Origin of the sequence: Streptomyces sp. NPDC059256 (assembly GCF_042753785.1) — a bacterium.
Taxonomy (GTDB): Bacteria; Actinomycetota; Actinomycetes; order Streptomycetales; family Streptomycetaceae; genus Streptomyces.
Genome location: NZ_JBHYZO010000001.1, coordinates 277,256 through 334,926, shown reverse-complemented (window position 1 = coordinate 334,926; position 57,671 = coordinate 277,256). Strand labels below are relative to the sequence as shown.

40 protein-coding genes and 1 pseudogene (1 of these 41 cut by a window edge) are annotated in these 57,671 nt (G+C 69.1%); 23 read left to right on the top strand and 18 right to left on the bottom strand.

From position 1 onward, the window contains the following. From pyk to pta, 3 genes are all read right to left on the bottom strand, one after another. A protein-coding gene (pyk, locus tag ACFXJL_RS01400; RefSeq protein WP_329023469.1) for a pyruvate kinase crosses the window boundary here: on the bottom strand, positions 1-51 show its 5' portion. It extends 1,374 nt beyond the left edge of the window; only the first 51 of its 1,425 coding nucleotides appear in the window; its start codon is at positions 49-51; its stop codon lies off the left edge, out of view. A 73-nt stretch (positions 52-124) separates the two neighbouring features. Beyond that, a complete protein-coding gene (locus ACFXJL_RS01395) occupies positions 125-1,342 on the bottom strand; it encodes an acetate kinase (protein WP_358881485.1) in 1,218 nt (405 codons plus the stop codon). Positions 1,343-1,380: 38 nt separating this feature from the next. After that, a complete protein-coding gene (pta, locus tag ACFXJL_RS01390) occupies positions 1,381-3,528 on the bottom strand; it encodes a phosphate acetyltransferase (protein WP_358881484.1) in 2,148 nt (715 codons plus the stop codon). Between the two features lie 385 nt (positions 3,529-3,913). Between pta and ACFXJL_RS01385 the strand changes: the two genes are divergently transcribed. Continuing rightward, on the top strand, positions 3,914-4,939 hold the full coding sequence (locus tag ACFXJL_RS01385; protein WP_329023475.1) for an ATP-dependent 6-phosphofructokinase: 1,026 nt from the start codon (positions 3,914-3,916) through the stop codon (positions 4,937-4,939). A 19-nt stretch (positions 4,940-4,958) separates the two neighbouring features. Here ACFXJL_RS01385 and ACFXJL_RS01380 read toward each other — a convergent pair whose 3' ends face one another. Both ACFXJL_RS01380 and ACFXJL_RS01375 read right to left on the bottom strand, forming a co-directional pair. After that, positions 4,959-5,651: a response regulator gene (locus ACFXJL_RS01380; protein WP_384688290.1), complete on the bottom strand. Its 693-nt coding sequence runs from the start codon at positions 5,649-5,651 to the stop codon at positions 4,959-4,961. Continuing rightward, positions 5,651-7,498 (bottom strand): ATP-binding protein, encoded by a 1,848-nt coding sequence (locus tag ACFXJL_RS01375; RefSeq protein ID WP_384688287.1) that lies wholly within the window; start codon positions 7,496-7,498, stop codon positions 5,651-5,653. Before ACFXJL_RS01375 ends, ACFXJL_RS01380 begins: the two co-directional genes overlap by 1 nt. Before the next feature lie 289 nt (positions 7,499-7,787). On the opposite strand from ACFXJL_RS01375, the gene ACFXJL_RS01370 reads away from it, so the two are divergent. Continuing rightward, positions 7,788-9,194 carry a cation:dicarboxylate symporter family transporter gene (locus tag ACFXJL_RS01370; RefSeq protein ID WP_384688284.1) on the top strand — a complete coding sequence of 469 codons (1,407 nt, stop codon included), beginning with the start codon at positions 7,788-7,790 and terminating at the stop codon, positions 9,192-9,194. A 320-nt stretch (positions 9,195-9,514) separates the two neighbouring features. Here ACFXJL_RS01370 and ACFXJL_RS01365 read toward each other — a convergent pair whose 3' ends face one another. After that, a complete protein-coding gene (locus ACFXJL_RS01365) occupies positions 9,515-12,319 on the bottom strand; it encodes an ABC transporter substrate-binding protein (RefSeq protein WP_384688281.1) in 2,805 nt (934 codons plus the stop codon). A gap of 407 nt (positions 12,320-12,726) precedes the next feature. Here ACFXJL_RS01365 and ACFXJL_RS01360 point away from each other — a divergent pair, with 407 nt between their 5' ends. From ACFXJL_RS01360 to ACFXJL_RS01345, 4 genes are all read left to right on the top strand, one after another. Then, entirely contained in the window at positions 12,727-13,626 is a 900-nt protein-coding gene (locus ACFXJL_RS01360; RefSeq protein ID WP_384688278.1) for an NAD(P)-dependent oxidoreductase, read from the top strand. Between the two features lie 94 nt (positions 13,627-13,720). Further along, positions 13,721-14,113: a MerR family transcriptional regulator gene (locus ACFXJL_RS01355; RefSeq protein WP_358880509.1), complete on the top strand. Its 393-nt coding sequence runs from the start codon at positions 13,721-13,723 to the stop codon at positions 14,111-14,113. A gap of 2 nt (positions 14,114-14,115) precedes the next feature. Then, positions 14,116-14,463, top strand: coding sequence for a thioredoxin (trxA, locus tag ACFXJL_RS01350; protein ID WP_384689096.1), 348 nt, complete (start codon positions 14,116-14,118; stop codon positions 14,461-14,463). 222 nt (positions 14,464-14,685) lie between these two features. Further along, the gene (locus ACFXJL_RS01345; RefSeq protein WP_384688275.1) at positions 14,686-16,935 is read left to right on the top strand and encodes a HelD family protein; all 2,250 of its coding nucleotides are present in this window, start codon (positions 14,686-14,688) and stop codon (positions 16,933-16,935) included. Between the two features lie 64 nt (positions 16,936-16,999). Here the strand turns inward: ACFXJL_RS01345 and glgB are convergent, their stop codons facing one another. From glgB to ACFXJL_RS01325, 4 genes are all read right to left on the bottom strand, one after another. Further along, on the bottom strand, positions 17,000-19,159 hold the full coding sequence (glgB, locus tag ACFXJL_RS01340; RefSeq protein WP_384689093.1) for a 1,4-alpha-glucan branching enzyme: 2,160 nt from the start codon (positions 19,157-19,159) through the stop codon (positions 17,000-17,002). Between the two features lie 288 nt (positions 19,160-19,447). Then, the gene (locus ACFXJL_RS01335; protein ID WP_358880506.1) at positions 19,448-20,923 is read right to left on the bottom strand and encodes a maltokinase; all 1,476 of its coding nucleotides are present in this window, start codon (positions 20,921-20,923) and stop codon (positions 19,448-19,450) included. Between the two features lie 576 nt (positions 20,924-21,499). Next, positions 21,500-23,239, bottom strand: a complete 1,740-nt coding sequence (gene treS, locus ACFXJL_RS01330) for a maltose alpha-D-glucosyltransferase (RefSeq protein ID WP_358880505.1) — start codon at positions 23,237-23,239, stop codon at positions 21,500-21,502. Beyond that, positions 23,236-25,224 carry an alpha-1,4-glucan--maltose-1-phosphate maltosyltransferase gene (locus ACFXJL_RS01325; protein ID WP_384688270.1) on the bottom strand — a complete coding sequence of 663 codons (1,989 nt, stop codon included), beginning with the start codon at positions 25,222-25,224 and terminating at the stop codon, positions 23,236-23,238. The genes treS and ACFXJL_RS01325 overlap by 4 nt, the downstream gene beginning before the upstream one ends. Before the next feature lie 548 nt (positions 25,225-25,772). Between ACFXJL_RS01325 and glgP the strand changes: the two genes are divergently transcribed. After that, positions 25,773-28,469: an alpha-glucan family phosphorylase gene (gene glgP / locus ACFXJL_RS01320; protein WP_384688267.1), complete on the top strand. Its 2,697-nt coding sequence runs from the start codon at positions 25,773-25,775 to the stop codon at positions 28,467-28,469. 182 nt (positions 28,470-28,651) lie between these two features. On the opposite strand, the gene ACFXJL_RS01315 is transcribed toward glgP, so the two are convergent. The 3 genes from ACFXJL_RS01315 to ACFXJL_RS01305 all read right to left on the bottom strand — a co-directional run bounded on the left by ACFXJL_RS01315 (position 28,652) and on the right by ACFXJL_RS01305 (position 30,544). Continuing rightward, a complete protein-coding gene (locus ACFXJL_RS01315; RefSeq protein ID WP_384689090.1) occupies positions 28,652-28,999 on the bottom strand; it encodes a DUF6086 family protein in 348 nt (115 codons plus the stop codon). Positions 29,000-29,185: 186 nt separating this feature from the next. Further along, positions 29,186-29,728: a hypothetical protein gene (locus ACFXJL_RS01310; RefSeq protein WP_384688264.1), complete on the bottom strand. Its 543-nt coding sequence runs from the start codon at positions 29,726-29,728 to the stop codon at positions 29,186-29,188. A gap of 75 nt (positions 29,729-29,803) precedes the next feature. Continuing rightward, positions 29,804-30,544, bottom strand: coding sequence for an SMI1/KNR4 family protein (locus ACFXJL_RS01305; RefSeq protein ID WP_384688261.1), 741 nt, complete (start codon positions 30,542-30,544; stop codon positions 29,804-29,806). A 289-nt stretch (positions 30,545-30,833) separates the two neighbouring features. On the opposite strand from ACFXJL_RS01305, the gene ACFXJL_RS01300 reads away from it, so the two are divergent. Both ACFXJL_RS01300 and ACFXJL_RS01295 read left to right on the top strand, forming a co-directional pair. Beyond that, entirely contained in the window at positions 30,834-32,177 is a 1,344-nt protein-coding gene (locus tag ACFXJL_RS01300) for a hypothetical protein (protein WP_384688259.1), read from the top strand. Positions 32,178-32,256: 79 nt separating this feature from the next. Further along, the gene (locus ACFXJL_RS01295) at positions 32,257-32,634 is read left to right on the top strand and encodes a hypothetical protein (protein WP_384688256.1); all 378 of its coding nucleotides are present in this window, start codon (positions 32,257-32,259) and stop codon (positions 32,632-32,634) included. A gap of 63 nt (positions 32,635-32,697) precedes the next feature. Here ACFXJL_RS01295 and ACFXJL_RS01290 read toward each other — a convergent pair whose 3' ends face one another. Both ACFXJL_RS01290 and ACFXJL_RS01285 read right to left on the bottom strand, forming a co-directional pair. Further along, positions 32,698-34,731 carry a M4 family metallopeptidase gene (locus ACFXJL_RS01290; protein WP_358880497.1) on the bottom strand — a complete coding sequence of 678 codons (2,034 nt, stop codon included), beginning with the start codon at positions 34,729-34,731 and terminating at the stop codon, positions 32,698-32,700. Positions 34,732-35,013: 282 nt separating this feature from the next. Continuing rightward, the gene (locus tag ACFXJL_RS01285; protein ID WP_358880496.1) at positions 35,014-35,145 is read right to left on the bottom strand and encodes a hypothetical protein; all 132 of its coding nucleotides are present in this window, start codon (positions 35,143-35,145) and stop codon (positions 35,014-35,016) included. A 136-nt stretch (positions 35,146-35,281) separates the two neighbouring features. Between ACFXJL_RS01285 and ACFXJL_RS01280 the strand changes: the two genes are divergently transcribed. Further along, positions 35,282-36,385: a saccharopine dehydrogenase gene (locus tag ACFXJL_RS01280; RefSeq protein WP_384688251.1), complete on the top strand. Its 1,104-nt coding sequence runs from the start codon at positions 35,282-35,284 to the stop codon at positions 36,383-36,385. Beyond that, positions 36,382-37,005 carry a TetR/AcrR family transcriptional regulator gene (locus ACFXJL_RS01275; RefSeq protein WP_358880494.1) on the top strand — a complete coding sequence of 208 codons (624 nt, stop codon included), beginning with the start codon at positions 36,382-36,384 and terminating at the stop codon, positions 37,003-37,005. Before ACFXJL_RS01280 ends, ACFXJL_RS01275 begins: the two co-directional genes overlap by 4 nt. Positions 37,006-37,066: 61 nt before the next feature. On the opposite strand, the gene ACFXJL_RS01270 is transcribed toward ACFXJL_RS01275, so the two are convergent. Beyond that, positions 37,067-38,440, bottom strand: a complete 1,374-nt coding sequence (locus ACFXJL_RS01270) for a serine/threonine-protein kinase (protein ID WP_384637945.1) — start codon at positions 38,438-38,440, stop codon at positions 37,067-37,069. 303 nt (positions 38,441-38,743) lie between these two features. Between ACFXJL_RS01270 and ACFXJL_RS01265 the strand changes: the two genes are divergently transcribed. Then, positions 38,744-39,265 (top strand): pyridoxamine 5'-phosphate oxidase family protein, encoded by a 522-nt coding sequence (locus ACFXJL_RS01265; protein WP_384688248.1) that lies wholly within the window; start codon positions 38,744-38,746, stop codon positions 39,263-39,265. 379 nt (positions 39,266-39,644) lie between these two features. Here the strand turns inward: ACFXJL_RS01265 and ACFXJL_RS01260 are convergent, their stop codons facing one another. After that, positions 39,645-41,690 carry an ABC transporter ATP-binding protein gene (locus tag ACFXJL_RS01260; RefSeq protein WP_384688244.1) on the bottom strand — a complete coding sequence of 682 codons (2,046 nt, stop codon included), beginning with the start codon at positions 41,688-41,690 and terminating at the stop codon, positions 39,645-39,647. Then, positions 41,687-43,582, bottom strand: coding sequence for an ABC transporter ATP-binding protein (locus ACFXJL_RS01255; protein WP_384688242.1), 1,896 nt, complete (start codon positions 43,580-43,582; stop codon positions 41,687-41,689). Before ACFXJL_RS01255 ends, ACFXJL_RS01260 begins: the two co-directional genes overlap by 4 nt. A 259-nt stretch (positions 43,583-43,841) precedes the next feature. Here ACFXJL_RS01255 and ACFXJL_RS01250 point away from each other — a divergent pair, with 259 nt between their 5' ends. From ACFXJL_RS01250 to ACFXJL_RS01200, 11 genes and pseudogenes are all read left to right on the top strand, one after another. Continuing rightward, positions 43,842-45,053: an Ig-like domain-containing protein gene (locus ACFXJL_RS01250; protein WP_358880489.1), complete on the top strand. Its 1,212-nt coding sequence runs from the start codon at positions 43,842-43,844 to the stop codon at positions 45,051-45,053. Between the two features lie 395 nt (positions 45,054-45,448). Next, on the top strand, positions 45,449-46,690 hold the full coding sequence (locus tag ACFXJL_RS01245) for an Ig-like domain-containing protein (RefSeq protein ID WP_358880488.1): 1,242 nt from the start codon (positions 45,449-45,451) through the stop codon (positions 46,688-46,690). Between the two features lie 91 nt (positions 46,691-46,781). Then, a complete protein-coding gene (locus ACFXJL_RS01240; protein ID WP_384688238.1) occupies positions 46,782-47,561 on the top strand; it encodes an enoyl-CoA hydratase/isomerase family protein in 780 nt (259 codons plus the stop codon). 327 nt (positions 47,562-47,888) lie between these two features. Continuing rightward, on the top strand, positions 47,889-48,419 hold the full coding sequence (locus ACFXJL_RS01235; RefSeq protein WP_384638132.1) for an ATP-binding protein: 531 nt from the start codon (positions 47,889-47,891) through the stop codon (positions 48,417-48,419). 488 nt (positions 48,420-48,907) lie between these two features. Then, on the top strand, positions 48,908-49,714 hold the full coding sequence (locus ACFXJL_RS01230) for a polysaccharide deacetylase family protein (protein WP_384688236.1): 807 nt from the start codon (positions 48,908-48,910) through the stop codon (positions 49,712-49,714). After that, positions 49,714-50,943 carry a YncE family protein gene (locus tag ACFXJL_RS01225; protein WP_384637963.1) on the top strand — a complete coding sequence of 410 codons (1,230 nt, stop codon included), beginning with the start codon at positions 49,714-49,716 and terminating at the stop codon, positions 50,941-50,943. The genes ACFXJL_RS01230 and ACFXJL_RS01225 overlap by 1 nt, the downstream gene beginning before the upstream one ends. 253 nt (positions 50,944-51,196) lie before the next feature. Continuing rightward, a complete protein-coding gene (locus ACFXJL_RS01220; RefSeq protein ID WP_358880483.1) occupies positions 51,197-51,850 on the top strand; it encodes an ADP-ribosyltransferase in 654 nt (217 codons plus the stop codon). Positions 51,851-52,260: 410 nt separating this feature from the next. After that, a complete protein-coding gene (locus tag ACFXJL_RS01215) occupies positions 52,261-52,500 on the top strand; it encodes an EF-hand domain-containing protein (RefSeq protein WP_358880482.1) in 240 nt (79 codons plus the stop codon). Positions 52,501-52,617: 117 nt separating this feature from the next. Then, positions 52,618-53,565: a CopD family protein gene (locus ACFXJL_RS01210; RefSeq protein WP_384688231.1), complete on the top strand. Its 948-nt coding sequence runs from the start codon at positions 52,618-52,620 to the stop codon at positions 53,563-53,565. A 184-nt stretch (positions 53,566-53,749) separates the two neighbouring features. Further along, positions 53,750-54,970: a S8 family peptidase gene (locus tag ACFXJL_RS01205; protein WP_384637970.1), complete on the top strand. Its 1,221-nt coding sequence runs from the start codon at positions 53,750-53,752 to the stop codon at positions 54,968-54,970. 401 nt (positions 54,971-55,371) lie between these two features. Next, positions 55,372-57,671 (top strand): annotated as a pseudogene (locus tag ACFXJL_RS01200) (DUF11 domain-containing protein); the annotation flags it as partial.

Genomic DNA, 57,671 nt, shown 5'->3' with positions numbered 1-57,671 from the left:
GTACGAGTCGACGGCGGGGCCCAGTGTGCAGACGATTTTGGAACGGCGCATAAGGCGATCCTATCGGTTTGTTTCGACTCGGAATATTTCGGCTGGTGAAAAGAACACATGGGCGCGAGGGTGCTCACTCGGGCGGATTTCCACCCACCAATGCGAAGGTCTGACGGGCGATTTCCAACTCTTCGTCCGTGGGCACCACGGCCACCGTCACCCGGGCATACGGCGCCGAGATGACACGGGCCTCGCCCGACCGCTCCTCGTTGCGCCCCGCGTCCAGGGCGAGACCGAGTTCCTCCAGGCCAGCCACTGCCGCGGCCCGCACCGGCGCGGCGTTCTCGCCCACGCCGGCGGTGAACACCACCGCGTCGACCCGGCCGAGTACCGCGTAGTACGCACCGATGTACTTCTTCAACCGGTGGATGTAGATCTCGAATGCGAGCAGCGCGCGTCGATCTCCCGCGTCGATCCTTCGGCGGATCTCCCGCATGTCGTTGTCGCCGCACAGTCCCATCAGCCCGCTCTTCTTGTTGAGCAGTACATCAATCTCATCTATGGACATTCCCGCGACCCGCTTGAGGTGGAATGTCACGGCCGGGTCGATATCGCCCGAACGCGTACCCATCACCAGGCCCTCCAACGGGGTCAGCCCCATGGAGGTCTCCACGCATCGGCCCCCAGCGACCGCCGAGGCGGACGCGCCGTTGCCGAGGTGCAGCACGATCACATTGATGTCCTCGGGAGCCTTGCCCAGCAGCTTCGCCGTCTCGCGGGAGACGTAGGCGTGCGAGGTCCCGTGGAAACCGTACCGGCGGATGCGGTGCTCGTCGGCCGTCTCCACATCAATGGCGTAACGGGCGGCCGATTCCGGCATGGTCGTGTGGAATGCGGTGTCGAAGACCGCCACCTGGGGCAGGTCCGGGCGCAGTTCCCGAGCCGTGCGGATGCCCGTGACGTTCGCCGGGTTGTGGAGGGGGGCCACCGGGATGAGCCGCTCGATCTCCGCGAGCACCTCATCGTCGACGACGGTCGGTTCGCTGAACTTCAACCCGCCGTGCACCACCCGGTGGCCGATCGCCGCGAGTTCGGGTGAGTCGAGTCCAAGACCGTCGGACGACAGTTCCTCGGCCACGGCCCGCAGCGCCGCCGCATGGTCGGCGACGGGTCCGGTGCGCTCGCGTGGCTCGCTGCCCGTGCCCAGTGGTGTGTGTACCAGCCGGGACGTCTGCTCGCCGATGCGCTCCACGAGCCCGACCGCGAGCCGGGTGCCGTCGCTCATGTCGAGCAGTTGGTACTTCACCGACGACGAGCCGGAGTTGAGGACGAGTACGCGCGTGGCGGTCATGGGGCTCTCTTCGCCGAGGGAGGCTGTGGTGGACGGGTTCATCGGGACGCGGACGCTGCCGGGCCGCCCGCTGACGTCGCCGGGCCGGTCGTCGACGCGGCCGGGCCGGTCGCGGTGGGGTCCGGCTGGGCCTGGATGGCGGTGATGGCGACGGTGTTCACGATGTCGCTGACCAACGCGCCGCGGGAGAGGTCGTTCACCGGCTTGCGCAGGCCCTGGAGCACCGGACCGACGGCCACCGCACCCGCGGAGCGCTGGACGGCCTTGTAGGTGTTGTTGCCGGTGTTGAGGTCGGGGAAGATCAGCACGGTCGCCCGGCCGGCCACCTCGGATTCGGGCAGTTTGGTGGCGGCGACGCTCGGTTCGACGGCCGCGTCGTACTGGATCGGGCCCTCGATCCTCAGCTCGGGGTGCGAGCCGCGGACCCGCTCGGTGGCCTCCCGCACCTTGTCCACGTCGGCGCCGGAGCCCGAGGTGCCGGTGGAGTACGAGAGCATCGCGATCCTCGGGTCCACGCCGAAGCGGGCAGCGGTGGCCGCCGACTGGACGGCGATGTCCGCGAGCTGTGCCGCGTCGGGGTCGGGATTGACCGCGCAGTCGCCGTACACGAGCACCTTGTCGGCCAGGCACATAAAGAAGACCGAGGAGACGATCGAGGCATCGGGCTTGGTCTTGATGATCTCGAACGCGGGGCGGATGGTGGCGGCGGTGGAGTGCACCGAGCCCGAGACCATCCCATCGGCGAAACCCTCCTGCACCATCAGGGTGCCGAAGTAGTTCACATCCGCCACGACGTCGTAGGCCAACTCCACCGATACGCCCTTGTGGGCCCGCAGCTCCGCATAGCGCTCCGCGAAGGGCTGGCGCAGTTCGGAGGTGTTGGGGTCGATCAGCTGGACGTCGCTGAGGTCGATCCCGAGATCGGCGGCCTTCTTCCGGATGACTTCCAGGTCGCCGAGGAGGGTCAGATCGCAGACGTCGCGGCGCATCAGCACATCGGCCGCGCGCAGCACCCGCTCTTCGCTGCCCTCGGGCAGCACCACCCGGCGCCGGTCGGAACGGGCCTGCTCCAGCAGTTCGTGCTCGAACATCATGGGCGTGACATGGCCGCTGCGGGCGACCGCGAGTCGCTCCAGCAGTTCGCTGGTGTTCACATGGCGTTCGAAGAGGCCGAGCGCCGTCTCCGCCTTGCGGGGCGTGGTGGCGTTGAGCTTGCCTTCGAGGCCGAGGAGCTCAGCGGCGGTGGGCCAACTGGTGCCGGGAACGGAGATCACCGGGGTCCCTGGTGCGAGCCGCGAGGCCAGGGTGAGGATTCCCTCGCTGGGCCGTTCGTTCAGGGTGAGCAGCACACCGGCGATCGGCGGGGTCCCCGCGGAGTGCGCGGCGAGCGCACCGACGACCAGATCGGCGCGGTCGCCCGGGGTCACCACCATGCACCCGGGGGTGAGGGCCTTGAGGAAGTTCGGCAGCATGGCCCCGCCGAAGACAAAGCCGAGTGCGTCCCTGGCGAGTCCCGAATCATCGCCGAGCAGCACCGTGCCGCCCAGGGTGTGGGTGATCTGCGCGACGGTGGGGGCGGCGAGCGCGGGCTCGTCCGGCAGGACGTAACAGGGGACCGGAAGCCGGGCGGCCAGCCGCTCGGCTATGACCGTGCGGTCCTCGGGTGCGACCCGATTGACGACCATGGCGAGCACTTCGGCGCCGAGGGCCTCGTAGGCGCGATGCGCGTTGCGGGCCTCGGCGCGCACGGACTCGGCGGTCTGGCCCCGGCCGCCCACCACGGGGATCACGGAGGCGCCGAACTCATTGGCGAGCCGGGCGTTGATCGCGAGTTCATCGGGGAACTGGGTGTCGGCGAAGTCGGTGCCGAGCACGAGGACCACCTCGTACTCCCGGGCGACCTGGTGGAACCGTTCCACCAGCTGGGAGACCAGCTCATCGGTGCCCTGTTCGGCCTGGAGGGCCGATGCCTCGTGGTAGTCCATGCCGTAGACGGTCGCCGGGTCCTGGGCCAGTCGATAGCGTGCCCGCAAGAGCTCGAACAGTCGATCGGGGCCGTCGTGCACCAGGGGGCGGAAGACGCCGACTCGGTCCACCTGCCGGGTGAGGAGCTCCATGACCCCCAGTTCGACCACCTGGCGGCCGTCGCCGCGATCGATCCCGGTCACATACACGCTGCGCGTCACGCGTAGCTCTCCCGTCCTGCTCGCCCATGTCCGTACCGGCCCGTGCCCTCCGCCGGCCCTCGTACGGCTGCCCCGGTGTCGGCTCGTACAAAAGCTCGTACAAAAAAACCGCTGGAGGGCGGCTTTTCCCTCTTGACAATACCTCCGAGGGTAGCTAGAGCGCCTGCCGGGTTGGATGGGTGGGAAGCGCGGTGCGGAAGCCTCGGAAGAGGTCCTCACCGGGCCCTGTCGGGGTGCGTGCGGGCCGGTGTCGACGTTCTTGCCGGTAGGACGGGGGTAGCCGGAGAAAAGGTCAATGGAAGGCGTAGCCGCCGGGCGCGTGAAACAATTCATTCCTGGATCACCTGTCACCCTGGCAACACCGACGAGCAGGAGACACCGCACGATGCGCATCGGAGTTCTCACCGCAGGGGGCGACTGCCCCGGACTGAACGCTGTGATCCGGTCAGTCGTGCACCGGGCCTTGACGGGGCACGGCGACGAGGTCATCGGTTTTGAAGACGGTTTCAAGGGATTGCTGGACGGCCATTACCGCCCCCTCGACCTCAATGCCGTCAGCGGCATCCTGGCGCGCGGGGGGACCATCCTCGGCTCGGCCCGGCTGGAGCGCTCCCGACTGCGTGAAGCCGCCGAGAACTGCGGGGAGTTGCAGCGGCGGTACGGCATAGACGTACTGATTCCGATCGGTGGCGAGGGCACTCTCACCGCGTCGAGGATGCTCGCCGAGGCCGGGATGCCCGTCGTGGGCGTGCCGAAGACCATCGACAACGATATCTCCGCCACCGATCGCACCTTCGGCTTCGACACCGCGGTCACGGTCGCCACCGAGGCCATCGACCGGTTGAAGACCACCGCCGAATCCCATCAGCGGGTGATGGTGGTCGAGGTGATGGGCCGCCATGCGGGCTGGATCGCCCTGGAGTCCGGCATGGCCGGCGGCGCACACGGCATCTGTCTGCCGGAGCGGCCCTTCGAGGTCGCCGACCTGGTGAAGATGGTCGAGGAACGCTTTGCGCGCGGCAAGAAGTTCGCCGTCATCTGCGTCGCCGAGGGCGCCCACCCCGCCGAAGGGTCCATGGACTACGGCAAGGGCGAGATCGACCAGTACGGCCACGAGCGCTTCCAGGGCATCGGCAACCGGCTCGCGGCCGAGTTGGAGTACCGCCTGGGCAAGGAGGCCAAGCCGGTCATCCTGGGCCATGTGCAGCGCGGTGGAGTGCCGACGGCCTACGACCGGGTCCTCGCGACCCGCTTCGGCTGGCACGCGGTGGAGGCCGCGCACCGGGGCGAGTTCGGCCGGATGACCTCGCTGCGCGGCACGGACGTGGTGATGGCTCCGCTGGCGGACGCGGTGACGCAGCTCAAGACGGTCCCGCTGGACCGGATGTACGAGGCCGAGTCGGTGTTCTGAGCCCGCAACCCATGGGTGCTCAGCGTTGGGTGCGCAGCCAGCGGTACTGGAGTTCCGGGCGGCCGATCTGCCCGTACTGCGGACTCCGCGCCGCCCGCTCGCCCTTGACGAGGTGTTCCAGATAGCGGCGGGCGGTGATCCGCGAGATGCCCACCGCACTGCCCACCTCGGACGCGGTCATCCCCACGGCGGAGTCCCGCAGCGCGTGGGTGACGGCATCGAGGGTCGGTCCGCTCAATCCCTTCGGCAGGTCCCCGCGCTGAGGGGCCCTGAGCGGGGCGAGCGCCCGGTCCACCTCGTCCTGGCTGCTCGCCTCTCCGGCCGCTGCCCGGAACTCCGCGTACCGACCGAGCCGATCGCGCAGCGTCGCAAAGGTGAATGGTTTCAGCACGTACTGGACCACCCCCAGCGAAACCCCCTCCCGCACCACGGCCAGATCACGCGCCGAGGTCACGGCGATGACGTCGACCGCGTGCCCCGCGGCGCGTAGCGACCGCACCAGGTGCAGCCCATGGCCGTCCGGGAGGTAGAGGTCCAGCAGCAGCAGATCGACAGGGATCCGTTCCAGGGCGCGGACGGCCGCCGTCCGGGAGTGGACCACCCCGGCCACCGTGAAGCCTGAGACCCGTTCGACGTACAGGGCGTGGGCATCGGCCGCGACCGGGTCGTCCTCGACCACCAACACCCGGATGGGACTCGACGGTTCGCTCATCACAACACCTCCTGTCGAAGCGGCAGCCGTACGGTGAACTGCGCGCCGCCGTCCGGACCTGGCACCAGGTCCACCGTGCCCCCACTGCGATCCACGACCTGTCGGACGAGCGCGAGACCGAGGCCCCGACCGGAGCCATGGGTGGACCAGCCGCGGCGGAACACGTCGTCCGTGCGTTCCGGGGAGATGCCCGCCCCGGTGTCGTACACCTGGATCAGCAGTTCCCCCTCCCCGGCGAGGGCCGTCACGGTGACGCGCGCCCGTTCCAGGGAAGGGTCCGTGCCGATGTCCGTGTCGAGGTTCGTACCGATGTCCGTGTTGAGGTTCGTGTCGATGCGCGTGTCGATGTCTGGCGCGAGGTTGTGCGCGCCCCAGACCTCGGGCGCACGGGCCGGCGGGACCAGCGCCGCACCACCCCCCTCGCACCGCTGGAGCTGCTCGCCCTCGACGGCGCTTCCGCCCCCGCGCTGACCCGGTGTGCCTTCGCCGTGCCGCTCCCACACCGCCGCCCGGCTCCGTGCGGCGGCTGCATCGGACGCCGCGTCGACCGCGTTGTCGATGAGATTGCCGAGGATCGTCACCAGATCACGGGCCGCCAACGACGGCGGTAGCACCCCGTCGTCGATACGGCTGTCCGGCGCCAACACCAACTCCACCCCCCGCTCGTTCGCCTGCGCCGCCTTCCCCAGCAGCAGGGCCGCCAGCACCGGCTCACCGACCGCGCCCACCACCCGATCGGTGAGCACCTGGGCCAGTTCCAACTCTGCCGTGGCGAAGGCGAGTGCCTGCTCGGTCCGCCCCAGTTCGATGAGCGACACGACGGTGTGCAGCCGGTTGGCTGCCTCATGGGCCTGTGAACGCAGCGCCTGGCTGAAGCCGCGCTCGGAGTCCAACTCACCCGACAGGGACTGGAGTTCGGTGTGGTCGCGCAAGGTGATCACGGTGCCGCGCTGCTCGCCCCCCACCACGGGGCTGGTGTTCACCACGATGATCCGTTCGTCGGTCAGATGGACTTCGTCGACCCTGGGCTCGGAGGCCAACAGGGCGCCGGTCAGCGCCACCGGAAGGCCCAGCTCCGCGATCGACCTCCCCACCGCATCCGCGGGCAGTCCCAACAGCTCCCGCGCGCCGTCGTTGACGAGGGCCACCCGGCGCCGACCGTCGAGCATCAGCAGCCCCTCCCGTACCGCATGCAGGGTGGCCTGGTGGTAGTCGTGCAGCCGGCTGAGCTCGGCGGCGTTCATCCCATGGGTGTGGCGCCGCAACCGGGCGTTGATGACGTACGTTCCCACCCCGCCGAGCGCCAACGCTCCGCCCGCCACCGCCAGCAGCCCGGTCACTTGATCGCGCACCTGCTCGCTGATCCGGTGGATGGTGATTCCAGCGCTGACAAGCCCGGTGATCCTGCCCTGGTCATAGACGGGGACGACGGTGCGTACGGAGGGGCCGAGCACGCCCAGGTGCTTCTCACTGAAGATCTCGCCCTGGAGCGGGCGATCGATGTGACCCAGGTACTTCCGTCCGATCTGATCGGATTCCGGGTGGGTCCAACGGGTGCCGTCGGGGGCCATGATGACGACGAAGTTGACACCGGCGATCCGACGCAGCTCCTCCGTGTACGGCTGGAGCGTCGCCGTCGGATCGTCCGTGCGGGTCGCTGCGATCACCCAGGGGGAGCGGGCCACGGCCGTCGCCGTCGCCTTGGACTGGAGACGGGCCGTCTCCTCCGCCTGCCGCAGATCGGTGATGTAGGCGAACAGGGCACACCCCGCCACGATGACGGCGACCAGGACGACCTGCATCGCGAAGAGCTGTCCCGCGAGACTGCGGGGGCGGGGTAGACGCATGGGGTCAGTCTGCCCGGCGGCGCAACGGTGACGGCACGCCGCAGGTGCGCATCGACGTACGGACCGGAGCTTCGGGCTGGGGGGCAGGCGAATGCGCCCCGGTGCCCCGGGCGGTCAACAGCGCGCACCCAGCGGGTGGATGGCGCACAGGGGTCGTCCTCCCGCGAGAGCGGGCGCGGGCGCCTGCGTGAACGTAAAGCACGCAACGGTGACCCGGGTCACAGTCTGTTGGATAGTCGCGGAGATCCGTGCGGGGCGCACGGGCGCCCACGGTTCGAAGGAGGCACCCTTGACACCACCACCAGCAGCAGCGGCCGGCAGGCGGGACCGAACGCACTATCTCTACATCGCCGTCATCGCGGCAGTCGTCCTCGGTGTGACCGTGGGGTTCGTGGCCCCCGGCGTCGCCGTGGAACTGAAGCCGATCGGTACGGGGTTCGTGAACCTCATCAAGATGATGATCTCCCCGGTCATCTTCTGCACGATCGTCCTGGGCATCGGCTCGGTGCGCAAGGCGGCCAAGGTCGGTGCGGTCGGCGGGTTGGCGCTCGGCTACTTCATCGTCATGTCGACGGTGGCGCTCGCCATCGGTCTGCTCGTCGGCAATGTGCTGGAGCCCGGTTCGGGACTCCAGTTGACCGAGGCGACGCGGGCGGCGGGGGAGAAGCAGGCGGAGGGCGCCGGGGGCGAGTCCACCGCGGACTTCCTCCTCGGCATCATCCCGACCACCCTGGTCTCCGCCTTCACCGAGGGCGAGGTGCTCCAGACCCTCCTGGTGGCACTGCTCGCCGGCTTCGCGCTCCAGGCGATGGGTGCCGCGGGTGAGCCGGTGCTGCGCGGCATCGGACACATCCAGCGACTGGTGTTCCGTATCCTCGCCATGATCATGTGGGTCGCCCCGGTGGGTGCGTTCGGCGCGATCGCCGCCGTGGTCGGTGAGACGGGCTTGGACGCGCTGAAGTCGCTCGCCGTGATCATGATCGGCTTCTACATCACCTGTGCGCTGTTCGTCTTCGTCGTCCTGGGCGGCCTGCTGAAACTGGTCTCGGGCGTCAATCTGCTCTCCTTGCTGAAGTACCTCGGCCGTGAGTTCCTGCTGATCCTCTCCACCTCGTCGTCGGAGTCGGCGCTACCGCGGCTGATCGCCAAGATGGAGCACATGGGCGTCAGCAAGCCCGTGGTCGGCATCACCGTCCCCACGGGCTACTCCTTCAACCTCGACGGCACCGCGATCTATCTGACGATGGCCTCTCTCTTCATCGCCCACGCGATGGGTGATCCGCTGAGCGCCTCCGAGCAGATCTCCCTGTTGATCTTCATGATCATCGCGTCGAAGGGAGCGGCGGGAGTCACGGGCGCCGGCCTGGCGACGCTGGCCGGCGGCCTTCAGTCGCACCGGCCCGAACTGGTCGACGGAGTCGGTCTGATCGTGGGGATCGACCGCTTCATGAGCGAAGCCCGTGCGTTGACCAACTTCGCGGGCAATGCGGTGGCGACCGTCCTGGTCGGCACCTGGACCAAGGAGATCGACCGGGAACGGGTGGACGCCGTACTGGCCGGACGCATTCCCTTCGACGAGAAGACCCTGCTCGACGAAGGCCATGGCGATCCCGTCGCGGCACCCGCGGTGGATCTGGGCAAGGAATCCGACCTGCCCCGCTCCCGGGCCGAACAGGACACGGCCGCCAAGGTGTGAAGCACGCTTCCAGCGGTCCGATCCGCCCCAAGTCCCCTCAGCGCAAGGCTGATTGAACCGCTGTCCCGGGGGCACATGCGTACCGATCCCCCCGCTCGGCCCGTCCTTCGCTTCCCCCACGGCGGAGGGCGGGCCGTGGTCCATTTCCCGGACGACTACGACCGGTACGGGCCTCCCGGCGATGGGTGTGCCTGGCCGCGACGGACACCGCACAGGGCGCCCCTCCCCAGATGGGCGCGGCAGGAAAGGGCCCGCTGCCGTCCGGGGTTCCGGACGGCAGCGGGCCATCACCGCACTTCATCCCACTCGGGCGCCGGACCTCACTCGGGTCCGCTGATCGTGCACTCCCCTTGGGTGAGCGGTGTCGCATCACCGGCGACCCGACTGCACAGCACCTTCAGCTGCGGTGTTCCGTCGGCCGAGCTCCGTACCTCCTTCAGTGCGACGCTGTGCCCGCTGCGGTCCCCGTACAGCGGGGCGCCGGTGAAGTCGATCGTGCCGGTGGCCATCCCGCTGAGCTTGACCGTGCGGAGGTTCACCCAGGTCGCGGCCCGGTTGGGGTCTCCGTCACGGGTGGCAGCCCAGTACAGGGCCCGGGTCGCGTCATGGGCCAGCGCGGTCTGGCCGCTGGACAGGGCCGCGGTCTTGTAGGACGGCTTGCTGCCCAGCCCCGGCAGATACCTTCCCGCGTCCTTGTAGAAGGACGTCATCGACGCCGCCTTCTCCAACTCGGCCAGGGCGGCGTGGTAGAGCGTCACCTTGGGGGCCACTCCGTCCGTGCCCTGGGTGAACTTGGCCTTCGACAGGTCGTCACCGGTGAGGATGGAGATGTCGCGCTGGGCACAGATCGGCGAGGTCCCCAGCAGGTCCATCATGGGCCCGATGTCCTCCACCCGACCGGCGAAGTAGATCACCGAAGGCACATCAGGGCCCTTGCAGAACGCGTCCACGGGGCCCCGCATCACCGGCTTGCCCTGGTCCAACTCGTACCGCAACTCCGGGAGCATGGTGAAGCCCTTCTGACGCAGCATCTGCGCCCCGTACTTCGCCTGTTCATCGGTGTAGAGGTCATCCGAGTCACTGGTGTCACGGGCCAGCACCAGCGCGTGCTGGATCTGGCCTGGGGCCCGCAACTGAGCTGCCACCAGGCCCAGTTGCTGCACCTGCCACTCGTCGGTGGCGGCCAGACTGAACCAGTTGGCGAACTGCTGCGGCAGATAGGTCGCCGAGTTGGTGCCCGACACCACGGGCAGCCCCGCGTCCCGCAGCGTCTTGTTGGTCTCCGTACTGGTCTTCAGATCGCGCCCGGTGCCGATGACCCCGACCACGGACGGGTCCTCGGCGGCATAGGCGGCGATGGTCTTGGCCATGTCCTTCTGATGGCGCAGATCCACTCCGCCGTTGGCGATCAGGACCCGTAGCTTCACGGGGTACGTGTCATTGATGACCTGCTGCGCCAGATGGACGCCCGCCAGTTCCTCGATGCCTTTCACCGGTGACGAGCCACCGTCCTCGTCATAGCTGAGAGGGCCCGCGTAGATGACGGTGAGGTAGTCCTTGCCGTGCTTGTCGAGGACCTTGCGGTTCTGCTCGGCGATGCGATTCTCCAGCCACGGCAGGGTCCAGGGCGCACCGGCCTTGTGTTCGGACGCCTTCCCGTCCGGCAGCCAGTCGGTGAACCGCACATCGCCCGTCGCGACTCCTATGCACTCCGTCGGATCGTCGTCCACCTTCTTGCGTTCGGTGTCCCGGTTGGCGGTCAGCACCGAGGCCGAGCAGTACCGGTCCTGGAGGTCGTCAGCCCTGACCCACAGCCCTGCCGCGACCAGCAGCAGTACCAGGACGAGCGCGTGCAGCGACCACACGACCCGGGCGGCCGTGGGCCGGTTGTTCGCCCGTACGCACGGAAGCCGGCCATCGGTGAGCGGCCCGAGCCGCACCCCGGGCAGGGGCACCTTCAACACCCAGGGCAGTTCGGCCAGCTCCCTGCTGGGGGACTGCCCGGCGCGGAGGTTGCGCGTCCACTCCTGGTACCAGATCCACAGCGTCCCACCGGGCTGGGTGATCACACTGCGCTGGAGGCGGGACACCTCGACACCCCGCACAGCGGCGACGATCAGCAGCGGGTCGAGCTCGCTGCGTCGGCTGCGGACATCGCTCACCGCCTTGATGAGCTCGATGCCGCCGTTGTCCGCGCCGGCCTCGGGCAGGAACAGCATGGGCGGGCGATGCCGTTTGAGACCGCGCAGATCCCAACTCCAGCGGCGGTGGTTGTCGCGCAGATCCTCGAACAGGGCCAGCACATAGAGCTGGAGTTGGAAGTCGTCCCCGTCCTGGAGCGCCTCGGCGACGTCCTGTGCACGGGCGGCGATCGCCTTCCAGGAGTGGACCGGTCGTAGGAGCGAGACGTCGGTTGGTCGACCGCGGGATGCCGCCCGCAGGAAGGTCGTGGTCATGAACCATCGGCTCTCCCTGCGCAGCCACAGAAAGATGGGCGCACGGCCGGGGAGCACATTGTCGAGCAGCACCAGTAAGACGAGGAAGCCGATTCCGGATGCCAGCGCCACGGACCAGTGACTGCGGGCGAGCAGTGCTGCCAGGCCCGCGACCAGGCTCGCCGGCAGGATGTGGGCCATGTCGAGTTGGGCGGGCCCGGGGTTCCACCGCCGGGAGCTCTTGGGCCGCCAGCGCTGTTTGGCGAGTTGGTCGAGCAGGCGCTGCGCCGGGTCGGGCCGGCCGAGGCCCCCCGTGGCCGTCTGCCAGCCGGGACCCAGCTCTCCCACGGCGTCCTCGATGGCGCGCACCAACCGCAGCCGTGGGAAGGCGTAGCGTCGATAGACCGAGCGCTGCCCGTCCCATCGCTTGGGGTCGGCGAGGTCCCGGACCAGGGCCGCGGCCTTGCGTACCTCGGTGGGTCCCTCCTGGGTGGTGGGGACGACGGCGCACCGGGTGCCATGGGCGTCCTGCCCGCGGTGCAACTCCTCTACCAGATTGACGACTTGATCGTCGTCGGTGCTGTCCTCCGCGTGCAGCACGACGACGGGCATGGGTGGATCACTGGTGCGGAAGTCCTGGATCAGGACCTCCAGTCTCTTCTGCACCTCGACGCCGGCACCGGTCGACATGCCGAGGTGCCCGCCAGGGCACTTCGGCGGTGGTTCACGATCTCCTTGCGGCACGGCCTACCCCCGTTTGTATGGGCCGGATATGAAGCTAGCGGGCTGTTTCCCGCAGAGCAGGGTGTATCGACCTCCATCCGCTGTGCGTCGGGCGGGCACCAGCCGTATCGGCGTATGGCCACTCCTCTTTCGCGGGCCATCGTCGGACCATGAGAAACACCGACAAAAGGAAATGCCGATCATCGGTCGAATTGCCTGTCCCCGAGGCCGGCTGCCAGTTGCGGGGCGTTGGAGGCCACCGGGCGCCTTCCGGGCTCAGTGGACCCCGTTGACCTGGATGTTTACCTTCTGGTGAGTATCTGACTTTGCAGTCCGTACTTGTCGGTAGGACATCGCCGACCAAGGATGGGGACATGCCTTCCCAAGCCTCCATCCCCACTGCTGTCCCTTCTACTCCCGTCACCGTCATCGGACTCGGCGCCATGGGTCGGGCCCTCGCCGGTGCCCTCGTCAAGGCCGGTCATCCGACCACCGTGTGGAACCGTTCGCCGGGCAAGGCGGATGAGCTGATCGCGCAGGGCGCGGTCCTCGCCGCCACCGCACGGGAAGCGGTCCTCGCCGGCGAGTTGGTCATCGTCTGCGTCGTGGACTACGACGCGGCGGAGGCCATCCTTGACCCATTGGGCGACGTCCTCAAGGGGCGGACGCTGGTCAATCTCACCTCGGATCTTCCGGCGCGCTCCCGGACCGCGGCGCGCTGGGCGCAGGAGCACTCCGTCGACTATCTGGAGGGTGCGGTCATGGTGCCGACCTCGCTCGTCGGCACGCCTGAGGCGCTGCTGTTCTACGCGGGGTCGCGGGAGTCCTTCGAGCGCTATGAGTCCGTGCTGAAGTCGCTGGGCGAGCGGGCCGCGTTCGTCGGCACCGACCCGGGGCTCGCAGCTGTCTACGACCTGTCCCTGCTGGACTTCTTCTACGGCAGCATCACGGGTCTTGTGCATGCGTTCGCGCTGGCCAAGTCCGAGGGAGTGCGCGCCGTTGACCTGGCCCCTTACCTCAACACCATCATCCACATCCTGCCGTTGATGGCGGAGGGTTCGGCCGCCGAGATCGATGCGGGGAGCTACCCGGGCAAGGAGGCCAATCTGGCGATGATGGCCGTGTCGGTCGACCACATCCTGCATGCGGCCCGGGCCCGGGGACTGGACGTCTCGCACCTGGAGGCGATCAAGGCCGTGGCGGACCGCGCGGTCGAACGCGGACACGGGGCTGACGACTGGATGAGCACCATCGAGGCCGTGCTCAACCCCTGAGTGGTCAACCCCTGAGTGGTGGAAACCGGCTCCCCGTGCGTTCGTGTCGGCCGGCTCTTGCCTTGACCTCGACGTCAAGGCATACGGTCGATGCATGCGAATCGGCGAGCTGGCGGAACGCGCCGGGACCACCACCCGTACTCTGCGCTACTACGAATCGCGCGGGCTGCTGCCCGCACGACGTACGGAGAACGGCTACCGCACGTACGACGAGGACGACCTGCGTCTCCTTCGACAGATCCGAACCCTCCAGGACTTCGGGTTCGATCTGGAGGAGACTCGGCCGTTCGTCGAGTGCCTGCGGGCCGGCCATCCGGCCGGGGACTCCTGCCCCGCCTCGCTCGCCGTCTACCGCGCCAAGCTCCGTGAGCTGGACAAGCTCATTGAGGAACTGCGCTTCATCCGTGCCCAGGTGGGTGCGCAGCTCGCCGGGGCCGAGGCGCAACTGATGACCGATGCGCAACCACGGTGTGAATTCGGAGGATGACGATGATTCGAGCAGCGGGAACCGATGTGGTGACGGACGCGGACTTTGACACCACGGTGTTGGGAGCCGATCTGCCGGTCCTGGTGGAGTTCACCGCGGACTGGTGCGGCCCGTGCCACCAATTGGCGCCGGTCCTCAGCGCGGTCGCGAAGGAGGAGGCCGATCGGCTCACGGTGGCACAGATCGATGTGGACACCGATCCGGAGACCGCCATTCGCTATGGCGTGCTGTCCACGCCGACCCTGATGCTGTTCCACCGGGGCCAGGTGGTCACTTCCCTGGTGGGTGCGCGGTCGGGGCGTCAGCTACGCCGTGAGCTTGCCGATGCGCTGCCGGGCGAACGGGGGTAGCCGTCGGACGGCCTCCCGCCGGGCATCCGTCCGGAAGCGGTGATAAAGGGTGTCGAGGGGGCCGGGAAACCAACAGATCCGACACATTCGGCGCATAAAAAAGCCCCGACCGTTGATATTGGCGGACGGGGTAATTCTCGACGTATATTGAGTGGTTCCTTGCCCATGGAAAACATGGGGAAGGTGAATCAATGACCACAGCATATCGCGTCGGGAGCTGAATTGTCAACCGAGGAATTGCAGCGCGAACAGCAATTCATCGACCTCCTGCAGGAGCGCATCACCGCGCTCCGGCAGGAGGCCGAAGCCATGCTGCGAGCCACGATCGGGCAGCTCAGCACCCATGTACAGACCAGAGTCGAACGCGAGGCGAGCATCGCCGAGCAATCGGCGGACCTCGCCGCACTCAATGCGGTGGAATCCGGTCTCTGTTTCGGTCGCATCGATCTTCGCGACGGCTCCAGCCATCACATCGGCCGCATCGGAATCCGCCGCGACGACCACGAACGCACTCCGCTCCTCATCGACTGGCGCGCCCCCGTGGCCCGCCCCTTCTACCTCGCCACCGGATATGAGCCCATGGGCTTGCGCCGGCGGCGCCACATCACCACCATGGGAAGCACCGTCACCGCGCTCCACGACGAGATCCTCGACCTCACCGACACCACCCGCAGTGGGTACGAGGACCACGACGGCGACTCCGTACTCCTGGCGGCGCTCGGGGCGGCGCGCACCGGACGGATGGCGGACATCGTCCAGACCATCCAGGCCGAACAGGACCGGATCATCCGCGCGCCCCGGCAGCAGATCCTCGTCGTCGAAGGTGGCCCCGGCACCGGGAAGACCGCGGTCGCACTCCATCGCGCCGCGTATCTGCTGTACGCCCACCGCGAGCAACTCGCCCGCCGTGCCGTCCTGATCGTCGGACCGAACCCCGCCTTCCTCGGGTACATCGGCGAAGTGCTGCCTTCACTCGGCGAGACGGGCGTCCTGCTGGCCACTCCGGGAGAACTGTTCCCCGGCGTCCGCGCCACCGGTACGGACACCCCCGCAGCCGCCGAGGTCAAGGGCCGGATCACCATGGCGGAGGTGCTCGCCCAGGTGCTGCGCGAGCGGCAGGCCCTCCCCGAGACCCTGCCCGGCGTCGACTTCGAGGCCGAGGGACGGGTGCCGGAGCCGGCCCTGGAGATCGACCACAGCGAGTACGGAATCCTGCTGCTGGGCCGGGAGATGGCGTACGAGGCCCGGGACCGGGCCCGCGCCACCGGACTGCCGCACAATCTGGCCCGCCCCCACTTCGCCTTCCGCATCATCGACGCACTGACCGAACAACTCGCCGACCGGCTCGGCGCCGACCCCTACGGAGGGCCGAATCTGCTCGGGCCCGACGACCTCGCCCAACTCGGCAAGGAGATCGCCACGAGCGCCGAGGTGCACCGGGCCATCGACCTGCTGTGGCCGGCACTGAGTCCCTACGAGTTGGTCGCCGACTTCCTCGCCGAACCGGGCGCCCATCTACCACCTGAGGAAGCCGAGTTGATCCGGCGAACGGGCGGTGACTGGACGACAGCCGATGTGCCGCTGCTGGACGAGGCCGCCGAACTGCTCGGCGTCGACGACAGCGCCGAGCGGGCCGCCGCGGAGGCGGAGCGGCTGGAGCGGATCGCCTATGCGCAGGGCGTGCTCGACCTCTCCGCGGGTTCCAAGACCTACGAGTTCGAGGACGAGGAGTCCGAGGTCCTCGCCGCCCACGACATCATCGACGCCGAACGGATGGCCGAGCGCCATGAGGAGGAGGACCACCGCAGCGCCGCGGAACGGGCCGCCGCCGACCGCACCTGGGCGTTCGGGCACATCATCGTCGACGAGGCGCAGGAGCTGTCCGCGATGGCCTGGCGGTTGCTGATGCGTCGCTGCCCCGCCCGGTCGATGACGCTCGTGGGCGATCCGGCCCAGACCGGCGACATCGCGGGAGTGGGATCGTGGCGCGCCATCCTGGAGCCGTACGTGGGCGACCGCTGGCAGCACGCCCGGCTGGGCGTCAACTACCGTACGCCCGCCGAGATCATGGAGCTGGCCGCAAGGGTCCGTCGCGCCTCCTACCCCGAGTTCGAGCCGCCCCGCTCGGTCCGCTCCACGGGAGTGCCGCCGTGGATCCGGCGGGTCTCGGACGGAGAACTGTCCGCTGCCGTACTGGCGGCCGTGGCCCGGGAGCGACCGGAGGAGGGCCGGCTCGCGGTGATCGCCCCGCGTCAGCTCCACGGCCGATGGGAGTCCATCGGCGGTCCGGTGGACCTCACCCGCTCGGTCGTCCTGCTGGACCCGCGGCAGGCGAAGGGGCTGGAGTTCGACACCGTGATCGTCGTCGAGCCGGCGCTGTTCACCGACAGCGACCTGTATGTGGCCCTCACCCGGGCGACCCAGCGCCTGGGCGTGCTCCACAGCCGCGACCTCCCGGATGGCCTGGTCTGAGGAGGCCGCCAGCCGGTCCACGGCCCCGGAATCCGGGGCCGTGGGAGCACTCGGATCACCGAGGTCACTCGGGGCGCAACCACACCGTCGCCAACGGCGGCAGGGTCACTTCGAGGCTCATCGGACGGCCGTGGGCGCCGATCGGCTGCGCTTTGCGGGGGTCCGGGCTCACCACCCCGCCACCGCCGTAGAGCGCCGCGTCCGTGTTCAGCACCTCCACCCAGGCGGCGAACTCCTCCGGCACCCCGAGCCGGTAGTCGTGGCGCACCACGGGGGAGAAGTTGCTGACCGCGAGCAGGGGTTCGCCCGCGGTGTCGTAGCGGAGGAACGCGAACACGTTGTCGTCGGCCGCATTGCCCTCCACCCAGGCGAAGCCGCCGGGGTCGGTGTCCCGCTCCCACAGCGCGGGAAGCGCCGCGTACACGGCGTTCAGATCGCGCACCAGCAGCCGTACCCCGCGGTGGTCGGCCTCGGCCGCGTAGGAGGGGTCCAGCAGCCACCAGTCCGGGCCGTGGCCCTCGGACCACTCCGCGCCCTGTGCGAACTCCTGTCCCATGAAGAGCAGTTGCTTGCCGGGATGGGCCCACATGAAGCCGAGGTAGGCGCGGTGGTTGGCGCGCTGCTGCCACCAGTCGCCCGGCATCTTGCTCACCAGCGACCGCTTGCCGTGCACCACCTCGTCGTGCGAGATCGGCAGGACGTAGTTCTCGCTGTACGCGTACACCATCGAGAAGGTCATCTCATGGTGGTGGAACTTGCGGTGCACCGGCTCATGACCCACGTAGCCCAGCGAATCGTGCATCCACCCCATGTTCCACTTCAGTCCGAAGCCGAGCCCGCCGAAGCCGCCGGGCCCCACATGGTGGGTCGCCCGGGTCACCCCGTCCCAGGCGGTGGACTCCTCCGCGATCGTCACCACGCCCGGGCAGCGCCGGTAGACGGTGGCGTTCATCTCCTGGAGGAAGGCGACGGCGTCGAGGTTCTCCCGCCCGCCGTGCTCGTTGGGTGACCACTGGCCCGGACCGCGTGAGTAGTCGAGGTAGAGCATGGAGGCGACGGCGTCCACCCGGATGCCGTCGATGTGGAACTGTTCGCACCAGTACACGGCGTTGGCGACCAGGAAGTTGCGGACCTCCTTGCGCCCGTAGTCGAACTCCAACGTGCCCCAGTCGGGGTGGGCGGCCCGGGCGGGGTCGGGATGCTCATAGAGCGGTCGGCCGTCGAAATCGGCCAACGCCCAGTCGTCCCGGGGGAAGTGCGCGGGCACCCAGTCCATGATCACGCCGATGCCGGCGCGATGCAGTGCGTCGACGAGGTGCCGGAAGTCGTCGGGGGAGCCCATGCGGGAGGTGGGCGCGTAGAAGCCGGTGACCTGATAGCCCCACGATCCGCCGAAGGGGTGCTCGGACACCGGCATGAACTCCACGTGCGTGAAGCCGAGGTCCTTCACGTAGCGCGGTAGTTGATCGGCCAGCTGACGATAGGTCAGGCCAGGTCGCCAGGAGGGCAGATGGAGCTCGTAGACCGACAGCGGGGACTCGTGCACGGGGCGATCGCCCCGATGGGCCATCCACTCCTCGTCCCGCCACACGTGGTGGGACTCGGTGATCACGGACGCGGTGGCCGGCGGGACCTCGGCCTGTCGGGCCATCGGGTCCGCCCGTACGGTCGAGGAGCCGTCGGGGCGCATGATCCGGAACTTGTACAGCGCCCCCGCGCCGACCCCCGGTACGAAGAGTTCCCACACTCCCGTCGCACCGAGCGACCGCATCGGGTGCCCGGTGCCGTCCCAGTAGGAGAAGTCGCCGAGCACCTGCACCCCGCGGGCGTTGGGGGCCCAGACGGTGAACCGGGTGCCGCTGACCCCCTCGTGGACCATCGGATGAGCGCCCAGGGCCCGCCACAACTCCTCGTGCCTGCCCTCCCCGATGAGATGGAGGTCGAGATCTCCGAGCGCGGGCAGGAACCGGTACGGGTCGTGGACCTCGACCTCCTGCTCCCCGCCCTCGGCGGCATAGGTCACCAGCAGTCGGTAGTCGGGGGCCGTCCGCATGGGGAGCACCCCCGAGAACAGTCCGTCCCCGTCCGCGGACAGCTTCGCCCGCAGCCCCTTGGCGATCACGGTCACCGTCTTCGCGTACGGCCGCAGCACCCGCAACTCGACGCCGGACCGCCCGACCCTCGCCCCGAGGAGAGCGTGCGGGTCGTGGTGGCCGCCGCTCAGGAGCCGTTCCCGGTCCTCGGGGGCGAGTTCTCTGGCCGCCCCGACACCGCGGCTGGCGCCCGATGACCGTGCCCCCGGAGCCGTGTTCCCCTTCCTGGCCTTGGTCTTCGCCTCCCGGGCCGATCTGGCGGTGGCTGCGGCGGTCGGCTCGGTCGGGGACGGGGACTTGCGCGACGGGGGGCGGGCGGTCACGGGGATGGGCCTCCTTGGCCGGATGGAGAGGGAGATCTGCTTGCGGGTGAGGGGAGGGAAGATTTGCGGGTGAGGGGAGGGAGGGCGGGGGAGGGGTTAGGCGAGGGCGGCGAGACGTTCGATCGCGGCCATCGGCACCGGCAGCCAGCCCGGTCGGTGGCGGGCCTCGTACACCACCTCGTACACCGCCTTGTCCGTTTCATAGGCGCGCAGCAGTTCGGGCTCGGCCCGTGGGTCGTCGCCCGAGCCCGCGGCGTACCCCTCGCAGTAGGCGTCCCGGCACTGCTCGGCCCAGGCGGGGTTCCAGGGGCTGTGGGAGCGGGCTGCGTAGTCGAAGGAACGCAGCATGCCGGCGATGTCCCGGACCGGGGGCTGGGGGCTGCGGCGTTCGCCGAGCGGGCGGGCGGGCTCCCCTTCGAAGTCGATCACCGACCAGTGGCCGGCCGCGGCGGCACCGGTCCGCGGGTGGGCCAGCTGCCCGGTGGAGGCCAGCGGTGCGCTCGGGGGCGCACCCGCCGAGGCGGGTGCGGCCCGGCCGCCGCGCTCCGCGCTCTGGTAGAGGGCCTGGCCCAGATGGAGATCGCCGTGCACCCGTTGGGCCCGCCAGGTGCGACCGCCCCGGCCGAGTGCCGCGACCGCGTCGAAGGCCGTGGCAAGGCGGGGGGCGTAGGGCAGCAGGGCGGGGACCGCCCGGGCCGCCTCGTTCAGACGTCGGCGCATCGCCCTGGCCAGGTGCTCGGTGTGCTCGTGGCGCAGTAGTACGGTCGGCAGGGCTTCGGCGAGCGCGGTGTGCACCTCGGCGGTCACCAGACCGAGCGCCCGGGCCTCGTCGGTGAACGGCCGTCCCGCAGCCAGCGCGTCGAGCGCGAGCCGCCAGCCGTCGTGGGAGCCGCGCAGATAGGGCTGGAGCACCCCGAGGGTGTGGGGTTGCGCTGCGGTGGACTCGTACCAGGCGACCGGTACGGGGACCCGTCCACAGCCCGCCCTGGCCAGGGCGAGGGGCAGCTCCAGATCGGGGTTGGGTCCGGTCTGGACGCGTCGGAACACCTTGAGGATGTAGTCGTCCCCGTAGATCAGTGAGGAGTTGGACTGCTCGGCGTCCAGCGGCCGTGCGGTGAGGCCGCCGGGGACGGCGGGGGCCCGGTCGAATCGGGAGAACCGCAGGGTTCCGAGGGTGCCGGGGGTGCGCAGCCGCTCCAGGACCAGTTCGGCGAGTCGGGGGTCGTGCAACCCCTCGTAGACCGTCCGTCCGGCCAGCGGCCCATCCGTCGGGCGGCCGATCAGAGCGGGGGCGAGCCGCGGTGGCAGTACGTCCCGCACCCCGAGCAGCAGTTGGTAGCAGTCCTTGGCGCCGGCTGGCAGCCCCGGTTGTTCGACCTCCACGAGCAGGTGTACGAGTCCCGCGCCGGGCCCGGTCAGCGGAAGCAGCTCGGTCGCGCAGACGAGTGAGACACCGGTGACGGGATGGCCCTTTCCGGCGAACCAGCGCTGGCAGGGCAGCCAGTCGAGCAGGAGCGGCACGAGCGAGGGGAGGAGCGCCACAGGAGTACGAGTGGATGCAGCCTCCGCCATGGAATCGCGCCCTTTCCCCGATTTGTGCGGTCCGCACACTTTTCGCACTTAATGAGGAAAGTGTCCAGGATCAGGGCGTTGACTGTCCGGCGGCACGCGGGGATGAGCGGCAGAGTGCCCGACCAGGGGCCGGGGAATCCGCTCGGCAGGCGGTACGGGAGGAGGGCCGGCCCGGCAGCCGATGCGCTGTTGCCATGCTGCTGGGTGTGGCGTGGAGGCGGGGCGCCGCGGACCCCTGGCGCGATGGACCGGTGGTGCGACGGCTGGCGTCGCCTCGGACACCGGGGGGTGTCGGCGCAGGCCCGACGGCGTACGGCGGTTTAAAGCGGCGGCTCGGACCTTGTCGGACCTGATCGGACTTGATCGGACACACGGTCGTACGGCCGAACGCCGGGAGCCGAGGGTTTCCCAGGGCGCGGAAGATCGTCGAAGCTAGAAGCTAGAAGCTAGAAGCTAGAAGCTAGAAGCTCGGGACTCGGGACGCAGGGCTCGGACCCGGGGGCGGGAAGGTCCAGGGACGGTAGGCCGGCCAGGCCCGTGGGCATTCGGCCGTGGGGGACCCACCGTCCCCTCGGGTCAGACGGCCGCCGGGGCCGCCGTCACCGTCCGCTCTGCGGTGACCGTGTCTTTTCTGAGCCGGAACCAGTAGAACCCGTGCCCGCCCAGGGTCAGCAGATAGGGCCACTGGCCGACCGAGGGGAAGCGCACCCCGCCGATCAGCTCGACCGGATGCCGTCCCTCGAACTCCCGCAGGTCCAGCTCCGTCGGCTGGGCGAACCGCGAGAAGTTGTGGACGCACATCACCAGGTCGTCCTGGTACTCCCGGGTAAAGGCCAGTACCGCCGGATTGGACGACGGCAGTTCGGTGTAGGAGCCGAGACCGAAGGCGGGGTTCTGCTTGCGGATCTCGATCATCCGTCGGGTCCAGTGCAGCAGCGACGACGGGCTGCTCATCGACGCCTCGACATTGGTGACCTGGTAGCCGTAGACGGGGTCCATGATGGTGGGCAGGTACAGGCGTCCCGGGTCGCAGGACGAGAAGCCCGCGTTCCGGTCGGGTGTCCACTGCATGGGGGTGCGTACCGCGTCCCGGTCGCCGAGCCAGATGTTGTCGCCCATCCCGATCTCGTCGCCGTAGTAGAGGATCGGCGATCCGGGCAGGGAGAGCAGCAGGGCGGTGAACAGTTCGATCTGGTTGCGGTCGTTGTCCAGCAGGGTGGCGAGCCGACGGCGGATGCCGATGTTGGCCCGCATCCGCGGGTCCTTCGCGTACTCGGCGTACATGTAGTCGCGCTCTTCGTCCGACACCATTTCGAGGGTGAGCTCGTCGTGGTTGCGCAGGAAGATCCCCCACTGACAGGTGGCCGGGATGGCCGGGGTCTTGGCGAGGATCTCCGAGACCGGGTAGCGGGACTCACGGCGCACGGCCATGAAGATCCTCGGCATCACCGGGAAGTGGAAGGCCATGTGGCACTCGTCGCCGCCCTTGGCGTAGTCGCCGAAGTAGTCGACGACGTCCTCCGGCCACTGGTTGGCCTCGGCGAGCAGGACCGTGTCGGGGTAGTGGGCGTCGATCTCCTCGCGCACCCGCTTGAGGAAGGTGTGGGTGGCCGGGAGGTTCTCGCAGTTGGTGCCCTCCTCCTGGTACAGGTAGGGCACCGCGTCCAGCCGGAAGCCGTCGATGCCCAGGTCCAACCAGAACCGCAGGGCCGACACGATCTCCTCCTGGACCGCCGGGTTCTCGTAGTTGAGATCCGGCTGGTGGGAGAAGAAGCGGTGCCAGTAGTACTGCTTGCGCACCGGGTCGAAGGTCCAGTTCGACGATTCGGTGTCGACGAAGATGATCCGGGCGTCCTCGAACTGCTTGTCGTCGTCGGCCCACACGTAGTAGTCGCCGTACGGTCCGTCCGGTTCCGCGCGGGACTGGAGGAACCACTCGTGCTGGTCGCTCGTGTGGTTCATCACGAAGTCGATGATCACGCGCATGCCGCGTTGGTGCGCCGCATCCACGAACTCCACGAAGTCGGCGAGATCACCGAACTCCGGCAGTACGGAGGTGTAGTCGGCCACGTCGTAACCGCCGTCCCGCAGCGGTGACTTGAAGAACGGCGGCAGCCAGAGGCAGTCGACCCCCAGCCACTGGAGGTAGTCGAGTTTGGCGGTGAGGCCCTTGAGGTCGCCCACTCCGTCCCCGTTGCTGTCCTGGAAGGAACGCACGAGGACTTCGTAGAAGACCGCCCGCTTGAACCAGTCGGGATCGCGGTCCTTGGCGGGGGTGTCCTCGAACAGGTCGTGGACGGGTTCGTTGACGATCATGATGTGGGTGACCCTCCGATCGGCGGGGACGGTCGCAGAACAGCGAGGTGCGCGGGCCTGCGGCCCGGCTCTAGGCGCACGTACGAGGCTCTGCCCCAGTGATAGGTCTCGCCGGTGAGCTCGTCGCGCACCGGGGCGGTCTCGTGCCATGCGAGGCCGAGTCGCGGCATGTCCAACGAGACCGTGGCCTCCTGGGTGTGGTGGGGGTCGAGGTTGACCATCACGATCACCGTGTTCGAGCCGGAACGTTTCGAGTAGGCGATCACCGCGTCGTTGTCGGTGTGATGGAAGTGAATGTTCCGCAATTGTTGGAGTGCGGGATTGCGCCGTCTGACCCGGTTGAGCGCGGTGATCAAGGGGGTGATGGTCCGGCCCTCCCGTTCCGCGGTCTCCCAGTCGCGCGGGCGCAACTGGTACTTCTCCGAGTTCAGGTACTCCTCGCTCCCCTCCCGCACCGGAGCGCTCTCGCAGAGTTCGTACCCCGCGTACATCCCCCACGACGGGGACAGGGTCGCCGCCAGCACCGCCCGCGCCTCGAACGCCGGCCGGCCGCCGTGCTGGAGGTGGGCCGGGAGGATGTCCGGGGTGTTGACGAAGAAGTTCGGGCGCATGACCGAAGCGGACTCGCCCGCCAACTCGCTGACGTACTCGGTCAACTCGTGCTTCGACGTGCGCCAGGTGAAGTACGTGTACGACTGCTGGAAGCCCACGGACGCCAGGGCCCGCATCATCGCCGGACGGGTGAACGCCTCGGCGAAGAAGATCACGTCCGGGTCGGTGCCGTTGATGTCCGCGATCACCTGCTCCCAGAAGACGACCGGTTTGGTGTGGGGGTTGTCCACCCGGAAGATGCGCACCCCGCGGTCCATCCAGAAGCGCAGGACCCGGACCGACTCGGCCACCAGACCGGGCATGTCCGCGTCGAAGGAGATGGGATAGATGTCCTGGTACTTCTTCGGCGGGTTCTCCGCGTAGGCGATCGAGCCGTCGGCGCGGTGGCGGAACCACTCGGGGTGTTCGCGCACCCAGGGGTGGTCGGGCGAGCACTGGAGGGCGAAGTCCAGGGCCACTTCGAGGCGCAGTGCCCGGGCCGCGACCATGAAGTGGTCGAAGTCGGCGAGGGTGCCGAGGTCGGGATGGACCGCGTCGTGACCGCCGTCGGGGGAGCCGATCGCCCAGGGGACGCCCACGTCATGGGTGCCGGGGGAGAGGCTGTTGTTGCGACCCTTGCGGAAGGTCGTGCCGATGGGGTGGATGGGCGGCAGATAGACCACGTCGAAGCCCATGGCCGCGATGGCGGGCAGCCGTTCGGCCGCGGTCCTGAAGGTGCCGGACCTGGGAGCCCTGCCCCGGGTGACCTTCGCGCCTTCGGAGCGGGGGAACATCTCGTACCAGGAGCCGTACAGCGCCCTGCGCCGCTCGACGACCAGGGGCAGCGGCTCGGACGTGCTGACCAACTCCCGCAGCGGATGCCGGGCGAGGGCGGCGACGGCGTCCGGGGCGAGCGCCGCGGCGAGTCGGGCGGCTGCGGAGCGCCGGCCGTCGCGCAGTCCGTCCACCGCGGTGAGCACCGCTTCCCTGCCGTCCTTCTTGGGCACTCCACCGGCGGCCCGCTCGTACAGCTGTGCGCCTTCGGCGAGTACGAGGGCGGTGTCGATGCCTGCCGGAATCTTGATCCGGGCCTCCCGCAGCCAACTGGCGACCGGATCGCTCCACGCCTCGACGCAGAAGCTCCAGCGGCCTTCGGACCGCGGGGTGACGCCGGCGCCCCAGCGGTCGGTGCCGGGGGCCAACTCCCGCAGCGGGGTCCACGGCCCGGGACGGCCGCCGGGGTCGCGCAGTACGACATTGGCGGCGACTGCCTCGTGCCCTTCGCGGAACACGGTGGCGCTGACCTGGAAGGTCTCGCCGACGACGGCCTTCGCGGGCCTTTTGCCGCCATCGACTTGGGGACTCACGTCCAGGACGGGGATACGACCGATCATGGGCTCACCTGAGGGCTGTGCGGGCTGGACAGGATGAGAGCTCGGGACATTGCGCTGAATCTATGTAATTCACCAGATTTGCGACTTTGCATGAACTTTCTCGCTATTTGTAGTCCTGGAGCGATCGTCGGCGAGCCGTGGGCCCGGTCGCCCCCGTCCGCGTTCACCCGGTGGGCGGAAGAGTCGGTGCCACCGGCGAGGTGTGGGCACCCCCTCCCTCCGTCAGGCTTCGGACGGCCGTCGCCGGCCGGCCACCCGTGCACCCCTCCTCGGGCTCCGGTCGGAACCGAAGGGGACGACGACCCGCACACGTCCTCCAGCGGGCGGATGCCGGCGCGGGCGCAGAGGGTGAGCCTTTCCGGGTTGGGAGCCGGCAACCGGTCATTTCCCGCCGACCGGGAGCACCGCGGCGCACGCCCGGAGTGACGCTCCAGCACCACCGCCCGCCCCACGGTGAACGGTCCCCCTACCGTCGTTCGGTGACGGACCGACGGCCACACCGTCGTGCGTCCCCTGGGATGCGCACCTCCCCTGCGAAGGTGGGACCCGTGAAGGCCATTCGTCGATTCACCGTCCGCCCAGTCCTCCCCGAGCCCCTCCGCCCCCTCAGCGACCTCGCACGCAATCTGCGCTGGTCCTGGCACACCGAGACCCGTGACCTCTTCCAGGCAGTCGACCCCGAGGGCTGGCAGGCGGCCGGGGGCGACCCTGTGCGGCTGCTCGGCTCCGTGTCCGCAGCCAGACTCACCGAGCTCGCCGGGGACCGGAGGTTCCTGCGCCGGCTGACCGCCACCGCCGACGACCTGGACGACTATCTGCACGGCCGCAGGTGGTACCAGACCCAGAGCCCCGAAGACCCCTACCGCGGCGGCCTCGACCCGGTCACCGGCCGCACCGAGACCCCGTTCCCCCAAGCCGTCGCCTACTTCTCCCCCGAGTTCGGCGTCACCGCCGCCCTTCCCCAGTACTCGGGCGGCCTCGGCATCCTCGCCGGGGACCACCTCAAAGCCGCCAGCGACCTCGGCGTACCGCTGATCGGTGTGGGGCTGCTCTACCGCCACGGATACTTCCGCCAGTCCCTGTCACGGGACGGCTGGCAGTTGGAGCACTATCCCGTGCTCGACCCCAATGAACTCCCCGTCACCCTGTTGCGCGAACCCGACGGCACTCCCGCTCACATCTGCCTCGCCCTGCCCGGCGGACGCTCCCTGCGCGCTCACATCTGGGTCGCCCAGGTCGGCCGCGTACCCCTGCTGATGCTCGACTCGGACGTGGAGGAGAACGCACCCGGCGAACGAGATGTCACCGACCGCCTCTACGGCGGAGGCGGGGAACACCGCCTGTTGCAGGAGATGCTGTTGGGGATCGGTGGTGTGCGGGCCCTACGCCTGTACTGCCGCCTCACCGGACACCCCGCGCCGGAGGTCTTCCACACCAACGAGGGGCACGCCGGGTTCCTCGGCCTCGAACGCATCCGCGAACTCGGCCAGGCCGCCGAAAAGGCGGGCCAGGGACTGGACTTCGACGCAGCCCTGGAAGCCGTGCGCGCCGGAACCGTCTTCACCACTCACACCCCCGTCCCCGCGGGAATCGACCGCTTCGACACCGAACTCATCGCCCGCCACTTCGGCGAGCGCGCCGAACTGCCCACCGTGCCCCTGGACCGCATCCTCGAACTCGGCCAGGAGAGCTACCCGGGCGGCGAGCCGCGCCTGTTCAACATGGCCGTCATGGGACTGCGCCTCGCCCAGCGCGCCAACGGGGTCTCCACACTGCACGGAGCCGTCAGCCGCCAGATGTTCGCCGGACTGTGGCCCGGCTTCGACGACGACGAAGTCCCCATCACCTCCATCACCAACGGGGTCCACGCACCCACCTGGATCGCCCCCCAGGTGCTACGGCTCGCGGTCCGCCGCATCGGCGCAGGCCGAGCGGAGGACGCGCTCTCCTCGGGCGCGTCCGAACGGTGGGACTCCGTCGCCGGCATCCCCGACGCCGATGTGTGGGAACTCCGCCGTGAACTGCGCGAACAACTCGTCGGCGAGGTCCGGGCGCGACTGCGCGCCTCCTGGCGGCAACGCGGCGCCGGCGCGGCCGAACTGGGCTGGGTGGACTCCGTGCTCGACCCCGAGGTGCTGACCATCGGCTTCGCCCGGCGCGTCCCCTCGTACAAGAGACTCACCCTCATGCTGCGCGACCGCGAGAGGCTGCGCGAACTCCTGCTGCACCCCACCCGACCGGTGCAGATCGTCGTCGCGGGCAAGGCCCACCCGGCCGACGACGGCGGCAAGCGCCTGGTCCAGGAACTCGTACGGTTCGCCGACGACCCGCGGGTGCGGCACCGCATCGTCTTCCTCCCGGACTACGGCATGGGCATGGCACAGAAGCTCTACCCGGGCTGTGACGTCTGGCTCAACAACCCACTGCGCCCCCTGGAAGCCTGCGGCACCAGCGGAATGAAGGCCGCGCTCAACGGCGGACTCAACCTGTCCGTCCTCGACGGCTGGTGGGACGAGTGGTACGACTCCGACTTCGGCTGGGCGATCCCCACCGCCGACGGCTCCGCCACCGGCGAGGAACGCCGCGACGACCTGGAGTCCGCAGCGCTCTATGAACTCATCGAGAACCGTGTGGCACCGCTGTTCTACGACCGGAGTCCGGAGGGAGTGCCGCGGCGCTGGACCGAAATGGTCCGCCGCACCCTGGCCGTCCTCGGCCCCAAGGTCCTCGCGGGCCGCATGGTCCGCGAGTACGTGGAGCGGCTCTATGTGCCCGCCGCCCGCGCCCACCGACTGCTCGACACCGACACCGCCCGCGAACTCGCCGACTGGAAGCACCGCATCCGGGGTGCTTGGCCACGCGTCGCGGTCGACCACGTGGAGACGCTGGAGCAGGGCGGCGACGATCGGGACGTGGAACTGGGTGCCACCCTGGTGCTGCGTGCCCGGGTGGCACTGGGCGAACTGCACCCCGAGGACGTGGAGGTCCAGGCGGTGGCCGGCCGGGTCGATGCGGACGACACCATCGGCGAATCCCGCACCTCGCCCCTCAAACCGGTCGGAGGCGGCCCCGACCTGGAGGGCCGCTGGATCTACGAGGGCCCGCTGACCCTGGCCCACACGGGCTCCTTCGGCTACACGGTCCGCGTACTGCCGGCCCACCGCCTCCTGGCGTCCTGCGCGGACCTGGGGCTGGTGGCGTTGCCGATGGAGGTGGTGGGGGAGGCGGGCGTACTCCTGCGCTGACACCGCCGCCCGTCCGCCCGTCCGCCCGGCCGGCCGGCCGGCCGCTCCGCTCTGGTCCGGCCCGGTTCGACGACCGAGCCCGAAGGAGCGCCGGGGACGGCTGGGGTACGGATGCGTACCCTGGCCGTGCGGCCTTCTTGGTGCCGGCTGCCGACTCGACCCCATGTCGCCTCAGCCGGGGCTCAGCCTGCAGGCATACTGGCCGCGACCCACGCACAGCGCTCTTGCCAGTACGGCCGTTCTTCAATGCCCATGCGGTCCGGTGAGCCTCCGGCGCGCACCAAGAGGACCAGACCCACGGTGATCACCCCTTCGAGGAGTTGCCGTAGGGAGTGGTTGTTTGATTCCTCGTGCCTGTCGGCAAGTGTGCTGATGAAGTTCAGAAACAGTTGATGATCGATGGCGCATTCATCATCAATGATGTCCCCGATTCCGGATTCCATCGTGTAGGCGTAAGCAACTACATGGGCCTGATTGATGAAAATCTCGGCCACCCGGTTGGAGGGGTTCCAAACGTCCCGACCAGCGATGGCTACATAGCAACCTATCCGGCCCGCCTCATCCTCATGTCAACTCCTGGATCGTTCTGCTGCCGAGTCGGGAGGGATGCGAAGGACGGGGTCACATTCGCGTGCTTCCCAGCGCCCGCCCGGCTGTGATCGTGCCTGGCCGGTCGTCGCATCCGCAGATTCTGGCTGGTGGCGAGCGGTCTTCTGCTACCAGCTCCGCATGGCTGCCAGTGCTGCCGCCGCCGGATCACGATTCTCCTGGGCAGCACTCACCACGCTGCGCAGGATCTGGCCGACTGCCGTGAAGGTGTTTTCGGACGAGCCTGCCGGATCGAATCCAGCGCGAGTAATTCGGAGAACCCCAGCGGCAAGCGCTCCGACCGATTCGTCCATCAGCCCGACGAGTACGGCTTCAACAAAGTCTCGTGGGAGTCCGGCTATCAGAGGTCGACCAAGCTCGCTCTGACAGTTCGGGGGGCTATGGATCTCCACCAGATCGTCTCCGAACGGAACTTCGAAGGCCGTCACCAATTCCTGAGGTTTCAGGCAAGGAGTGAATTCACCACCCAGGAGAGATCTGGCTGTCACACCGCCGAAGTTTCGGCGTACCTCCACCGTCAGTTGAGTGGGCTGTTCTCCGTAGCATGTTGACGGTGCAAGGCGGCTTCGCCGTTCTGTTGCGAGGTAGGCGCCGGACGGTTCGTCCCTGCGTACGGCAATCCCGCGGACCCCTTCGACGAGGACTGTCACCTATCCATCCCCAAGCCTTGCTCGCTGCCTTGTTGAACCAGCCTCGATACTCCGGCCCCGCGCCCCGCCCCCCATTCAGCCCCCCAACCACCCCAGGAGATCGTCCGTCACCCGGGTGCCGCTCGTGGCGGGGTCGGTGTCGAGGGCTCCGAGGTCCAGGCGGTACACCGAGGTCCGGTCCTTGCCGTGGTGGCGCATGAGGAAGCCCGAGCCGCCGCTGTCGTCGCCGATGAGCACCCAGTGCGGGGCGTACTCGGGCACCTCGTACGTGGTGTTGCGCTCCGCGATCGTGTCCGGCCCGTAGATGTGGACCCCGTTGGGGAGCAGCACCCCCGGTGTCGTCCGCCAGAGCCTGGCCATCGTCGGGTTGGGGCCGTCGCGCAGACCGTTCGCCAGGGCCGTCCGGACGGTGAGGAAGCCGGCGAAGGTGTCGGCGATCTCGTCCTCCTCGCCCGTGAAGTGGTCCCGGCGCACCACCGCGTACTCGTGCTTCGTCGGCCGGTCGAGGGCGAAGGCGTAGCTGTCCCCGCCGTCCGGCTCGTCGTAGAAGGAGAGGCGGTCGCCCCGGAGTCTGCCGGGGGCGGTGAGGGAGTCGTGGGCGTCAGCGTGGTCGGCGGGTGGGATCGTTGCGATTTCCGAGCCGTGGAGGGTGCCCGTCCCATAGGTGGAGAGCCACCAGCGGTAGGAGCCGGGCAGTGTGCCCACGATGGACTCCGCCGCGCGGAGCGCGGGCTCCGGGACGCCTTGGGTCGGCGTGGCCCTGATGACGGGTGATCCTTCGACCAACTGGCGCAGCAGGGTGAGATCGGGCTCCATGGGACGAGTCTGCCAGCCGGTTTGTTGATCCACGGCGGTGCGGGTACGGCTGTCACGTTGGTGCTCCCCGCCAGAGCCCGTGGTCCGCTTCACGTCAACCTGTGTGGTGTACGTGGAGTGTGGGGCGATCGGGAAGTGCTGGCCAGGGGCGAACCATCGGGATTCGGCATCAATCGAAGGTGACTGCTCTGCGGTAGGCGCCCTTGACCTCTGTGAAGGCGCGGTCCTACGGTCCACCCCGCGATCCCGCAAGCCCCGTCTTGTCATGCCCATGCCTTCTGGAGGTTCTGTGAAACTCCGATCCCTCGTCGTCCCGTTCCTCGCCGCAGCCGGGATGCTCGTACCCCTGGCGGTCCCGGCCGCCGCTCAGACGGCGACCGCCTCCCCAACGATCCGGAACGCCGCCTCCCCCGCGGACCGCGCGGTGCTCAGTGAGTCCTTACGCCTGCGCGGCGAGCTCGGCTTCGGAACGCACACCGGCCCGGTGCGTTCCCTCGTCGAGCAGCGGTCCGACACTGCGGACGGGCTGCGCCCGCTCGTCAACGCCTGGGGGTTCATCGGCACCGCCGACGAGGCGGCCGAGATGAAGCGAAGGGACGCACTGGTCGCCGCGGTCGCACCCACCGTCCGCGCGTACGCCCAACGCAACGACTTCGCCGGGCACTTCCTCGACAACCCCAACGGCGGGCGTCTCGTGGTCCAGTTCGCCGGAGCCCTCCCCAGCCAGCAGACCAGGGACCAACTGCTCGATCGTGCCGGGGCCGCGGGCAGTGCCAGGTCCGCTGTGGAGTTCCGCGTCGTCAAGCACTCGTCCGCCCAGCTCACACGGGCGATGAAGGCCCTGTGGGGATCGGTGCGTACGGCGCGGGGCGCCTCCCCGGTGGTGGCCATCGCCGAAGATGTCATCGCCAACCGGCTCAAGGTGACCGTCAGCCCCGGCACCACGATCCGCCCCCTGCGTGCCACCCTCGCAGGGCTCGGCGTGCCCGCGCAGTTCAGCGAGGGCGAAGGCGTCGAGGAGGCGTGCACCTCCCGCAATGTCTGTGACTCGCCCCGCCGCGGCGGCGTGGGCGTGAGCTTCGCAGGAGTGCTGTGTTCCATCGGCTGGGTGGTGAATCGGGCCGGGGTACGCGGAGCCGTGACCGCGGGACACTGCGGTTGGGGCACCAACTCGGGCACGGTCAGTTCGGGTGCGGGCGCCTATGGCTCGCTCACCAACATCAATGCGCTCGCCGCCGGCACCCACGCCGACATGCGATACATCTCCATCCCGAGCGGCGGCCAGCCCTGGCTGTACGAGAGCGCAGCCGTCAAGGCGCGGGTGGTGACCGGTTCGGCGCTCGGCACCATCGGGGCGAGCGCCTGTCTCTTCGGACGCAACTCCGAGAGCGCCCGCTGCGGCACGATCTCCTCCCTCAACGCCAGCCACACCAGCAGCACGTGCGGCTGTGTGGTCTACGGGCAGTCGGCGGCCTCGTACGCCAGCGCGGGTGGTGACAGCGGTGGTGCGATCGCCAGCGGTACCACCGGTTCGACCGCCCGCGGGGTGCACTCCGGCTCCTTCGGCGGTGCCAAGCACTACAGCTGGATCGGGTACACCTCCACGTACAACATGGGAAGTCTGGCCACCTGACCGACGGGCGGAGCACGGTCGTGCCGCTCGCCGCGGAGGTGGGCGGCACGACCGCTGCCCGATGACGGAAGGCGTACGCATGAGCTCTGAGCACCCTCCGTCCGGTGGTCCGCGGGAGGCGCTGGAGCGGGCCGAGTATGTGGTGACCGCGGAGATCGGGCCGCCCGTCGACACCGTGGCCGGTGTGCCGGTCCACACGGTGAGCACGGTGGGTCTCCCGGTGTTGAAGGGCGATGAGACGGGCCACCCCGGGCTCCGGGTCGCGGCCACCCCCGCGCCCGGTCCCGACAGCGCCCCCGTCGATCCGCTGGTGGGGGTGCGGCGGGCGGTGCTCTTCCTCGTACGGGATGAACGGGGTGGCCACTGGCGCACCCTGGTGCCGGGGGTCCTCCCGGTGACGGGCGACGGCGGGCCGCTTCCCGACCACTGGCCCGGCCAGGGGGACGGGCAACGGTGAAGCCCGGGAGGAACGGAGTCCCCCCGGGCTTCATCCGAACCGGCCGGTGGCCGGACCGGGTTGTCAGAAGGTGAGCTTGAAGCTGTTGATGTACCCGGTGTCCTGAGCGGCCCGGTCCTGGACCCGCAGCTTCCAGGCTCCGTTCGCCACCTCGCCCGAGGCGTTGACGGTGTAGGTCGTCTGGACGTTGTCCGCGGAGTCCGAACCGCTGTACGGCTTCAGCGGGAAGACCGTGCCATCGGGTGCGACGAGGTCCACCACCAGGTCACCGCGCCAGGTGTGGATGATGTCCACGCCCACACGCAGGGCGGCCGGCGCATTGCCGGTGCGACCCGAGACCGTCACCGTGGAGGTGACCGCGGCGCCGTTGTCGGGGATGGCGACGTCGGTGTTGTTCTCGAAGACCGTGCCCGGGTCCGGGTTGCCCCCGCCGGGACGGGCACCGACGTTGACCGCGGCCCATGCGTCGGTGATCGACTTCACCTCGGGGCTGGTGGCCCCGTACAACTCGGTGGCGACGGCCAGGGTTCCGGCGCGCGCTCCGGCGTAGTTGGTCGTCGAGTTGAACTTCGTGGTGAGCGCCTTGTACCAGATCAGCGCGGCCTTCTCACGGCCGACGCCGGTGACCGGCAGCCCGTCGCTGGTGGGCGAGTTGTAGTTCACGCCGTTGACGGTCCGGGCTCCGCTGCCCTCGGAGGCGAGGAAGAACCAGTGGTTGGCCGGGCCCGAGGAGTAGTGGACGTCGACGCTGCCGATGCCGGCGTACCAGTAGTCCTTGGACACGCCGTCCTTGCTGGGCTGGTCCATGTACCGCAGCGGGGTGCCGTTGCCCCGGATGTCGATCTTCTCGCCGACCAGGTAGTCGCCGGGGTCGGAGGCGTTGGCCCCGTAGAACTCGACGGCGGCGGCGAAGATGTCGGATGTCGCCTCGTTCAGACCGCCGGACTCTCCGCTGTAGACGAGCTTCGCGGTGGCCGATGTGATGCCGTGGGCCATCTCGTGGGCGGCCACGTCGATCGAGGTGAGCGGTTTGGCGTTGGCCGCACCATCGCCGTACGTCATGCAGAAGCAGGAGTCCTGCCAGAACGCGTTGACGTAGTTGTTGCCGTAGTGCACGCGGGAGGAGGCGCCGACCCCGTCCCCGCGGATGCCGCTGCGACCGTGCACATTCTTGAAGTAGTCCCAGGTCAGACCGGCTCCGTAGGCGGCATCGGCGCCTGCGGTCTCCAGGTTGGCCGGCTGGCCGTTGCCCCAGATGTCGTCCGGTCCGGAGAACAGCGTTCCGGTCCCGGAGGTGGCCCGGTTGAGGTTGAACGTCTTGTGGCTGCCGCGTCCGGTGTCGGTCAGGTTGAACGAGGACCCGGATCCGGAACTGCCCAGCGTGACCTGGCCGCTGTACTGGGTGTTGCCGGTGCCGTTCTGCACGGCCTGCCACTCGTAGAGCTTCGCCCCGCTGCTGGCATCGGTGATCACATGCAGCTCATTGGGGGTGCCGTCGTGCTGGAGACCGCCGACGACGGTCTCGTAGGCCAGTACCGGCTTTCCGCCCTGCGCCAGCCAGACCACCTTCCGCGGAGCACGATCCGCGGCGGTCTTGGTGGACCCCTCGGCCTTCGCCCGACCCAGCGCCTGCTTCTCCGCGGCGGCGGGGGCGAGAGCGGCGGCGGTGTTCACGTTCTTCAGCGTCGCCGCCGACGCCTTGCTGACGGACTCCGTCGCTCCCGCTTTGGTCTCGGCGACCACGAGGTCGCCGCCGAGCACCGGCAACCCCGCGAAGGTGCGCTCGTAGCGGGTGTGGGTGGTGCCGTCGCGGTCCTGCGTGACATCGCGGACGACCAGCTTCTCCTGGGCGGTGAGTCCCAGTTCCTTGGCGGTGGCGGCCGTGGTCGCGCTCTGCTGACGGATCAGCTCCGCACGCTGAGCGGGGCTCAGGCTCAAGGGGAGTGCGCCGGGATCGGGCTTGCCCGCCTGGGTGGCGCCGGGTGCGGCGGCGGTGGGCTGGGCAGCCGCGCCGGATTGGAAGCCGACGGCGAGCAGTGCCGCGGTGGCTATGAGTGCTCCGGTCGCGGTGGCGCGCCGGCGATGCGTGGGTCTCACGCGGACTCCTTCTGCGAGGGGGTGACGGACGGCGGGGTGGGTCGTCCGGGCAGAGCATGCGGAGCGTGTGGTGCGTGGTACGTGGTGCGGGGACCGGGGGAAGAGTTGCAGGAGCGCGTCACTTCTGTCAGGGCCGCGTCAAGAATTTGGCTGGAAGTCGTCCGTTGACCGTGCGGTCATGTTCGTTGAGCGGTGAGCTCGTTGCCGCGCCAGCCGGAGGGACGCTCCGTGTCGCCGGAAAGTGGCTGCGTACGCCCTGGTTCCCCCGGTCAAAGGTGGGGTTCACGCCTCGGCGGCCTCGATCTCTCCAGCGGTGATCGCGGCGCCGGCTCCGGGGGAGCGGGTGCGGGATTCGGCGGTCCGGGCGCCCTCGTCCTGTGGCCAGAATTCAGCGGCCAGATCTCGGTGGGCCATGGCCGTGCGCCCGGGGCTGCCGCGCGCGCTGGCCGCCCCCCTGCTGGCGGGTCGTCGGGCGCTGAAGACTGGATGTCGAGCGGTGCCGAGTCCTGCGTCGACGCATTAATAGGTCGCATGACCTATATTGGGGCCCATGGACGATGAACTCACACTCGACCCCCAGGGCCCGGTCCTCCTCGTCGGGGGCTACGGCACCGTCGGCGCCGAGCTCGCGAAGCTGGCCGCCCCCCACTGGCCGCTTCTCCTCGCCGGCCGCACCGTGGCACGCGGCGAGGCAGTGGCCCAGGAGACCGGCGCCCGGCTGGTGCGCTGGGACCTCGCCGACCCCACCCCCTTCCGCGAGGCCGTCCGAGCCGTGATCAGCGTGGTCAACGACCCGGACGACCGGGTACTGGAGGCCGCCATCCACGGCCGAGTGCCCTACGTGGACGTCACCCGGTGGACCGCCCGGATGCAGCGAGCGGCAACCGTCGCAGCCCTGCTGCGCCCCACCACCCCGGTACTGCTCTCGTCCGCCTGGATGGGCGGTGTCGTGCCTCTGGTCGCCGCCGCACTCGCCGTCGAACTCGGCGGCGCCGACCAGGTGGAGACCGCCATCCGCTGGGACCTCGCCGATCGCGCCGGCGCTGACTCGGTGGAGTTCATGGATCGCCTGGGACTCGACTTCGAAGTCGTCCGGGACGGCCGACGGCAGACGATCATGCCGCTCAGCGACGCCCGGCGCGTCCGCATCGGCGCGAGCGACACCAAGGTCGCCACCATCGACACCCCGGAGCAGTTCACCCTGCCGCTCACCCTCGGCACCACCACCGCGACCACCCGCATCGGCTTCAGCTCCGCGTCCTCCACCTCGGCGCTGCTGGCCGCCCAGCGGGTCGGCTTCTTCCGTTGGGGCCGAGGAGAGCGCTTCACCTCCACCCGGCGCGCCCTGCTCTACTCACCCGGTGAGGGCGGCACCGCCCGGCTCCGCATCGACGTCCGGCACGCGGACAGAACCCGGACCGCAACCGTCGAGGACCCGGCGGGCCAAGCCCACCTCACCGCCCTCGGTGGGCTGCTCGCCCTCCGACGGGTCCTCGGTGCGGACGGCGCGCCCGCTCCGACCGGTGTCGTCTTCCCCGAACAGGCCCCCGACCCCGTACAGGCACTGGAGCAGCTCGCCGCCCACGGTGTCACGGTGAGCCTCAGCGACATCCGTACCGATGTGCCCGCGGCGGCACCGGGGCGGGCGGGATGAGCGACTCCAGCCCATCGACCGGCCGTCCGACCGGCACCGGGAAGGGCGCGCTCAAACGCGCGGCCCTCCTGGACGCGGCCGAGACGGTCCTGTTCACCGCGGGATACGCGGAGTTGTCCATGCGGGCCGTCGCCGCTGAGGCGAAGGTCCGCCTCGGGCACCTCCAGTACTACTTCCCCACCCGCGCCGACCTGGTCGGCGCGGTCCTGGCCCGGGTGCTGAGCCGTTCGCTCGACCGGTTGGAGCCGCTGCTCGCCCCCGAAGCGCCGGTGCAGCCCCCGGACCCCGCGGCGATGGTGCGAACCATCCTCGCCGAGCAGGAGGACCCCCGACTGGTGCGGCTGTTCACCGAACTCTGGGCGCTCGCCGCCCACGACGACACCGTCGCCTCGGCCGTCCGCGGCTTCTACCGCAACTACCAGGACCAGGTCTGCGCCTTCCTGCGCTGCCATCGTCCCGATCTGTCGGAGCGGACGTGTCACTCGCGGGCCGCGGTGTTCACCATGCTCATGGAGGGGGCGTCACTGTTCCGCTCGGGGATCGCCGACCATCGCACCGCCGCGACGGACGCCGAACTCCTCACCCTGGCGACCACGCTGCTCACTGCGCCGCCCGATTGACCCGGTCCGCTGACCCGGTCCGCTCAGGCACCACTCGGTCGGGCGTGGTCCTCCGGATTCCTCAGCGGGCTCTGAACCCGAGATGCGTCATGCTGGCAACCACGCTCGCCACCTTCAACTCCACCACGATCTGGCCCTTCGTCCACTTCGTCGTCGAACCGTCAGGCGCACCCAGCGTCTCCAGGAACGCATTCGGCATTCGCTCACGGTCCTTCGCGTCGGGGTAGAAGGCCACCAGGCACAGTTGGCCCCGGTCGTTGAAGGCGTACTGGGTGGGCATCACGATCCCGCAGAACGATTCCGGTCCCCGGCCGGTGACCCACCACTCGCCGTTCTCCTGTGCGGCGCCGGGAAAACGTGCCTGGAACTGGGCGACCGTCGCCCCCCATGCCAGGCCGTTCCAGCCCTGTTCGATCGCCTGGGGATAGGAGACCGTCGGCGGTACGTCGGCCGCTTGGCGCCGACGGGTGGGGAAGAGCCGTGCGAGGCCACGGCGCTGCTTAGGAGGCCCGGGCGTCTCGATGTCACCGATCGCACCTTCGGAGGGGGCGCCGCCACCGAAGGTGGGATCCTCGATCTCCACTTCACCGATCATGGTGGTGATGGGTTGCGGCAGCCAGTCCTCGCCGCCGTCCACGCCGGTGAACGTCTCCAGTATCTCGACCATCGAAGGACGATCGCCCGGCGCCTTGGCCAGGCAGGCTGCCACCAGACCGCGTAACTCGTGGTCGACGAGCGAGAGATCGGGAGTCTCCTGGACAACCCGGTACAGCACGGCGGCAGGATGGCCACCGCCGAACGGCGCAGCGCCGGTCGAGGCGAAGGCCAGTACGGATCCCAGCGCGAACACATCGCTGGCGGGACTGATCTCGGCGTCGCCGCGGGCCTGTTCGGGGGACATGAAAGCCGGAGTCCCGGAGATGACGCCGGTGGCCGTCTGTGAGGTGGCCTCCAGAGCACGGGCGATACCGAAATCGATGACCCGTGGGCCGTCGGCGGCCAGGATGACATTGCCCGGTTTGAGATCACGGTGCACCAAGGCGCAGTTGTGGATGGCGATCAGCCCTTCGGCCAGCCCCGCCGTCAGCACGCGTAGCGCCTTGGTCGGCAGTGCGCCGTGCTCGGCGACCGCCGCATGCAACGAGGGTCCCGGCACATATGCGCTCACAAGCCAAGGGCGGTCCCCGTACGGGTCTGCGTCGACGACCTGAGCGGTGAAGAACCCGCCCACCCGTCTGGCCGCCTCCACCTCCCGGGCGAAGCTCCGTCGAAACCCCGAGTCCGTTCCGTACTCCGGGCGGATCAGCTTCACGGCTACGGGCCGACCACCCGCGGAGTATCCGAGGAAGACCTCACCCATGCCACCCGTACCCAGCCGGCCCACCAGTCGGTAGCCGCCCACTCGATCCGGGTCGCTCGGCCGTAACGCTTCCATTGACACTCCCGTCTTCGGCCAGCATCCCCTGAACGAATCTTTTCAGATGAGATTGATCCGTATGCGGAAAAGGACGGCCGTCCTGGAGCATCTGACGGATACCTTGTGCCGCCGCTGTGGCACGCCTGCGGCGGAGGCCCCTTGCCGCTGTCCGGGGCCCTTGGGGCATCGAACCCCGGAGTCGTATGGCTGCCGTGCACCGAACCATCGACCATCGACCATCGACCATCGACCATCGACCATCGACCATCGACCGTATCAATGACGACAGAGGGTGTCGGGTTTACGGCCGACGATGGACGTATGCGCGAAACCCCAGAAGAACTCGACAAGCTCCAGTCCCTCCTCGACTCCTCCCTCTCCGGCTCGACCGCACACCTTCGCTCGATCGTCGAGGGCCGCACCATCTCGGCGGCGCAGCTCACCAGGGTCCTCACCGGCATGTGCACGCTTGCCCTCTCCACGGTGACCGCAAAGGGCGAACCGCGGATCAGCGGCGCCGACGGGCACTTCCTCCACGGCCGGTGGCACTTCGGCACGGCGCGCAACGCCGCCAAGGCCCGTCATCTCGCGGCCCGTCCGGCCGCCAGCGTCGCGCACATGCGCGGCGAGGACCTCGGCGTGTTCACCCACGGCACGGTGGAGGAGCTGAACCCCGAGGACGCCGAGACCACGGCCGACTGGCAGGAACTCCTCGCGTACTTGAAGGACTTCTACGGCCAGGACGACGCCTTCGACTGGAACCGCGAGGTCGTCTACTACCGACTGACCCCGCACTGGATGACCGTCTACGCCCCCGACCTCGACAAGCTCGCCGGCGCATGACGCCGGGCCCGTCGACGAGGGCCTACACCTGCGCGTACGTGGGTGCGGCCGGGCAGGTCGCCGACGCGTACCGTCCCGAGTAATGCGCCTGGCCATGGACGGAGCGAAACCTCCGCCATGGCACCGACCGGGTGAAATCCGCCAACCGCAGATCCCTGAAGGGGATCTTCCGCACCGACACGTCGCGTACCGGATCGATGCCATCGGCTGTTCGAGCTCTCCACGCCGCCGGACTGGACTCCGAGCAGGCATATGCAGAAGCGTAGTTACTATCCGCAGTCAATCTGCAGTCAATGCGCACCCGAACACGGAATTGCGCATTCATTGCGTATCTTGCGCGACCATCGCGCACTCAAACGCGGAACCTAGCTCCGTCCGCTCACACCAGGCTGTCCCGCCACGCCCGGTGCAGTCGGGCGAAGCGTCCCGTGCCGCCGATGAGTTCGGCCGGGCTGCCGTCCTCCACGATCCGACCCCGGTCCATCACCAGGACCCGATCGGCGACCTCCACCGTGGAGAGCCGATGCGCGATCACCACGGCCGTGCGTCCGCGCAGCACCGTGTCCATGGCGTGCTGCACCGCGCGTTCGCCAGGGATGTCCAGCGAACTGGTCGCCTCGTCCAGGATCAGTACGGACGGGTCCGCCAGCAGCGCCCGGGCGAAGGCCACCAGTTGACGTTGACCTGCGGAGATCCTGCCGCCACGCTTGCGGACGTCCGTGTCGTAGCCGTCTGGCAGAGCGACGATGAAGTCATGGGCGCCCATGGCCTTCGCGGCCCGTTCGATGTCTTCGCGGGATGCGTCGGGACGCCCGATGGCGATGTTCTCGGCGACCGTTCCGGAGAACAGGAAGGACTCCTGGGTCACCATCACCACCCCGCGCCGCAGTTCGGGCGTGGCCAGGCTCCGCAGGTCCACGCCGTCGAGGAGGATGCGCCCGGCGGACGGATCGTAGAACCGGGCCAGCAGCTTCGCCAGCGTGGACTTGCCCGCTCCCGTGGCGCCGACGACCGCAAGCGTCTGACCTGCGGGGATGGTCAGCTCAAAGGGAGGCAGCACTTCGCCACCGGTGCGGTAGCCGAAGCTGACGTGTTCGAAGACCACCTCTCGGCCGGGGTGTTCGCCGCGCCGGGCAGGAAGCTCGGTGGGGTCCTTGGCCTCCGGTACGGTCGGTTCCTGGGCGAGCAGCCCGGCGATCTTCCGCAGTGATGCGGCGGCGGACTCGTACGAGTTGAGGAACATGCCCAACCGGTCGATCGGGTCGTAGAGCCGCCGCAGATAGAGCACGGAGGCGGCCAGCACACCGAGTGCGAGTCCCCCGTCCGCCACCCGGTAGGCGCCCCACAGGACGATGCCGGCGACGGCGGTGTTGGCGACCAGGCGCGAGCCCATCACATAGCGCGCCATCTCCAGCAGCGAATCGCCGTTACTGACGCTGTGGCGCTCGTTGACCTGGGCGAACGCTCGGTCGTTGGCTTGCTCGCGGCGGAACGCCCGCACCGGACGGATGCCGTTCATGGTCTCCGCGAACTTGACGATGACCCCGGCCATGGCGGTGGAGCGTTCGCTGTAGATGACCCCCGCGCGCTTCTGGTAGAGCCGGACGAGCAGATAGAGCGGGATGAAGGACGCGACGGCCACCGCACCGAGGCCCAGGTCCAGCCAGAGCAGCATGATCGAGATGTAGACGAACGCGAGGATCACATTGATGAGTTCCTGGAGGCCCTCCTCCAGGAGTTCGCGCAGGGACTCCACGTCCGTCGTGGACCGGGAGATCAGTCGGCCCGAGGTGTAGCGGTCGTGGAAGTCCACGCTCAGCGCCTGTGCATGACGGAAGATCCGTCCACGGAGGTCGAGCAGGACGTCCTGGTTGAGTCGACCCGACACCATGATGAAGAGGTACTGGAGCGCTCCCGCGCTCAGTGAGGCGACGGCGTATCCGACGGCCACCGCGATCAGCGGCCCGTAGTCGTGGTCCCGGAAGGCCGGCACTCCGCGGTCGATGGCGTACGCGACGAGGAGCGGACCGGCCTGGATGGCTGCCTGCTGGAACAGCAGGATCACCGCGACGCGCAGAACCCGGGCGCGATGAGGGGCCAAGAGCGACCGCAGCAGCCGGCCGGTCGCACCCTTCTCGGACGGCAGGTCGTCCTGGTCGAAGGGGTCTTCGACCCTGCTGGCCCGGAGGGGTTCGACGGGCTGTGGCGGCACGGCGGGCGCCGCACCGGATGCCAGGGGGGATCCACCGTCGAGGGAAGGTGTGTCCTGCGTGGCGTTGACGGGAGCCGTACGGTCGGTGGGGGTGACGGCCGACTTCGGGGCCGTCTCTGCCTGCCCAGGGTGTCGAGCGTCCGACGCAGGGTGCCGGCCAGTGTCCGTACTGCCGGGCCCGCCTGATTCGGCGGGCTTGCTGGCGGCGGTCATCGTACGTTTCCTTCCAGGGGACTCTCGATCGCTGGGGCCGGGACGGTCGAACCGGCTCCGGACGCACGCTCCGGGTCCGTGGTGGTCTCCGCGCCCGACATCAGCCAGGCGTACTCCGCGTTCGTCCGCAGCAGTTCCTGATGTGTGCCGACGGCGGCGATCCGCCCCTGTGACAGCAGGGCCACCCGGTCCGCGAGCAGCACGGTGGAGGGTCGATGGGCGACGACGAGCGCGGTGGTCTCTTTGAGGACCTGGCGAAGCGCGGCTTCCACCAGTGCCTCCGTGTGGACGTCCAGCGCGGACAGGGGGTCGTCGAGCACCAGGAACCGGGGGCGTCCGACGACGGCGCGGGCCAGTGCCAACCGCTGGCGCTGCCCGCCCGACAGGCTCAGCCCCTGCTCGCCGACCTCGGTGTCCCCGCCCTGGGGCAGGGCGTGCACGAAGGACGCCTGCGCCACGTCGAGCGCGCGCTCCAGATCACCGGGTGCGGCGGCGTCGGCACCCATCAGCACGTTCTCCGCGACGGTCGCCGAGAAGAGCGTCGGCTCCTCGAACGCCACCGAGACCAGGGAGCGCAGCCGTTCCCGCGGCAGTCGTGCGATGTCCTCGCCGTCCAGGGTGATCCGGCCGGCCGTCACCTCGTGCAGTCGCGGCACCAGTGCGGTCAGGGTGGTCTTGCCGCTGCCCGTGCCGCCGACGAGGGCCATCGTCTCGCCGGGGCGGACGGCGAGATCGATCCGGGCGAGCACGGGCACGCTGTCCGGCGCCGCATCGGGGTAGCGGAACTCGACCCCTTCGAATCGCATCTCGCCCTTGGTCGCCGCCTTGTCCAGTGACGGCTTCGCCGTCGCGGCGGCGGAGGTGTCGTCCTGTTCGGTGGGCCCGCCCGGGGTCGCGGACTCCGGTTCGACGTCCATCACCTCGAAGTAGCGGTTCGTGGCCGTGGCGGCTTCCTGGCTCATCGCCAGCAGGAAGCCGATGGACTCCACCGGCCAACGCAGGGCCAGTGCGGTGGAGAGGAAGGCCACCAGGGTGCCCGCGGACAGCGCGCCGTCGGCGACCTGCACGGTACCGAGGACCAGGGCGCCGCCGACGGCTATCTCGGGCAGCACGGTCACGGCCGCCCAGATGCCCGCGAGCAGCCGTGCCTTGACCAACTCCGTACCGCGAAGCTTCCGTGCGAGCTCGTGGAACGCCCGGGCCTGGCTGCGGTTGCGTCCGAAGCCCTTGACGATGCGGATGCCGAGCACGCTCTCCTCGACCACGGTCGTCAGATCGCCGACCTGGTCCTGCGCCTGTCGCGCGGCCACTGAGTACCGCGATTCGAAGTAGGAGCAGAGGATGAACAGGGGCACGATCGGCGCCAGCAACACCAGACCGAGGGTCCACTCCTGCCAGAGCAGGATGATGAACCCGACCAGGATCGTCGTGCCGTTGACCAGGAGGAACGTCAGCGGGAACGCCAGGAACATCCGTACCAGCATCAGGTCCGTGGTGCCGCGCGACAGCAGCTGCCCCGATGCCCACCGGTCGTGGAAGGCCATCGGCAGCCGCTGGAGGTGGGCGAAGAGCGCGGCGCGCATACGGGCCTCGACCCCCGCTAGTGGTCGAGCGACCAGCCAGCGCCGGAAGCCGAACAGGATCGCTTCGGCGATGCCGAGGACCAGCAGGACGAACGCTCCGAGCCAGATGCCGCCCGTGTCCCGGTCGGAGACCGGCCCGTCGACCATCCACTTCAGGACCAGGGGGATGACCAGGCTCATGCAGGAGGCGACGATCGCCACGACGGCCGCGCTGAACAGCCGTACGCGGACCGGTCGCACGTACGGCCACAGACGCAGCAGCGATCGCACGACGGATTGGTCCTTGGTGGCTACATGTGAAGTGGACATCAGGAGCGAGCCTACGATTGATTCCTGACATCACTCACCTGAATTTATGAGCGATCCGCGTCACTTCTCGGCCTTTCCCGCGCTCGGTGGCGAGCTCCGCATCTCCCCGTCGGAACCCCGGTACGCGCCCTCCGCTTACGCTCGGGCACCATCCGGATCGGCCGCTGCTCCAAGTCCCATCTGTCCCGAGGCGTACACAAGTGGCGGATCATCCCATTTCTCCACGTTTCCCTACCGGGCTGTGGTCGTTGGGTGGTGCGTGAGACATGTACTGAAGCGGGCCGGACGGGGCGTAGCCGCCGCCCTGACATGCGCAGGACTCCTGGGAGCCCTCGCCGGTTGCAGCGGGAGCGGCATCGGAGCCTTCGGCAAGCCGCCGTCACCCTCGGACACCATCCGGGTCGTGCCCGAGGACGGTGCCAAGGGGGTCACCACCGGTGGTCGGGTCGAGGTCCGGCTGCCCAGTGGGCGGCTGGAGCGCGTGAAGGTGATGCGCATCGAGAGCGACGCCCCCGCTCCGGTGGCCGGCAGCATCTCCGCCGACGGCCTGCGCTGGCACCCCGCCGAGGGCACCCGGCTGGATCTCGCCGCCAAGTACAGCGTCGACGTGGTCGCCCTCGACGCCCACGGCCGCCGCTCGGCGCGCCACACCACCTTCACCACCGCGGTTCCCGAGAACAGGTTCATCGGCTACTTCAAGCCCGAGAACCGGGCCACCGTGGGCACCGGAATGATCGTCTCCTTTGACTTCAACCAGAAGATCGCGGACAGGGCCGCCGTGGAGAGGGCCATCAGGGTCACATCGGAGCCCCCGGTGAAGATCGCCGGCCACTGGTTCGACCGGGACCGGCTCGACTTCCGCCCCGAGGAGTACTGGGAGCCGGGCACCGAGGTCACCGTCGATGTGCGGCTGCGCGATGTGGAGGCGTCCCCCGGCGCCTACGGCATCCAGAACAAGCGGATCACGTTCACCGTCGGGCGCTCCCAGGTCTCCCTGGTGGACGCCGAGGCCAAGACGATGCAGGTCCGCAGGGACGGGCAGCTCCTGGCGACGGTGCCGATCACCGCGGGTGCGCCCAAGTCGACCACGTACAACGGGAAGATGGTGGTCAGCGAGTTGTTCGACGTTACGAGGATGAACGGCAGGACCGTCGGATTCGGCGGTGAGTACGACATCAAGGACGTGCCGCACGCCATGCGGCTGACCGAGTCCGGGACCTTCCTGCACGGCAATTACTGGGCAGCCCCGGAGATCTTCGGACAGGTCAACGTCAGCCACGGCTGTGTCGGACTGCGCGATGTGAAGGGCGGCAGCGCGGACACCCCGGCCGGTTGGTTCTTCGACCGCACGATCGTCGGCGATGTCGTCGAGGTCATCAACTCCCCGGACAAGCAGGTCGCTCCCGGGAACGGCCTGAGCGGATGGAACATGCAGTGGGCGGCGTGGCAGCAGGGTTCCGCCCTGCGCTGAGTCGGCCCGCCCGGGTGCCGATGCTCTCGACGACGCCGTGTCCTGCCGCCGCTGCCCGACCCGGTTGCGTCCCTCGCGCCCTCGCCTCCTCGTCCCGGGCGCCGTCGCGGGCTTCGGTTCCGGCGACGCCCACGCCACCCGGCCCGGGTGCCGCCGCACAGCCCGGGCCGGGAAGCCCGTGGTCAGCGACTGTGTCCGAGCCTCCCCGAGGAGCACCGAAGGCCCGGACGCCCACTCCCCCTCCGACCGTTGAGTCCCCTGCTCCTTGGGACTGAACGGTGACAAACACGCGAACAATCCACGACCACGTGTGTGATTGTCTGGTCGATGTGCGTGTGAGAAGCCGCACGGGGGTGAGGGCCTAGGCGGGGCCGGGCCGTGCGAGGGGAGAGGCCATGAAGAACGGGCATCCGATATCGGGGACATCGGTTGACCGTCCTCGACGCCGCGGGCGTTCCGCGCTGGTCGCGGGGGCCGTGGGGGCGATGTTGGTCCTGGTCACCGCCTGTGGCGGAAGCAGCAGCGCGAAGGACGAGAGCAAGGGCGGGGGCAGCGGGAAGGTCGGCAACTCCGCCTCCCAGGCGGTCGTCACCGTCGCCCCGAAGACCGGCGCCACGGGCGTCGCCACCAGTGGGGCGCTCAAGGTCACTGCTGCACAGGGCAAACTCACCACGGTCACGGTCCAGGACGACAAGGGCGTCACCGTCCAGGGCAAGATCTCCGCCGACGGCGGCTCCTGGGAGCCGCTGCACCATCTGGCCGCCTCCACGCGCTACAAGGTGCACGCCGTGGCCAAGGACAAGGACGGACGGCAGTCGGCGAAGGACGCCGTCTTCACCACCCTCGTACCGAAGAACACCTTCATCGGGCACTACACCCCTGAGGACAAGTCCACGGTCGGGGTCGGCATGCCGGTCTCCCTGAAGTTCACCCGCGGCATCACCAACCCGGAGGTGGTCGAGAAGGCCATCAAGGTGACGGCCGTGCCCGCCGTGCCGATCGAGGGCCACTGGTTCGGCAACGACCGGCTCGACTTCCGGCCCGAGAAGTACTGGGCCCCGGGCACCAAAGTCACGGTCGCGCTCAACCTCGACGGCGTCGAGGGGCGTCCGGGCGTCTACGGCAAGCAGGCCAAGACCGTCTCGTTCACCATCGGCCGCAGTCAGGTCTCCACCGTGGACGCCACCTCCAAGCGGATGAAGGTCGTCCGGGACGGTGTGCAGATCAAGGACATTCCGATCACCGCCGGAGCGCCCTCCTCGACCACCTACAACGGTCAGATGGTCATCAGCGAGAAGTACAAGGTCACGCGGATGGACGGGGCCACGGTCGGATTCGGCGGCGAGTACGACATCAAGGACGTGCCGCACGCCATGCGGCTGTCCACGTCCGGCACCTTCATCCACGGCAACTACTGGGCGTCCGCGGGCACCTTCGGCTCCCAGAACGTCAGCCATGGGTGCGTCAGTCTGCGCGATGTCCGCGGCGGCGGCGACCCGGACGCCCCCGCCCGGTGGTTCTTCGAGAACTCCCTGATCGGCGATGTGGTGGTCGTGCAGAACTCCGAGGACAAGCAGATAACCCCGGACAACGGTCTGAACGGCTGGAACATGTCCTGGGCGGAGTGGACCAAGTAGAAGTCGAGCGGGACGCGCACGTCCCCGGGCCCGGTGCTGTCTTTCTCACAGCGCCGGGCCCGCTCGCGTTAGCGCCGGTTAACCTGCCTGCATGACGACTGCGACGACCGTGACCCTCGACGTCCTCGACGGTGTGGGCACCATCCGCCTCGACCGCCCGCCGATGAACGCGCTCGACATCGCGATCCAGGACCGCTTGCGTGAGTTGGCCGAGGAGGTCGGCCGCCGTGACGACGTCCGGGCGGTGGTCCTGTACGGCGGGGAGAAGGTGTTCGCGGCGGGTGCGGACATCAAGGAGATGCAGCGCATGGACCACGCCGGAATGGTGGTGCGGGCCCGGGCGCTCCAGGAGTCCTTCACCGCCGTCGCCCGCATCCCCAAGCCCGTGGTGGCCGCCGTGACGGGGTACGCCCTCGGTGGCGGGTGCGAACTGGCACTCTGCGCCGACTTCCGGATCGCGGGGGACAACGCCAAGTTGGGGCAGCCCGAGATCCTGCTGGGCCTGATCCCTGGCGCGGGCGGTACCCAGCGGCTCGCCCGGTTGATCGGACCTTCCCGGGCCAAGGACTTGATCTTCACCGGCCGGCAGGTGACCGCTGACGAGGCCCATGCGCTCGGCCTGGTGGACCGGGTCGTTCCGGCGGCCGAGGTCTATGAGCAGGCGTACGCCTGGGCGGCCCGGTTGGCGAAGGGGCCGGCGTTGGCGTTGCGCGCCGCCAAGGAGTGCGTCGACTCCGGACTGGAGACCGACCTGGAGACCGGGTTGACGATCGAACGGAACTGGTTCGCCGGGCTGTTCGCGACCGAGGACCGTGAGATCGGTATGCATAGTTTCGTGCAGGACGGTCCGGGCAAGGCCGTCTTTCGCTGACCGGGCCTCTTTCGCAGGGTCCTTTCAGTAGTCCGATCTGTCGTACGGGGGGGTGCCTTTATGGCCTCCGTCAGGTCCGGGAGCCCGGTCCATGGGGTGCTCGGACCGGGCGGGTCGTCCTCTCGGCTGTCAGGGGTCATGAAAAGCTCGTGGTCAGGGCGTTGCCGAGGTGTTGTTGACTGCATGTCAATATCGATCCGGACAGGGGTCGAGGCCGCCGCGGAGCCCATGGGCATATGTCAGGGCCATGGTTGGAACGCCTTCGGAACGGTCAACTCCGCGGTTCGCATTCCAGGGGATCGACCACGTGCGCCCAATCCAGCGGCCATGATGGGGGGCATGGCGGGCCTTGAGGGTGTGGAACAGCCGCGACAGCGAGGTGGCGCTGTCGCCACTCGTTCGGCAGTCACCGTCGAGGACGAACAGGCCCTGCGGGCGCTGGAGTTGTTCGGCAATCCGACCGATGAAGAGATCCGTCTGCCGTCCCGCCCCGAATCCGCCGCCACCGCTCGACGGCTCACCCATGGCGTGGTGGCCCGCCAATGGGGTCTGTCCGCGCAGACTGCCGAGTACGCGGTGCTGTTGGTCTCGGAACTCGTGGGCAATGCCGTGCGCCACACCGGTGCGCGGGTGTTCGGCCTGAGGCTGCTGCGCCGCAGGGGCTGGATCAGGATCGAGGTGCGCGACCCCTCACGCGGGCTTCCCTGCCTGCTGCCCGTACAGCCGATGGACATCAGCGGAAGGGGCCTCTTCCTCGTGGACAAGCTCTCCGACCGCTGGGGCGTGGATCTGCTGCCGCGGGGCAAGACCACCTGGTTCGAGATGCGCGTGCCCGAGCGCCACTCCTCCTCGATCTGAAGTGTCGACATCGGGGGAGTGTGGACGGCCGGGTGGATGGCCACGCGCCCGTCCCGGACCGCGTCGCCCGCTTGCTTGGCTCCGCCCTCAGGGGGTGTGCAGTGGCATGCTCGCCGCGGTGAAACACAGAAGCCCCCGGCGGGCCGAGGGTATCGGCGTGTGCCGGAGGCATCTGTGAAGCGCCGCGGAATGGGGGGTGTCTCCACGGCCGCTGATGACGACCTGGCCCGGGTCAAAAGGGGGTCGTGCTTCGACTATGACAGAAGAGCCGGGTACGCCAAAATCTTGCATCGCCCATATGGTGTAAAAATGCCTATATCCCACAGGATCTATAGGTGAAGTGGTTCTGTGGCCTGGTAAATAGTGGATAAAGGCGGCCTGTGGGGGGTGTTTCCTTGATCTGCTCTTGCGTGGCGAGGCGACCCGCAGTGGCGGCAAATTAGGGCAATCGTCATTTTTTACCCACTTCGCCCCTACTGTGCTCTTCCGTGACCTCGATCGACCGCCGCCGCGCCCTGCGCACGGGAGCCGGGGCCGCCGTCGCGGGCGCCCTCGCCACCGGCTGTGCCGGTACGGGGCCGGCGTCGACCGGCTCCCGGCAGCCTGCCGCCCCGCCTCCCGAGACGCCGCGCCCGGCCGCTCCCTCCGGCGGGCCGCATGCCCGGCCCGCGCCCACGGCCCGCCGCTTCCCCGGGCAGCCGGCCGAGATCACCCACGGCCCCCGCGATCGCGATCGGGTCGCCCTCACCTTCCACGGCCACGGCGATCCGGCCACCGCGCGGGCGGTGCTCGCCGAAGCCGAACGGGCCGGCGCCCGGATCACCGTTCTCGCCGTGGGCAGTTGGCTCGACGAACACCCCGATCTCGCCCGCCGGATCCTGGACGGCGGCCACGATCTGGGCAACCACACCCAGAGCCACCTCACCATCACCGACATGGACGAGGCCGATGCCCAGGCGGAGATCGTCGGATGCGCCCGAAGGCTGCGAGCCCTGACCGGTTCCATCGGCAGCTGGTTCCGACCGTCGCGCACCCAGCACTCCACCCCGCTCATCACCCGACTCGCCCAGCGGGCCGGATACCCCCACGTCCTCTCGTACGACCTCGACTCCCTGGACTCCACCTCGCCCGGGGCCACGGCCGTGACCCGTACCGTCACCGGGCAGATCCGGCGCGGATCGGTGGTGAGCCTCCACTTCGGCTACGCGGACACGGTCGCCGCACTGCCCGCCCTCCTCGACGATCTCGACCGCCGCGGACTGCGTGCGGTGACCACCACGGAGCTGCTGAGCTGATGGATCCGACAACCACCCCCCTGAGAGTCACCCGACGCACCGCAACCCTCATCGCCGGGGCACTGATCGCCCTGCTCGCCGGATGCGCCAGCGACCCCACCGAGACCGCGGCGAGCGGCACCGAGGCGGAGAGGGCCAAGGCCGCGGCCAACCGCACCAAGGCCGCGCCTCCCGCCGCACCCACGAAGGCCGTCCCCGCCGGGCTGCCGGGGATGCCACCGGTCCTCGACCCGAAGGACATCTACGCGGCTGACCGCCCGGGCAAGCTCTCGCCGGTGGTGCGCAAGTTCCCCTCCCGGGTGTACGTCCCCAACACCAACTCCAACACCGTCTCGGTGATCGACCCCACCACGTACAAGGTCGTCGAGACCATCCCCGTCGGAGTGCAGCCGCAGCACGTCGTCCCCTCCTGGGACCTCAAGACGCTCTGGGTCAACAACAACCGCGGCCACACGCTCACCCCGATCGACCCGGCGACCGGGAAGGCGGGCAAGGCGGTCGAGGTGCACGACCCCTACAACCTCTACTTCACCCCCAACGGCAAGTACGCCGTCGTCATGGCCTCGCTGGATCGAGAGCTCGTCTTCCGCGATCCCCAGACCATGGAACGCAAGAAGACCGTTCCGGTGAGCTGCTACGGGGTCAACCACGCCGACTTCTCCGCGGACGGCCGGTACTTCGTGGTCTCCTGCGAGTTCTCCGCTGAACTCCTCAAGGTGGACACGGAGAAGATGGAGGTCGTCGGACAGCAGAAGCTGCCGTTCAAGGGCGCGATGCCCCAGGACGTGAAGATCTCCCCGGACGGCAAGACCTTCTACATCGCCGACATGATGGCCCACGGAGTCTGGGTACTCGACGGCGAGAAGTTCACCACCCCCAAGCTCATGGCCACCGGGAAGGGTGCACACGGGCTGTACGTCAGCCGGGACTCGCGCGAGATGTACATCCCCAACCGGGGCGAGGGATCGGTCTCCGTCTTCGACTTCGCACAGAACAAGCTGACGAAGAAGTGGTGGCTCCCCGACGGCGGCAGTCCCGACATGGGCGGGGTCTCGGCCGACGGAAAGGTGCTCTGGCTGTCGGGACGCTACGACTCCGAGGTCTATGCGATCGACACCAGGACCGGCAAGCAACTCGCGCGCATCCCGGTCGGCGGCGGTCCGCACGGCCTTGCCGTCTACCCCCAGCCGGGGCGCTACTCCCTCGGCCATACGGGAGTCTTCCGCTGATCTCCGCTGGTCTCCACTGATCGGCAGGTTCGCCGGTGGGGCGGGGGCGTCCCCCGAGCCGCTCCCGCCCCACCGGCCCCGCGGTCCCGCCGCCCGCACCCAGTGCCCCATCCGGGCGTGGCCCCTTCCCGACGTGACCGAACGCCCGCCGCACCATGGCACCCCGTCCACGACGTCACCCCCGTATGTCGACCCGCCCACCTGTGGGTGACGTTCCCCGCCGTGACGTCATACGGCCGACAGGGTGACCCTCATGATCACCACTCGTCTGCGGCGCCGCGCCGCCGTCCTGGTCCTCTCCCTGTCGGCCGCACTCATCCCCGCCGCGAGCACCTCTGCGGCCTCCCCGTCCCCCGTCGCCGCGCCGGCCACGGCACCGGTCGTCACGACCACCGCCACGAAGGCCGCGCCCGCGGGCTCCTGCCCCGTCGTCGCGGACCGGCTCTACGCCGCAGCCGACCTGCGGGTGGACATCGACCGCATCACCCCGAACCCGTCCTGGCGGGCCAACTGCAACCAGCTCTACCGCGCCGACGGCCGCGGCCCCGAGATCATCTTCGACCAGGGCTTCCACCCCAAGGCACCCCTGGACGGGCAGTACGACATCGAGAGCTACGTCCTGGCCAACCAGCCCTCTCCCTATGTCTCGACGACGTACAACCATGACCTCTACAAGTCATGGAAGAGCCCCTGGAACTACTACATCGACGCACCCGGAGGCGTCGATGTGAACAAGACGATCGGGGACACGCACAAATACGCGAGCCAGGTCGAGGTTGCCTTCCCCGGCGGTGTGGCGCGGGAGTTCATCGTCGGGGTCTGCCCGGTCGATCTGACGACCAAGACCGAGATCATGAATGAGTGTCTGGACAACCCCCACTACGAGCCCTGGCGCAAGGCGTTCTGAGCCGCTCGGTGCCTCTGCCGGTCGAGGAGAGGGCTTCCACGGCGACCGGTGCGAAACCCGCCCGTGGGAACGTCCGCACACGGGCGGGCGTTCCCCGGCGCCGACTGCGCTCGCCCCCGCCGAGCCCACGCCGAGCCCCCGCCCGGCTGTCGCCGGGCACCGCAGCCCCTCGGGTTCGGCTGCCCGAACACCGTCGTCGTTCCTCGGTCGTCCCTCCGTCCGACGGGGTGCGGGGGTGTCTCCTTGTGTTGCGGAAAGCAGTCCGGCCAGGCCCGTTCCGTACGTCCCACGGGACGTACCGCCGTTCATCGCCCTTCATCGCGGACCGCCCCGGGGAGGCGCGCTCCGGGCTGCGGATAATCTGATCCACATCAGTAGTGCGAACGTGCACGTGTAGGAGGGGCAAAGCAGTGGCGGACATCGAAGCAGCGCGCAGGGCGTTCGACCGGTACGACATCAACGGGGATGGTCGGATCACGGCGTCGGAGTACAAGAGCGTGATGGCGCAGCTGGGCGACTTCAACGTCACCGAGACCGTTGCCGAAGCGGTCATCAAGACCAAGGACACCAACGGTGACGGCGAGCTGACCTGGGAAGAGTTCTGGGACTCGCTGAACAAGGGCGGCAAGCCCGCGGGGGAACCGGCCTGACGTAGGGGAGCGGCTCCCCGGCGAGTTGGTCGGGGAGACTGCCCCCGGCCCGCTCGCCTCCGGGGGCTGTGAACCGGCCGGTCCGCCATGTACCCGCACGCTCGTAATGATCCAGACGTGAGTTCCTCCGCCGCCGTGTCCGACGACGGACTGCCCCACCGGGGCGGTCGGTCCGCCGTGCTGACGTCGGCCCTCGTCCTCACCGCCCTGGCCATCGCCTACTTCGGCACCCGCTTCGCCATGCACGGCACCGGCGAACTGCCCATCCCCGCGGCCGGTACGGCCACGCTGCTGCGCACCGTCGTCTTCGTGGCCCTAGCGATCCACCTGGGAGAGCTGGTCGGAGCCCGTCTGGCCAGCCGAGGAGGGCAGCCGCGCTCCTGGGCCACGGCCGCCGCACTGGCGGGAGCCGCGGGAGCCGCCGGCCAGATCGTCCGGCTCGCGTTGGTGAGCGACATCGACATGGCCACCGCGTACGGCACCCGCGAGGGACAGCTTCTGCTGATCATGGCGAATGGTTTCCTCGCCGCTGCCGGCTGTATCGCCCTGCGCCGTCCTGCCCTTGCCGTGCTACCCCTGGCGTTGGTGATCGTCGCGGAGGCGATCCGTGCCCACCCCGAGCCCTACAGCCCCGAATTCGGTGCCGCCCTGACGGTCTGCCATCTGACCGCCGCGTCCCTGTGGGTCGGGGGGCTGCTCCATGTCCTCCGCGCACTGAGACTGCGCAGGCCCAATCGTGCGGACGCCACAGCCGTCCTCGCCCGCTATGCGCGTCTGGCCGTCTGGCTCCTTGCCGTCCTCGCCGTCACCGGCACACTCTCGACCCTGCGACGGTTGCCGCCCGACGTCGTCTTCGACACGGCGTACGGCAAGGTCCTCATGGCCAAGGTGGCCCTGGTGGTGGTGGCGTGCGCGCTGGCGCTGGTCGCCCGCCACCGGATGGTGCGTGCCCGCCCCGACGCCGAGCTCCCCGCCCGGGTGGAACTCGCCGTCCTCGCCATCGCCCTCGTCGTCTCGGCGATGCTGACGGTCGTCCCCGACCCCCAGTGGCTGAGCACTCGATGAGTTGAACGGGGTCACTCGACCAGCGGACGAGAGCGTACGACAGCGCGTCGAGCGCACGGGCGCTGGTCCATCCGGGGAGCGTTGCTCAAGTCCCGGGTGGCGCAAGGACGAAAGCAAAGATGTTGGCCGCTCGCAGATCGCACCAACCGCGAGCCGTTTCGTCCCAGACATCTAGGAGCACTGCATGCGCCTGCGCGCACGCCGGGCATCAATCGCCCTCCTGCTACTCGCCCCCCTGCTCTTCGGGGGGACCGATGCCGTGGCCGGCACCGACAACAGTCCGGTGCCGATCGAGCGCTCCTCCCAGGCCATCCCGGGCCAGTACATCGTGAGCCTCAATCCCGACCAGCCCGCCGAGGCCGTGCTGCGCCAGCTCGGGGTGAAGGCGATGTACACGTACGACACCGCCCTGCGCGGCTTCGCGGCCCGCCTCTCCGCGACGCAGCTCTCCGCGGCTCGCACTCTCCCCGCGGTCCGGGCCGTCGAGGAGAACACCTCCATCCACCTGGTACAGCCGGCGCGGACGGCCCGGACCGCTGGATCCCAGTTGCCCGATCACCGGCCGCGGCGAAGCCTGGCTCCGGCCGAGAGCTGGGGGTTGGACCGGATCGACCAGCAGGCCCTGCCGCTCGATGGCCAATTCGACGCCGTCGCGACCGGCAGCGGCGTGACCGCGTACATCGTCGACACCGGCATCGACACCGCGCACGAGGAGTTCGACGGCCGGGCGTCGGTCGGCTTCGACGCCATCGGGGACGGTCGCAACGGACAGGACTGTCAGGGGCACGGCACCCATGTCGCGGGCACCGTCGGCGGCGCCACCTACGGTGTGGCCCGATCTGCCTCCCTGGTCGCGGTGCGGGTGCTCAACTGCACCGGTGGCGGCACCCTGGCCGGGGTCCTCGCCGGATTCGACTGGGTCGCCCAGAACGCCCAGCAGCCCGCCGTCCTCAATGCCTCACTCGGCGGTGATGCGTCCAGGGCGCTGGACGAAGCGGTCAACGAGGTCGCGGAACGAGGTGTTCTGCCGGTGGTCGCCGCGGGCAACGAAGCCCAGGACGCCTGCGATGTATCACCCGCCCGGGCGTCCGACGTCTTCACCGTGGGGGCGACCGACAGCTCGGATCGCCAGGCCGACTTCAGCAACTACGGGACCTGCCTGGAGGTGTACGCCCCGGGTGTGGACATCACCTCCGCCCGGCTCGGCGGAGGCTATGTCTCCCTCGACGGCACATCCATGGCCAGCCCCCATGTCGCCGGGGTCGCGGCCCTGCTGAAGGAGAACTACCCGGCAGCCGCGCCGGAGGACGTCAGCCTCTGGCTCACCGACAACGCCACGGAGGACGTGATCAGCCCCATCAGTGCGGCTTCGCCCAACAGGCTGCTCCACACCGGCGGGCTGTGACCCCCGGATCGTCCCATGGCCGGTGGGGCGGGCTCCACGTTCCGAGCCGCCCCACCGCTGACGCACCCGCCACTGATGGACCCACCACTGACGCACCCGCCACTGATGCCCCCGGTGCTCAGCCCGCCGTGCCGGGCTCCCGGGGTGTCCGCGGGCCCTCCCGGCCGTTGTGACGTGCAGTGGAGCGTGTTGTGTACGTCGATTCGGCCGCCGTCCCCAGGCAGGCGAAGTTCCCGTAGCTGCCCTCACGGCGTCCAGACACCTGGACGGGGCCGTCCGAGTGCTTCTGCGGCATGTCCGAGAGCATGTGCGTTCATCCGTAAATCATTTCGCTACACCATGCGCAAACTGACCGCACATTCCGGCGAAGTGGTCATGCGAGCGAATGGAGCGCACCTTCGATGCGTGGATGTTCCGGTGGTCTGCGTCTGAAAGTGCTGGCCGTCTCCGCTGTGGTTCTGGGTGCCCAGGCAGTGGCGATGAACTTCGCCGTGCCGGCCGCTCATGCGACGGTTCCCCCAACGCCCGGGGTGCCTCAGCCGCCGTCCGTGCTCTACTTCGAGGATTTCGAGACGAACACGGGGAAGACCCCGCTCCTCCTGCCCGCGCATCAGGGCGCGCCGCCGCTGAACCAGACGTACACCGCTGATCCTGCCTGGCTGGAGCCGGCCGACTGCAACGGCATCGTGCTCAACCAAGCGGGTGGCAATCAGCCCGCCTGTGAGGCCCGGAACGCCAGGGGCATGGCGGTCCTGAAGGGGCAGGCGAAAGTACTGGGCCAGGTGGGCGGGGTGACCGACCCCTCGCTCAACCATGTGGTCTCCGCGTACACGGACACCACCGACCCGGGCGCGAACAAGGTTGAGTTCCAGACGCGAACCCCTGTTCCCCTCGCCCTCACCGGCCGCTTCATCACCTTCTCGGTCGATGTCGCGGCAAGCGGCTGTACGGTTTCCGCGCCGCTGTTGGAATTCCATCTGACCGGTGACGGGACGGACGTTCCGGTATTCAGCTCGCCGATCGATCCCTGCAACGACGCCAGGGCACAGACCCATCCCGGCGCAGCCGGTGACCGCATCAGAGCCGGGTCGTTCCCGAGCAACGGCTCGGTGCTGTTCTCAGGGTCTTCGCTCGGCGTCAAGATGGTCAACGCCAACGGCAGCGGGCTCGGCAACGACCACGCGTACGACAACATCCGAATCCTCGATGCGACACCGCGGTTGGACATGGAGTTCAACCCGGCCACGATCTCCGCGAACGGCACCTCACGCCTGACGTTCACCATCACCAACACCACCGATCTGGCCGCCAAGAACGGTTTCGGACTCCAGGACGCGCTCCCTGTCGGGGTGGTGGTCGCGCCGACGCCGAACACCGCCACCACGTGCGGCGCTGGCACGGTCACCGCGGAGGCGGGCGGCGCCTCGATCGCCCTGGTGAACGGCAGTCTCGCCACGGGGGCGCCGTTCTGCACCGTCACCGTGGAGGTGACCGCGGCCCGCGAGGCTGCGTACGTCCATCCGTCGACCTACGTCACCCCGGCCGGGCTCAACCCGCCCGCACCGGCGACCCTGTCCGTCACCGCCCCCGGGCCCTCCCTCATGACGAGTGCGGCCGAGCCCTCATTCGTCGTCGGTCAGGAGATCCACTACACCCACACCGTCACCAACAACAGCACCGCATCCCTGAGTGCGGTAGCGATCACCGATGACGGCCCGGGCACATCGACCGTGCCCTGCTCAGCGGCCACCCTCGCGCCCGGCGCCTCGCTCGACTGCACGGCGACCCGAACCGCCACCGCAGCCGATGCGGCCTCCGGCACGATCACCTCGACCGCTTCCGTCACCGGAACCACACCCGACGGCGCCGAACTCACCGGTACGGGTAACCGGGTGGTGATCCCCCTTCGCTCCCTCACCGTTGTGAAGACGGCAGCCGAGAGCGGGTTCGACACGGCCGGTCAGGAGATCCACTACACAACCCGGGTCACCAACAACGGGCTGGCCCCACTCACCGACATCGGTGTGACCGACGACAGCCCAGGCACCCCCTCCGTGACCTGCCCGCCGACCGTACTGGCCCCCCGCGCCTCCATGAACTGCCTCGCCACACACACCACCAGCGCGGCCGATGTGACCGCCGGCGGGATCGTCGGCACCGCGACGGCAACCGGCAACAGCCTCGATGGAAGACCCGTCACCGCAACCAGCCACACCCTCACCGTCCCCCACACCCCTCAGGCCGATCTGTCGGTGGAGCGGTCGGGGCCTGCGACGGTGGTGGCGGGTGGTGTGGTGGAGTACTCGATCACGGTGACGAACCATGGTCCGAGTGATGCGACGGGTTGGTCGTTGGTGGATCCGATTCCGGTGGGGTTGGCTGATGCGGCCACGACGACGGCGGGTTGCGCGATCATCGACATGACGCTGGCGTGTACGGGCGGACAGCTCGCGGACGGTGCCGACTTCGACATCGTCCTCACCGGCAGGGCGGCCGGGAACGCGACGACCACCATCGCCCACACGGCGACGGTCGACGGCGAGGACCTGGACCCGGACCTCAGTAACAACGAGGACACCACCACCACGGAGGTCGCTCGGAGCGTCGATCTGTCGGTGGAGCGGTCGGGGCCTGCGACGGTGGTGGCGGGTGGTGTGGTGGAGTACTCGATCACGGTGACGAACCATGGTCCGAGTGATGC

What these genes read in the sequence shown, in the direction of transcription:
- ACFXJL_RS01395 (WP_358881485.1), bottom strand. Translation starts at nt 1,342, where the DNA reads ATGACCGCCACGCGCGTACTCGTCCTCAACTCCGGCTCGTCGTCGGTG.
- ACFXJL_RS01385 (WP_329023475.1), top strand. Translation starts at nt 3,914, where the DNA reads ATGCGCATCGGAGTTCTCACCGCAGGGGGCGACTGCCCCGGACTGAAC.
- ACFXJL_RS01380 (WP_384688290.1), bottom strand. Translation starts at nt 5,651, where the DNA reads ATGAGCGAACCGTCGAGTCCCATCCGGGTGTTGGTGGTCGAGGACGAC.
- ACFXJL_RS01375 (WP_384688287.1), bottom strand. Translation starts at nt 7,498, where the DNA reads ATGCGTCTACCCCGCCCCCGCAGTCTCGCGGGACAGCTCTTCGCGATG.
- ACFXJL_RS01365 (WP_384688281.1), bottom strand. Translation starts at nt 12,319, where the DNA reads ATGTCGACCGGTGCCGGCGTCGAGGTGCAGAAGAGACTGGAGGTCCTG.
- ACFXJL_RS01360 (WP_384688278.1), top strand. Translation starts at nt 12,727, where the DNA reads ATGCCTTCCCAAGCCTCCATCCCCACTGCTGTCCCTTCTACTCCCGTC.
- ACFXJL_RS01355 (WP_358880509.1), top strand. Translation starts at nt 13,721, where the DNA reads ATGCGAATCGGCGAGCTGGCGGAACGCGCCGGGACCACCACCCGTACT.
- trxA (WP_384689096.1), top strand. Translation starts at nt 14,116, where the DNA reads ATGATTCGAGCAGCGGGAACCGATGTGGTGACGGACGCGGACTTTGAC.
- ACFXJL_RS01335 (WP_358880506.1), bottom strand. Translation starts at nt 20,923, where the DNA reads ATGGCGGAGGCTGCATCCACTCGTACTCCTGTGGCGCTCCTCCCCTCG.
- treS (WP_358880505.1), bottom strand. Translation starts at nt 23,239, where the DNA reads ATGATCGTCAACGAACCCGTCCACGACCTGTTCGAGGACACCCCCGCC.
- ACFXJL_RS01325 (WP_384688270.1), bottom strand. Translation starts at nt 25,224, where the DNA reads ATGATCGGTCGTATCCCCGTCCTGGACGTGAGTCCCCAAGTCGATGGC.
- ACFXJL_RS01305 (WP_384688261.1), bottom strand. Translation starts at nt 30,544, where the DNA reads ATGGAGCCCGATCTCACCCTGCTGCGCCAGTTGGTCGAAGGATCACCC.
- ACFXJL_RS01295 (WP_384688256.1), top strand. Translation starts at nt 32,257, where the DNA reads ATGAGCTCTGAGCACCCTCCGTCCGGTGGTCCGCGGGAGGCGCTGGAG.
- ACFXJL_RS01285 (WP_358880496.1), bottom strand. Translation starts at nt 35,145, where the DNA reads ATGGCCCACCGAGATCTGGCCGCTGAATTCTGGCCACAGGACGAGGGC.
- ACFXJL_RS01280 (WP_384688251.1), top strand. Translation starts at nt 35,282, where the DNA reads ATGGACGATGAACTCACACTCGACCCCCAGGGCCCGGTCCTCCTCGTC.
- ACFXJL_RS01275 (WP_358880494.1), top strand. Translation starts at nt 36,382, where the DNA reads ATGAGCGACTCCAGCCCATCGACCGGCCGTCCGACCGGCACCGGGAAG.
- ACFXJL_RS01270 (WP_384637945.1), bottom strand. Translation starts at nt 38,440, where the DNA reads ATGGAAGCGTTACGGCCGAGCGACCCGGATCGAGTGGGCGGCTACCGA.
- ACFXJL_RS01265 (WP_384688248.1), top strand. Translation starts at nt 38,744, where the DNA reads ATGCGCGAAACCCCAGAAGAACTCGACAAGCTCCAGTCCCTCCTCGAC.
- ACFXJL_RS01260 (WP_384688244.1), bottom strand. Translation starts at nt 41,690, where the DNA reads ATGACCGCCGCCAGCAAGCCCGCCGAATCAGGCGGGCCCGGCAGTACG.
- ACFXJL_RS01255 (WP_384688242.1), bottom strand. Translation starts at nt 43,582, where the DNA reads ATGTCCACTTCACATGTAGCCACCAAGGACCAATCCGTCGTGCGATCG.
- ACFXJL_RS01245 (WP_358880488.1), top strand. Translation starts at nt 45,449, where the DNA reads ATGAAGAACGGGCATCCGATATCGGGGACATCGGTTGACCGTCCTCGA.
- ACFXJL_RS01240 (WP_384688238.1), top strand. Translation starts at nt 46,782, where the DNA reads ATGACGACTGCGACGACCGTGACCCTCGACGTCCTCGACGGTGTGGGC.
- ACFXJL_RS01235 (WP_384638132.1), top strand. Translation starts at nt 47,889, where the DNA reads ATGATGGGGGGCATGGCGGGCCTTGAGGGTGTGGAACAGCCGCGACAG.
- ACFXJL_RS01225 (WP_384637963.1), top strand. Translation starts at nt 49,714, where the DNA reads ATGGATCCGACAACCACCCCCCTGAGAGTCACCCGACGCACCGCAACC.
- ACFXJL_RS01220 (WP_358880483.1), top strand. Translation starts at nt 51,197, where the DNA reads ATGATCACCACTCGTCTGCGGCGCCGCGCCGCCGTCCTGGTCCTCTCC.
- ACFXJL_RS01205 (WP_384637970.1), top strand. Translation starts at nt 53,750, where the DNA reads ATGCGCCTGCGCGCACGCCGGGCATCAATCGCCCTCCTGCTACTCGCC.